We start from the raw sequence: 54616 nt of genomic DNA on the forward strand, positions 1-54616 counted from the left end.
AGCCGCCAAACTTGGCTGCCAACACGGTGGTGATGGCGGCTGTCAGTGTCGTCTTGCCGTGGTCCACGTGGCCAATCGTGCCTACGTTGACGTGTGGCTTGGTTCGTGTGAATTTTTCTTTACCCATGTTCAGCTCCGAAAAGTAATGAGTTCAAACAATCAAAATTCGCACTACCGCTATCACCAACATGCCAGCGGCAACGCTTTAAAAATGGTGCCCTTTGCGGGAATCGGACCCGCGACCTCTCCCTTACCAAGGGAGTGCTCTACCACTGAGCCAAAAGGGCAAAGTCTGTCGTAGACAAACCTTAAAAATCTATATCACTACGCAGCAACAAATCAACTGTGGAGCGGGGTAGGAGAATCGAACTCCTCGCTTTAGCTTGGAAGGCTAAGGTATTACCACTATACGAACCCCGCAGAGGCTCATGCAAAACAGTCAATCATCACTGGTGGAGAGGGCTGGATTCGAACCAGCGTACTCGTAAGAGGGCAGATTTACAGTCTGCTGCCATTAACCACTCGGCCACCTCTCCTTCGGTGAACCCCGGATTATGCCACGTTAATTTGCCTTCGTCATGAACTTGCGCACAAATTTGCATTTAGACCGTGCCGTGCTCATCGCGCCAGGCCCGTGCCTGCGAGAAATGGCCACAGCCGATAAAGGGCACCGGCGGGCGCAGCGCCGACAGGGGTGAGGGGTGGTTGGCCGTCAGCACCAGGTGGCGGTTGGCGTCGATCAACGCGCGTTTGCTCTGGGCATGGGCGCCCCACAGCATAAACACCGCAGGTTGGGCTTCTTGCGAGACCTGGCGGATCACCGCGTCGGTCAGCACCTCCCAGCCCTTGCCGGAATGGCTGGCGGGCTGGCCCTCCTCCACCGTCAGGCAGGTGTTGAGCAGCAACACGCCTTTTTGCGCCCACTTCACCAGGCTGCCGCCGGGTTGCGGAAAGGCGGGTGGCGGCGTGCCGAGGTCGCGCTGCAGCTCTTTGAAAATGTTGCGCAAGGAGGGCGGGAAGGCCACGCCCGAAGCCACGGAGAACGCCAAGCCCTCCGCCTGGCCGCGCCCATGGTAGGGGTCTTGCCCCAGGATGACCACGCGCACGGATTCGGGCGGCGTCAGCTCCAACGCGCGTAGCGGCTGAGGCGGAAAAACGACGGCACCGGCGTCCAGCCGTTGCTGCAGAAACTGCATCAAGCCCTGCCCCGTCTGGCCTTCAAAAAACCCGTCCACGAGCGATTGCCAGCCCGGGGCCACGGGCCAGTCGGCAGGGTCGGCGTGCAGCAGCTGGTCCGCCATGGCTCAGACGCCGAACAGGGCCGCCAACGCTTCGCCCGGCTCCGGCGCGCGCATGAAGGCTTCGCCGACCAGGAAGGCATTGATGCCAGCAGAGCCCATGCGCAGCACGTCCTCACGGGTGTGGATGCCGCTTTCGGTCACCAGCAGGCGGTCGGTTGGCACCAGGGCTTTGAGCGCCAGCGTGGTGTCCAGCGAGACCTCAAAGGTCTTCAGATTGCGGTTGTTGATGCCGATCAGCGGCGTCTTGAGCTTCAAAGCGCGTTCCAGCTCGGGCTGGTCGTGCACTTCCACCAGCACGGCCATGTCCAGGCCGCGGGCGATGGCTTCGAAGTCACGCATCTGTGCATCGTCCAGGCAGGCGGCGATCAGCAGGATGGCGTCGGCGCCCATGGCGCGCGACTCAAAGATTTGGTAGGCGTCGACCATGAAATCCTTGCGCAGCACAGGCAGCTGGCAGCTCGCGCGGGCCTGCTTCAGGTAGTCAATTTCGCCCTGAAAGAACTGCACATCAGTCAGCACGGACAAGCAGGCCGCGCCATATTCCGCATAGCTCTGCGCGATGTCGGCAGGAATGAAATCTTCGCGCAGCACGCCTTTGGACGGGCTGGCTTTCTTCACTTCCGCGATGACAGCCGGTTTACCGGCCGCCACCTTGGCGCGCAGCGCGCCCACGAAGTCCCGCGTCAGCACGCGCGATTCGGCGTCGGCGCGCACGATATCCAGCGATTTGCGCTTACGGGCCGCTGCCACCTCCTGGTGTTTGACGGCTACGATTTTGTCCAGAATGTCGCTCATAAATCACCTAGTTAGTTGGGGACAGCGCTAAAGGTCTGTCCCGCAAATTCGTTAAATAGCCAGGCGGGCAGAGAGTGCCACCAAGGCGTCGAGCTTGGCTTTCGCCGCTCCTGATTCGATAGCTGCTCGCGCAAGCGCGATACCAGCTTCCATGGTATTGGCCACATTGGCCGCATACAGGGCCACGCCGGCATTGAGGATCACGATGTCCTTGGCCGGGCCGGCCTGGTTGTTTAGCACCCCCAGCAGCATGGCACGTGAGTCTTCAGCGGTTTCCACCTTCAGCGACCGGTTGCTGGCCATGACCATGCCAAAGTCTTCGGGGTGGATTTCGTATTCGCGGATTTCGCCGTCCTTGAGCTCACCCACCAGGGTGCCGGCGCCCAGGCTCACCTCGTCCATGCCGTCGCGGCCATAGACCACGATGGCGTGCTCGGCGCCCAGGCGCTGCAGCGCGCGCACCTGGATTCCCACCAGATCGGCGTGGAACACGCCCATGAGGATGTTGGGCGCACCGGCCGGGTTGGTCAGCGGGCCCAGGATGTTGAAGATGGTGCGCACGCCCATCTCCTTGCGCACCGGCGCCACGTTTTTCATGGCCGGGTGGTGGTTGGGCGCGAACATGAAGCCAATGCCCTGCTCGGCAATGCACTGGGCGATCTGCTCGGGCTTGAGGTTGATATTCAGCCCCAGGGCTTCCAGCACGTCGGCGCTGCCGCTCTTGCTGCTAACGCTGCGCCCGCCGTGCTTGCTGACCTTGGCGCCCCCGGCCGCAGCCACGAACATGCTGCAGGTGGAGATATTGAAGGTGTGCGAGCCATCACCGCCGGTCCCTACGATGTCCACCAAATGGGTTTTGTCGGCCACTTCCACATTGGTGGAGAACTCGCGCATCACCTGCGCGGCGGCGGTGATCTCGCCGATGGTCTCTTTTTTGACGCGCAGCCCCGTGATCAGGGCGGCCATCATGACGGGCGACATCTCGCCGGACATGATCTGGCGCATCAGGTGCAGCATCTCGTCGTGAAAAATCTCGCGGTGCTCGATGGTGCGTTGCAGGGCTTCCTGCGGGGTGATCTTGGCGGTTTGGGTCATGTCCATGTCCTTAAGCCTGGGGCGCTGCGGTCAGCGCCAGTTTGATTCCGAATCCTACAAACATCGCGCCAGCGACGCGATCGAGCCAGTGCATGCTCTTCTGCACGACGCCGGCACGGCGCGCCAGCCAGGCGGCTGCCACGGCCCAGCCCAGGTTCACCCACAGGCCGTTGAAGTTGAACAACAGGCCCAGCAGCAGAAAGGCCAACGGCTTGTTCTCCACGCCGGGCGCGATGAACTGCGGCACAAAGGCCAGGAAGAACAGCGCCACCTTGGGGTTGAGCACATTGGTCCAGAAGCCGCGCAGGAAGATATTTTTTAAGCCGTTTTGGCCTCTAGCCCACGTGGAATCTGCGCCAGCGGCTCCTAATTGCATAGCAGAACCGCTCCTGGTCAGCAGCAGGCGCAGGCCTACATAGACCAGGTAAGCAGCGCCTGCCCACTTGAGCACGGTGAACGCCGTGGCAGACGCGGCTATCAGCGCGCTCACGCCCACGGCAGCGGCGAAGATGTGCACAAAACACCCCGCAGTGATACCCAACGCGGCCACCATGCCGGCGCGCGCGCCGCTACGCAGCGCGTGGGTCACGATGTAGAGCACGTCCGGCCCGGGCGTGAGGTTGAGCAGCACGCCGGCCGCCATGAAGAGCAGGAGTTGGTCGATGGGCATGGCCACGCCTTCAGTACACCGCCGCGCCACGCGGTGCCGGGGCGGCGGCTGCGGTGGCAGGCTGGTTAAAGAAAGCGCGGATGCTGGCCAGCGCATGGTCAATGCCAGCCACGTCCACATCCAGGTGCGTAACAAAGCGCAGGCCAATGAGCCCCGTGGCCAGCACGCCCTGCGCCTTCAGGTAGGCCAGCAGGTCCGGGCCCCGGCCGTCGGCCACGTCGACAAACACGATGTTGGTCTGGGCCGAGCGCACCGTCAGGCCGCTGACGCCTTGCAGCCCCTGCGCTAGCCGCTGGGCCAGGGCATGGTCGTCGGCCAGGCGCTCCAGGTGGTGGTCCAGCGCATGGTTGGCTGCTGCGGCCAACAGGCCCACCTGCCGCATGCCGCCACCGGCCATCTTGCGGATGCGCAGCGCGCGGGCGATCAGCTCCTTGCTGCCGCACAGGGCCGAGCCGACTGGCGCGCCCAGCCCCTTGCTGAAGCAGACCGACACGCTGTCAAAGTGGCTGGCGATACGTTTGGCGGAGGCTAGCGCCGTTTCGCCATCCTGGCGCGAGGCCACGGCCGCGTTGAACAGGCGCGCGCCGTCCAGGTGTACGGCCAGGCCCTTTTCGCGCGCCAGCGCGCTGGCCTGCTGCAGGTAGCTGGCGGGCATGGGGTGGCCGTTCCAGGTGTTTTCCAGGCACAGCAGGCGGGTGCGGGCGAAATGGCAGTCGTCGGGCTTGATGGCGGCGGCGATGTCGGCCAGCGCCATCTGGCCACTGGCGTCCTGCACCAGTGGCTGGGGCTGCACGCTGCCCAGCACGGCGGCGCCACCGCCTTCGTAGCGGTAGGTGTGGGCCAGCTGGCCCACGATGTACTCGTCGCCGCGGCCGCAGTGCGCCAGGATGGCGCAGAGGTTGCTCTGCGTGCCCGTGGGCATGAAGAGCGCGGCCTCAAAGCCCAGCAGGGCGGCCAGCTTCTCCTGCAGCGCGTTCACCGTGGGGTCGTCGCCAAACACGTCGTCGCCCAGCGGGGCGGCGGCCATGGCCGCACGCATGGCGGCGGTGGGTTGCGTGACGGTGTCACTGCGCAAATCAACAATCTTGGTCATATTGGCCTCTAGCCCACGTATTCATTGCGCGAGCAGCTATCAAAAACGTAGTACTTCATGGCTGCCTCACTGCAGGAAGTTCTTCAGCATGGCATGGCCGTGCTCGGTGAGGATGCTTTCCGGGTGGAACTGCACGCCCTCCATGCGCTGCGCAAACGGCAGGCCCGTGTGGCGCACACCCATGATTTCTCCGTCATCGGTCCACGCGGTCACAGCCAGCTCTTTGGGGCAGGACGCACGTTCAATGGCCAGCGAGTGGTAGCGGTTCACGGTGAACTGCTGCGGCAGGCCAGCAAACACGCCCTCTTGCGTGGTGCTGATCACGCTGGTCTTGCCGTGCATGAGTTCCTGCGCACGGATGATCTTGCCGCCCAGCGCGGCGCCAATGCTCTGGTGGCCCAGGCAAACGCCCAGGATGGGCAGCTTGCCCATGAAGTGCTGGATGGCAGCCACCGAAATGCCGGCCTCGGCGGGTGAACACGGGCCGGGGGAAATCACCAGGCGGTCGGCCTTACGCTCGGCAATGCCTTCGAGCGTGATTTCGTCGTTGCGGAACACCTCCACCTCGGCGCCCAGTTCGCCAAAGTACTGGACGATGTTGAAAGTGAACGAATCGTAGTTGTCAATCATCACGAGTTTCATGCTGCTGCTCCTTCCCGCAAGCGGGCGAATTCCCGGTGTTCAAAGGCAATGGATGCGTCCATCAGGGCGCGGTAGGCGGCCTCCACTACGTCAGGCTGGCCACCCAACTCCGTGGCCATGCGGCGCACACGGGCGGCGATGAATTCAATGCGTTCCTGGTCATGCACCTTGGCGGCGTCCTGCTTGATGCGCGCGGCTTGGCTCATGTAGCCCGTGCGCTCCACCAGCAGCGCGGTGATGCGTTCGTCCAGCGCGTCGATGTGGCTGCGTACCTCGGCCATGGTTTCGCAGTGTTGGGCTTGGGGTTGGGTGCTCATTGCAGGCCCTCCTCCACCAGTTCGGCCGCACGCAACAGCGCGCGCGCCTTGGCCTCGGTTTCTTTCCATTCCAGCTCGGGCACGCTGTCGGCCACCACGCCGGCCGCGGCCTGCACGTAGAGCACCTCATCCTTGATGATGCCGGTGCGGATGGCAATGGCCACGTCCATGTCACCTGCATAACTCAGGTAGCCACAGGCGCCGCCGTAAATGCCACGCTTGATGGGCTCCAGCTGGTCAATCACCTCCATGGCGTGCACCTTGGGTGCGCCGGTCAGCGTGCCGGCCGGGAACGTGGCCTTGAGCACATCCATGCTGGTCATGCCGGGGTTCAGCGTGCCTTCCACATTGCTCACGATGTGCATCACGTGGCTGTAGCGCTCGACGATGAAGGCGTCGGTCACCTTGACCGAGCCGATCTGTGCGATGCGGCCAATGTCGTTGCGCGCCAGGTCGATCAGCATCACATGTTCGGCACGTTCCTTGGGATCACCAATCAGCTCCACCTCAGCGGCCTTGTCCAGCTCGGGCGTGGCGCCGCGCGGGCGGGTGCCGGCCAGGGGGCGGATCGTCACTTTGGTACCGGCCTTACCGTCGACAACCACTTGCTCTTGCCTAACCAGAATCTCCGGCGACGCGCCCACCACGTGGAAGTCGCCAAAGTTGTAGAAGTACATGTAGGGGCTGGGGTTCAGCGTGCGCAGCGCGCGGTACAGGCTGAGCGGCGAGGCGGTAAAACGCTTCTTGATGCGCTGGCCCACCTGCACCTGCATGAAGTCGCCGCCGGCAATCATTTCCTTGGCGCGCTCCACGGCGGCGATGTAGTCGGCCTTGGCAAAGTCGCGCTGGGCCTCGAAGCTTTGCGAAGGCTTGATGTCGGGCGCGCTCACCGCCTGCGCCAGCTTGGCCTTGAGCTCCGTCAGGCGCGCCTGGCCGGCGGCGTAGGCATCGGGCGTGGCCGGGTCCACATAGACCATGAGGTGCAGCTTGCCCGACAGGTTGTCGATGACCGCCAGCTCTTCACACTGCAGCAGCAGGATGTCGGGCGTGCCCAGCTCATCGGGCGGGCAGGTGTTTTGCAGCTTTTTCTCGATGTAACGTACCGCGTCGTAGCCAAAGTAGCCCGCCAAGCCACCGCAGAAGCGCGGCATGCCGGGCTGCAGCGCCACCTTGAAACGCTGCTGGTACTGGGCGATGAAGTCCAACGGATTGGCGGTGGAGGTTTCCACCACCACGCCGTCGGTCACCACTTCGGTACACACATCGGCACCAAAACCGCTTGCGCGCAGCAGCGTGCGGGCCGGCAGGCCGATGAAGCTGTAGCGCCCAAAACGTTCGCCGCCCACCACCGACTCCAGCAAAAAGCTGTTGGCAGCGGGTTCGGTGGCGCCATCCGCGCGGGCCAGTTTCAGGTACAGGGACAGCGGAGTTTCCAGGTCGGCAAAGGCCTGGGTGCTCAGGGGGATGCGGTTATAGCCTTGCGCGCGCAGCGCATGGAACTCGGATTCGGTCATGGGGACGGGGCCTCTCAAATCACACTAATCGTTTGGTTGCTGGCAGCCGGGGCTGCAGCCACAAAGGGTGCGCGCAATAGATCGGAGGGGAATCCGTGCCACTTGACCGCGCAAAGCTCAGGAACCGTGCGCGTTGGCCGCCAAAGGTGGCGGCCGGCAGGTGTTAGAGCCCAGGCACAACAGACGAGGTACGCCAGGGCCAGGCTCCCCGGTCGCTAAGACCCATTCTGTTGATGTGGTGGATAAACATGCGTGCCAGTGTAGCAAACCCCAAAACCCCGCCGCCCAACAGACAAATTCACGTTACCCGCAGAAACCCTGATGTACAGTGCCGCTGAACGTTGCAAAATCTCGTTACACAAAAAAGAACGATCGTTCTATTAAGGATTTTCTCCATGACCTTCAAGCACCTTCTCGCTGCAGCACTGACCACTGTCTGGCTGGCCAGCCCCTTGGCCCAGGCGGCCACCCAGGACATCCATGGCGTCAAGGTTGAAGACAGCGCCATGGTGAGTGGCACCAAGCTGCTGCTCAACGGCGCCGGCACACGTTACAAGGGCCCGTTCAAGGTGTACGTGGGTGACCTGTACACCAGCAAAAAAGTGAACTCGCTGGACGAACTCATGGCCGCCCCCGGCCCCAAGCGCCTGACCATGACGTTTTTGCGCGAAATTGAAGCCGGTCCGTTTGGCAAACTGCTGACCCGCGGCGTGGAAGACAACGTGCCCAAGAATGAAATGTCCAAACTCGTGCCCGGCCTGATCCGCATGGGCGACATCTTCACGGTCAACAAGGTGCTGCTGCCCGGTGACGTGATCACGCTGGACTGGATTCCTGGCACCGGCATGGTGGTCACTGCCAAGGGCAAGGTCCAGGGTGAACCCTTCAAGGAACCCGAGTTTTACAAGGCCATCATGTCCATCTGGTTTGGCCCGGTGCCTGCCGATTTCCGACTCAAAGACGCGCTACTCGGCCAGAAATAAGCGGTCGGACTCTGCGCAACAAGGCCTGCCGGGGCAACCTGGCAGGCCTTTTTTGTTTTTTACGCCGCCCGCCCCCCGTTCGGGGGATGACAAGCTCCTGGCTAACCTGTAGTCTGGGGACAGACCTTGCTTTTTGACAGTGACACCTCTGGAGATTGCGCAATGAAACTCAGCCTGAAACTGCCCCTCGCCTTTGCCATTGCCCTGGCACTGCTGTTTGTGGGAGGGATGTTCGGCATCAGCACCCTCAACAGCGCCATCTCCACTTACCAGCACGAGGTCTTGCGAGACGTTGCCGCCAACAAAAAAGCAGCTGACATTGCGGGCAACTTTTCCACCGCTATCCAGGAGTGGAAAAACGTGCTTTTGCGCGGCAAGGAGCCCAAAGACCTGGACCGTTACTGGACCGCCCACCAGGCAGAAATGAAAGCCGTAGCCAAAGGCCTGGACGAGCTCAATGGTCTGCTGGAGCCTGGCCCCAGCAAGGACACGGCCACCAAGCTGGGGACTGCGATGCAGTCCGCAACCCAAGGGTACGAAGCCGCGCTGCAGGCCTACAAAGCGGCCGACATGGACTTTGCCGCTGGCGACAAGGCCGCGCGCGGCAAAGACCGAGATGCCGTGGCCTTCTTGGGAGAGCTGCGCAAACAACTGTCCGAACAGGAACGCCAGGCCTCGGAGGGCGCCAGCGCCGTGGCCGCACGTGGCAGCAAGCTGGCCTATGGCGTCATGGTCTTGGTGACCCTGGCCGGCCTGGCCGGCAGCATCTTGCTGAGCCGACAAATTGTGCGCCCCCTCAATGAGGCCGTCACCGTGGCCGACAGGGTGGCCAGTGGCGACCTGACCGCCCACTTGCACACCAATGGCCGCGACGAAGTGGCCGCCCTCATGCGCTCCCTCCAATCCATGCAAGGCAGCCTGTCCACGCTGGTCATCAAAGTGCGCGAAGGCTCTCAGGGTGTCGCCCTGGCAAGCTCGGAAATTGCCCAGGGCAACCACGACCTTTCGGCCCGCACCGAGCAGCAGGCCAGCGCGCTGGAAGAGGCCGCCGCCAGCATGGAAGAGCTGGGCTCGGCCGTGAGCCACAGCTCTGACAACGCGCGCCAAGCCAGCCAGATGGCGGCCAATGCCTCCAGCGTGGCACAACAGGGTGGTGAAGTGGTGGCGCAGGTGGTGCACACCATGAAGGACATCAACGAGTCGTCCAGCCGGATTGCCGAAATCATCAGCGTGATTGACGGCATTGCGTTTCAGACCAACATCCTGGCGCTCAACGCCGCCGTAGAGGCTGCGCGGGCCGGTGAACAGGGGCGTGGCTTTGCGGTGGTGGCCTCAGAGGTGCGGGCCCTGGCCGGACGCAGTGCCGAGGCGGCCAAGGAGATCAAGACCTTGATTGGTGCCAGCGTAGCGCGGGTGGAGCAAGGCAGCTCGCTGGTGGACCGGGCTGGCAACACCATGGGCGAAGTGGTGAGTGCGATCCGCCGCGTGACCGATATGGTGGGCGAAATCAGCGCCGCCAGCACCGAACAAAACACCGGCGTAGCCCAGGTCAGCGAGGCGGTCTCCCAGATCGACCAAGCCACCCAGCAAAATGCGGCGCTGGTGGAGCAAATGGCCGCGGCGGCCAGTGGCCTCAAGCAGCAGGCGCAAGACCTGGTGTCGCTGGTGGCCGTCTTCAAGGTGGATGGTGCCGAGCAGGGCCTGCTGCCCGCCTGAACGCCGCTCAGTCGGCCCAGCGCAACGCGTCCAGCGCGTCGGCATAGGCGTCGGCATCCACCGACTCAACAGGCTCACCGTGGTTGTACCCGTAGCGCACCAGCAGCACCGGGCAGCCAGCGGCCCGCGCGGCCTGGGCGTCGTTGCTGGAGTCGCCCACCATCAGCGTGCGGGCGGGCTGCGTGCCCAGCAGGCTGCAGGCGTGCAGCAGCGGCATCGGGTCGGGCTTCTTGCGCGCCACGGCGTCGCCGCCCACCACGTGCAGAAAGAAGCCGTCCAGCCCCTTGTGCTGCAACAGCGTGTAGGCAAAGGCCGTGGGCTTGTTGGTCACACAGACCAGGCGCAGGCCCGCGGCCTGCCACTGCTGCAGGCCCTCGCGGGCGCCCGGGTAGACCGCGGAGTAGTCGCCGTTGATGGCTTGGTAATGCACCTGGTAGCGGGCCCAGGCCAGCTCGTACATCGCTACTGAATTGATAGCTGCTTGCGCAGCATCCACGTGGGCCAGAAGGCTTTTTATCAAGTTTTCTGAGCCTTTGCCGACCATACGCTCCACGAGGGCATGGCTGACCGTGAAATCGGCAAACGGCGCGGGCAAGTCGCGCAGCATGCGCTGCAGGGCCTCGACAAAATCGCCCAGGGTGTCCACCAGGGTACCGTCCAGGTCCACGATGGCGGCATCGAACTGGCGCAGGGGCCAGGGCAAGGGAGTCAGGCTCACAGGGGTTTCCTTAGGTTGAGGGGGTAGCCGGGCCAGGCACGCCACCGGCCTGCACCCAGGCCACCAGCGCGCTGGCCTCCATGGGGCGGCTGAACCAGTAACCCTGGCCGCGCTCACAGCCCATGGCCAGCATCTGAGCGGCCTGCTCGGGCGTCTCGATGCCCTCGGCCACGGTGCCCAGCCCCAGGGCTCGGGCCACGCGCAGGGTGGCGTCAATCAGCACGCGGTGGTACTCACTCTGGCCAGCCTGGCTGACAAAGGAGCGGTCGATCTTCACCGCGTTCACCGGCAGCTCGTGCAGGCAGGAGAGTGAGGAGTAACCGGTGCCAAAGTCGTCCAGCGACAGGCCCACGCCCAGCGCGCGGATGTCGCGCAGCGTCTGCTGCACCTCCTTGTCCTGGGCGGCCAGGCTTTCGGTCACTTCCAGCACCAGCTGCTGGGGCGCCATGTTGTGGGCGCGCACCGCATCCAGAATGTCGGCCACCAGCCGCGGCTGGCGCAGCTGCGCGCGCGACAGGTTGACTGCCATGCTGGGCGGCGCCAAAGGCCCGAGCTGCTGTTGCAACTGCTCGAAGGTGCTGCAGGCCCGCTGCAGCACAAACTGGCCCAGCGCATCAATCAAGCCACAGGCCTCAGCCACGGGAATAAAGTCTGCCGGCGACACCAGGCCCCGCTGCGGGTGCTGCCAGCGCACCAGCGCCTCCACCCCCAGCAGCGCGTGGCTGCCCAGCTGCACCACGGGCTGGTAGACCACAAACATCTGCCCCAGCGTAAGCGCCTGGCGCAGGTCGTTCTCCAGCGACACCGAGGCGTTCACGCGCTGGCGCATGGCCGGGTCAAACATGGCGTAGCGCGCACGGCCACTGCGCTTGGCCTCGTACATGGCGATGTCGGCGTCGCGCAGCACGCTGTCGGCATCCAATTCGGCGTGGGTGCTGGTCACAATGCCGATGCTGACCGTGGAGCTGACGCGGTGGCCCTCCACCTGGTAGGGCGCAGCTAGCACATCCAGCAGTCGGCTGGCCACGATTTCGGCGTCCAGGTCGCCGCGGATGTCGTCCAGCAGCACCACAAACTCGTCGCCGCCAATGCGGGCCGCCATCTGGGCAAAGTCGCTGGTGTGCACAAAGCTGTCGCCCGGGCGCAGGCTGTCCTGCAGACGGCGCGCAATCTGGCGCAGCAGCTCGTCACCCACGGTGTGGCCCAGGGTGTCGTTGACCTGCTTGAAGCGGTCAAAGTCCATAAACAGCACGGCAAAGTTGTAGCCCGGCTGTGCCCGGTGCCGGTCGATGGCCTGGCGGATTTTTTCCACCACCACCGTGCGGTTGGGCAGTTGGGTCAGGCCGTCGGTGCGGGCCGCTACGCGCAGCTGCTGCTCCATCGCTTTCTGGGCATTCACGTCCATGGCCACGCCGGCCATGCGCAGGGCGCGCCCCTGCACATCGCGGTCGGCCACATTGCCGGTGAACAACATCCAGACCCAACGCCCGGCACGGTGCCGCGCCCGCACCGAGAGTCGGTGCGGCGTGTCCGGGTCGCGCAGGTGGTGGCGCAGCGACTCCTGCCAGTGGGGCTGGTCATCCGGGTGAATCAGGTCGAACCAGCTGGCGGCGGCCATATTGAGCTCGCCCGGCATGTACCCCAGGGTGGCCAAAAAGCGGTCGTTGCAGTGGATGGTGTCAGTCACCATGTCCCAGTGCCAGATGCCAAGGCCCGCGCCGTCCACCGCCAGGCGCAGCACCTGCTGCTGGGCGCGCACCTCGGTCATGTCGGTGGCCACCAGCACCCAGCCGTTGAGCGTGCCGTCTTCGTCGCTGATGGGCTGCATGTCCACCAGCACCCAACCCAGCTCGGCCTTGCGGGTGGCGATGCGGATCTCGCGCTTGATGCCCTGGTTCTGGCGCAGGGCCGCATAAAACTCGGCAAACCGCGCCGGGTCGGCGCTGCGCGCCTTGAGCAGGGTGCCAATGCGCCGCCCCTGGGCCTTGGCCTGGGTGAACCCGGTGAGCTGGGCAAAGGCCGCATTGATCCACTCCACCCGGTGCTTGGCATCGGTAATAGCAATGGCATTGGAGCTCAGCTCGGCCACCCGGGCCAGCCGGGTCAGGCGCTCGGTCTGGCGCGACAGCGCCAGGTACTGGCGGCGCACCGCACGCGCCGTGGGCTCCACCACCAACAGCGCCAGCACAATAAAAAGGAGGACGGCAAAACCGGTGAACCAGCGCACCTGCACCAAGGCCTGGTCGCTGCGCGCACGCGCAGCGCGCTGCACCTCGCCCACCAGCGCTGCGTTGGCCTGGAGCGAGCCGTCCAGCGCGCTCTGCAGCACGCCCACGGCATTGGCAGCAGCGCCCACATCCTGGCGCTGCAACTGCCACAGCACGGCCTGCACCCGGTACCACAGGGTTTCGCGCTGGCGCCGCCACTCCTGCAACGCGGCTCGCATGGCACCATCGGCTGTGCCGGTGGCCTGGGCTTGCCGCGCCAGCAGTTCTTCCAGGTGCTGGGCCTGCAGCAGCGACAGTGCCAGCGTGTCCGACAGGGGCGCCACCACCGGTTGGGGTTGGTGGTGCAGCAGCGCCAGCTGGGCCGCATGGGCGCCCAGGCGCTGGGTCAGCGTGCCCTGCTCGGCCGCGGCCTGGATGATTTCCATGTCCATCTGGCGCATGGCTTCTGACTGCCCGATGCGCCAGGCCCGAAGCAGGGACAATACGGCCAGCAACACCATCATGGCGTACATGGCCCAGCGCACGCGGCGGTGTGCAAAACCTTCACCGGCCACGCTGCGCCCCCAGGGCCAGGGCGACTTGGGCGTGGCAGCGGGGGTGGGTGTCAATGTGCGGTCCGGTGTGTCTGTGGCATCAGGCCTTCAGGGCCAGGCGCATGGCGTCAATCACGCCCTTGTAGTCGGGCTTGCCAAAGATGGCGCTGCCGGCCACAAAGGTGTCGGCGCCAGCATCGGCCACGCGGCGGATGTTGTCGGTCTTAATGCCGCCATCCACTTCCAAGCGAATATCTTTGCCCGATGCATCAATCCGTTTGCGCACGTCTTCAATCTTGCGCAGCGCCGAGTCAATAAAGCTCTGGCCGCCAAAACCGGGGTTCACGCTCATGATGAGGATCAGGTCGATGTCTTCAATCACCCAGTCCAGCACGTCCAGCGGTTCGGCCGGGTTGAAGACCAGCCCCGCCTTCACGCCCTTGCTCTTGATGGCCTGGATGCTGCGGTGCACATGGCCCGACGCGTCGGGGTGAAAGCTGATGTAATCGGCCCCCGCCTCGGCAAAACTGGCGGCCAGCGCATCCACGGGCGAGATCATCAGGTGCACGTCAATCGGCACCGCCACGCCGGCGGCCGTCTTGGCGTGCGGCTTCAAGGCGCTGCAAATCATGGGGCCGAAGGTCAGGTTGGGCACGTAATGGTTGTCCATCACGTCAAAGTGGATCCAGTCGGAACCCGCGTCAATGACGGCTTTGACCTCTTCCCCCAGGCGGGCGAAGTCGGCAGACAGGATGGAGGGGGCAATGCGGTACGTCATGGCAGGGGCTTGGGAAGGGTGTTGACAGGGCCTCTATTTTCGCAGGTAGCATTGGCCCATGGCCAAATACGAATTTCTGGTGGAAGTTGCACCCCAGTACCTCCCCGACCAATCTGCACCTGCCGATGACATGTACGTGTTTGCGTACACCATCACCATCACCAACACGGGCGATGTGACGGCGCAGCTGATCTCGCGCACCTGGAACGTCAACGACGCCAATGGCCACACCGAAAAGGTGAAGGGCCTGGGCGTGGTGGGCCAGCAACCGCTGCTCAAACCCGGCCAGTCTTTTGAATACACCAGCGGCACCCGCCTGCGCACGCCCACTGGCACCATGCACGGCAGCTTTTTCTGTGTGGCCGAAGACGGCGAGAAGTTTGACGCCGACATTCCTATGTTTGTGCTGGACGCCCTGAGCGACGCGGGTGGCTCCCGCACCCTGCACTGATGGCCGCGCCCGCTGTGCCCAGCGACATCTCTACCCTGCTGGAGACGCTGAACCCCGAGGCCGGGCTGGTCGAGCGCCATGTCTGGCTGATCCGCCTGCTCGAATGGATACGCGGTGACAACAGCGCCCCCGAGGCCGCCGTGGCCCGCGTGGACCTGCTGCTGGACGTGTTGGACGCCCGCCCGCAAACCACCGAAAAACTGCAAGCCTGGTGGCGCGCCCTGCTGCACACGGTGGACGGCAGCACGCTGCTGTCGGACTACGGTTTTGGCTCGCGCAACGCCTTTGTCAGCGAGCTGGTGGACCGCCTGCACCACAAGCTGCTGCCGGCCACCCCAGAGACGTCTGACGCCTCCGAGTTGTTTGGCCTGGTGCTGGACGACGAACACGACGCCCAGTGGCTGGCCGCCCTGCCCACGCCCACGCTGCAGCGCCTAGCGCAGCTGCTCAGCACACCCGCCGTGGGCCACAACGCCACGCTGCACCCTGGGCTCACCCACTGGCACAGCACCTTGCTGGACGCCATGACCTTCTGCACCAGCCAGATCCGCGCGGCCGGTTTTTCACCCGAAATCCGCCTGCGCATGAGCAGCCCGGCGCAAGATGCCAGCCCTTTCCACACCCTGGCGGCGGACCTGGACGCCGTGTGCGAGGCCTGGATGGCCGGGCACGACACCCAGGCCGCGGTGCTGCGTTTTCGCACCCAACTGGACGCCTGCCGCCACGCCGCCTCGTCCGTCTACACCCACCTCGATGCCCACGGCATCTCGGTAGACCTGGTGTTCCGCCTGCGCCAACTGCGCGAGCGTGTGCTGCGTGTGCGCGCCCTGCTCGACTGTCTATTGGACGACGACAGCCACCGCGCCAGCGCACGCCTGCTCTCGCACCTGGCCAGCGTGAGCCAGGAGCAGCGCAGTATTGGCGCGCTGGTGGCGTCCAACTCATCATTGCTGGCGGCCAAGGTGGCCGAGCGCAGCTCGGAGACGGGCGAGCACTACATCACCCGCACCCGCGCCGAATACCGCGAGATGCTGGGCAACGCCGCTGGCGGTGGCGCGCTCACGGCGCTGACCACGGCCATGAAGTTCGGTCTGATGGCCGTGGGGCTGTCGGCATTTTGGTATGGCTTCTGGTCTGGCGTGGTTTACGCGGCCAGTTTTGTGCTGATCCAGCTGCTGCATTTCACGCTGGCCACCAAGCAGCCCGCCATGACGGCCCCGGCCATGGCCGCCAAGCTCAAGGACATTTCCGACGCGCAGGCGCTGGGCGCCTTTGTGGACGAGGTCACGCACCTGGTGCGCTCACAGGTGGCCGCGGTGCTGGGCAACGTGGCGGTGGTGTTTCCGGTGGCCATTGCGCTGTCGGCCGCCATGGCGCTGACGCTGGGCGCCCCCATGATCACCGTGGACCGCGCTCACTACGTGCTGCATTCGCTCACGCTGATGGGTCCGTCCCTGCTGTTTGCCGCCTTCACGGGGGTGCTGCTGTTCTCTAGCAGCATCATTGCCGGCTGGACGGAGAACTGGTTTGTGCTGCACCGGCTGGACTCGGCCATCCGTTACAACCCGCGCATCACCACCTGGCTGGGCACGGCGCGGGCCGACCGCTGGGCGCAGTTCATGCGCCACAACATCTCGGGCCTGGCGGCCAATATCTCGCTAGGTTTCATGCTTGGCCTGGTGCCGCCCATCCTGGCCTTTCTGGGTCCGGCGCTCGATGTGCGCCACGTCACGCTGTCCGCCGGGCAGCTGGGTGCGGCATGCGCCGCCCTGGGCTGGGAGGTGGTGAAGAACCCCGCGCTGTGGTGGGCCGTGGCCAGCATTCCGCTGATTGGTGTGCTCAATGTGGGCGTGAGTTTTTACCTGGCCTTCCGCGTGGCGCTGCAGGCGCACAACGTCTCGGGCGTCGGGCGCTCGCGCATCCAGGGCGCCATTTGGGCACGCCTGCGCCAGGCACCACTGAGCTTCTTCTGGCCCGCACGCGACAGCGGGGCCTGACGCACTGTGGCCGGGCTGGGCGAATTTGAGCTGATCACACGCTACTTCCAGCGCCCCCAGCGGGCCCTGGACGAAGGCGTAGTGCTGGGCGTGGGTGACGACTGCGCGCTTTTGCAGCCCACCCCGGGCATGCAATGGGCCGTGAGCAGCGACATGCTGGTCAGCGGCCGCCATTTCTTTCCCGACGTAGACCCGCGCACCCTGGGCCACAAAGCACTGGCCGTGAACCTGAGCGACCTGGCCGCCTGTGGTGCCAAGCCACGCGCTTTCACACTGGCATTGGCCCTGCCCGAGGCACGGGCCGAATGGCTGCAACCCTTTTCCGAAGGCCTGTTCGCTCTGGCCGATGCCCACGGCTGCGCGCTGATGGGCGGCGATACCACACGCGGCCCGCTCAACATCTGCATCACCGTGATGGGTGAGGTGCCACCGGGGCAAGCCCTGCTACGCAGCGGCGCCCGTGTGGGCGACGATGTGTACGTGAGCGGCACGCTGGGCGACGCCGCGCTGGCGCTGCGGTGCCTGCAAGGCCGCGTCCACTTACCACCCGCCGTGCTGGCCCAGGCCCGCCAGCGGCTGGAGCAGCCCACACCACGCGTGGCCCTGGGCCTGGCGCTGCGCGGCGTAGCCAGCGCCGCAGCCGATGTGAGCGACGGCCTGCTGGGCGACCTGGGCCACATCCTCGCCCAGAGCGGCGTGGGCGCCACGGTGGATGCTGACATTGCTATACATTTGATAGCTACTTGCGCATATTCCACAAGGGATAGAGGCCAATTTGATGCCGAAATACCGCCTGCGCTGGCTTTGCAGTGTGTGCTGGCCGGTGGCGACGACTACGAGCTGGTGTTCACCGCGCCACCCGCGCAGGCCGCCGCCGTGCAGGCCGCAGCGCGGGCCAGCGGCACACCGGTCACCCGCATCGGCCGCACCGAGGCGATGGCCGGTGTGCGCGTGGTGGACGGCAGCGGTGCGCTGCTGCCCGGCCCCTGGGCCAGCTTTGACCACTTTGCCACCCCGCCCCGCCCCTGAGCCATGCCCACCAGCAGCTACATCCTGCAGCGCCTGCGCAAGCTCGGGCTCAACGACGCCGTAGCCGCGCAGACTGCCACCGTGGTGAAGGTGCAGTCCTTTGACGCTGGACGCAAGATCTGGGTCAAGGGCAGCGAGGTGGGCCACTGGCAGTACATCATCAGCGGCCTGGTGTCGGCCTCCATCTCCACCACCAACTCCGAGTCCACGCCCCTGTCCATCTACGGCAAAGGCGCCTGGTTTGGCGAGCAGTCCATCATCAACCGCAAGCCCAGCTTTGCCGACTACGTGTGCCTCACCGCCACTGAGGTGCTGGCGCTGCCGGCCGCCACCTTTGACACGCTGTTTGTGCAGGAGCCGCACTTTGCGCGTTATGTGGCCAAGCTGATGGCCTGGCGGGTGCAAAAGACCTCGGAAACGCTGACCCTGATGAAGCTGGGCAACCCCTGCCTGCGCGTGGTGATGGGCCTGGCCCAGTTTGCCGAGGCACTGGCCTACAAGTCGGACCGGCCGCCCACCATCGGCTTTGGCGAGGGGGTGGAGATTCCCATCGCCCAAACTACGCTGGCCTCGCTGTGCGGTGTGTCGCGCACGCTGTTTTCAGAATACGTGCAGCAACTGGCCCAGCAGGGCTGGCTCAAAATTTCTTACGGCAAGCTGGAGATCCTGAACATCGGCACCTGGCACGCCTTTGCCCGCAGCCAGCGCGAAGACAGCGTAAGCCACCTCAACGCCAGCATCGACGAACTGCTGCAGATACTGCGCGGGCTGGAGCCAGCCTGACGCACAGAGGTGCGCTTGGCAAAGCGCTAGCGACCCAGAAACTCCAGTGCGCTGGACACAAAATCGGCATGGAACTGGAAGATGCCGCCGTGGCCTGCATCGGGATAAATGATCAGGCTGCTGTTCGGGAGCCGCCGCGCCAAATCGTGCGTGTTTGGCGTAGGGACCATGCGGTCCGCATCGCCGTTGACTACCAGTACGGCTTGCTTGACCACCGAGAGGTCCGCAGGCGGCTTCTGGCCCCAAGCACGTAGCGCCTGCAGCTGGGCGATGTAGGCAGACACACTGATGTCTGTGTCACGCTGCGCCGAGCGTTCCTGCAAGCGGGCCAGAAAGGCCTTGCCTGCGTCAATGCCATGGGGTGTGCGGGTGAAGAACAGATATTGCTTGGGGTCTTGGCCGGTCAGCAGCCCCCGCAAAAGGTCGTAGTTGGCGACGCCTGCCACCGTGCTGATGCCTTCGCCCCCCGCAGGTCCTGTCCCCGCGAGGACCAATTTGCGAATCAGTTGCGGCTCTTTCAAAACGATTTCCTGGGCAACCATGCCGCCCATGGAGAAGCCCAAGAGGTCCACCTGCTTGAGCCCCATGGCTTGGATAAAGGTGATGGCGTCGTCGGCCATCTGCTCTATGGAATTTGACGGGGAGCCACTGGATGCGCCTATGCCACGGTTGTCAAACGCAATCACATGGTGCTTGGCGGCGATGCCGTCGACGATGCGGGGGTCCCAGTTGTCCAGCACGGCCGCCAGGTGGACCAGAAACACCACGGGCGTTCCGCCGTTCTGCTTTCCCAACTCCCTGTACGCGAAGCTCACGCCGCCTGCCGTGATGGTTTGCGTAGCCACGCTCTTCCAGCTGTCTCCCGACGGTTGCCCGGACGCGGGAAGGACTTGGGGCACGCCGGTGGACACAGCATCTGCCGCCCCAGCCGCCGTTGACAGGACGGAGCTAGCCACGGCGAGCCCGGCTACAGCAGCCTTCAACACAGAGTGGATTACATGGGTCTTCATGGTCAGGCTCCAAGGCGTGGGTAGTCGGTATAGCCCTTGGGGCCAGGCGTGTAGAACGTGGACATGTCTACGGCATTCAGCTCCGCGTTGACCTGCAGGCGCTCTACCAAATCGGGGTTGGCAATGAAGGGGCGGGCAAAGGCGATCAGGTCCGCGTGGCCGGCACCCAGTGCGGTCTCGGCGTTGGTTTTGTCAAAGCCGCCCGCGAGGATGAACAAGCCATTGAACGCGACGCGAAGGCGGAACTTGAATTCCGCAGGTACCGACGGTGCGCCCATCGCAGAGTGGTCCAGCAGGTGGACGTACAAAATGCCAAGCTGCGCCAGCTCTTCGGTGAGCGCCAGGTACTGCGCCTCTAGCTCCGGGTACGCGCCCGTGCTGTTGAACACCCCGTACGGCGACAAGCGAATGCCCACGCGATGGGCACCGATGGCCGCGACCGTGGCACGAACGACTTCCAGGGCAAAGCGATTGCGCCCTTGGTTGCTGCCGCCATACCCGTCCACGCGCTGGTTCACCTGGGCGTTGAGAAACTGCTCGATCAAATAGCCGTTGGCGGCATGCAGCTCCACGCCATCAAACCCGGCCTCGATGGCAAGCCGGGCCGACTTGGCGTACTCCGCGACCGCCATGGCAATGTCATCGGCCGTCATGGCGCGTGGCGCACTGTGCGGCTGCATGCCCAGGGCATCGGTGTGCATGTCGCCGGGGCAGGCAGTGGCGGTCGGCCCGATCACCTCGGCGCCTGCAGGCAGATTGGCTGCGTGGCTCACGCGCCCAGTGTGCATGAGCTGCACAAAAATCTTGCCGCCTTTGGCATGCACTGCATCGGTGACCAACTTCCATCCCGCCACATGGGCTTGGTTAAAGAGCCCCGGAATGCGGGCGTAGCCCAAGCCGTTGGGCGAGGGCGAGGTGCCCTCGGTAATGATCAGGCCGGCCGTGGCCCGCTGAGCGTAGTACTCGGCCATCAGGGCATTGGGTGTGTTGGCATCCACCGCGCGGCTGCGCGTCATGGGCGCCATGACGACGCGGTTGCCGAGCTGCAAGGCAAGCGTGGAGAGTGAGGTAAACAACATGGCGGTCTCTCTGCTGTGGCTTAGTGGGCTGGTGGCAGGTAGACAGGGCGGGGGGCCGTCAGGCCTTGGCGCACCTGCTGCGTCAGCACATCGGCCAACACTTCGTCGGCGCCCGCCTCCAGGCCGTCCAGCGCGCGCAGGACAATGTCTTCGGCACTGCTCTTGGGAACGTCGAAACCGCGCGTGAGATCGGTATCCACGTAGGCCATGTGCAGGCCTAACACCTGGGTTTGCTGCGCGGCCAGCTCGTGGCGCAAGGCATTGGTCAGCGACCAGGCGGCCGATTTGCTGGCCGAGTAGGCGGCCAGCTCGCCACCGTTCACCCACGACGCGACCGACAGCACATTGAGCAAGGCGCCACCACCGTTGGCCTTGAGCACAGGCGCGAAGGCCTTGCTCATGGCCAGCACGCCAAAGACGTTGGTCTCAAAAATGCGGCGCGTCACCGCCTCACTGTCGGCAGCCAGAAACCCGCCGGGCTGGGCGATGCCCGCGTTGTTGATGACCAGGGTCACGTCCGACGCTTTTTTGACGGCATCAGCGATCTCCTGCGGGTTGGTCACGTCGAGTTGCAAGGCTTCGACACCCGGCAGCGTCACGCTGGTGGGATTGCGCGCGGCGGCGTAGACCTTGCCCGCGCCACGGGCGAGCAAGGCTTGTGCAAAGGCCAGGCCGATGCCACGGTTGGCACCAGTCACCAGAACAACAGCATTTTCGATTTTCATAAAGACTCCAGGGGGTTAAATAGATATACCGTATGACGAACGTCATACAAAAAGACACGCCTAAAACCAATAGGCGATGCCGACGACTCAACGAACCTTGATCACCACCTTGCCTTTGGCACGTCCGCTTTCGACGTAGGCCAAGGCCTCGTTGGTGGCCTCAAACGGGAAGACTTTGTCGATGACCGGACGTATGGCGCCCGACTCGATCAGCGGGGTGATTTGCCGCAACTGGCTTCCGCTGGCTTGCATAAAGAGGAAGGCGTAGCCGACGTTGAGTTGCTTGGCTTTTCTTCGGGTGCCAAAGCTCAGGGCGCGCATGACCTGCTTCACCACCCATGGCGCGTTGATCTTTTCTGCAAAAGCAAGGTCAGGAGGGCCAGAGATGGAAATCAGCTGCCCACCGGCTTGCAACACACCCAGCGACTTTTCCAGCGTCTTGCCGTCCTGGCTGTTCAGCACCACGTCGTAGCCGCTCAAGGCTTTTTCAAACGCCTCTTTTTTGTAATCGACCACCACATCCGCACCCAGGTCTTTCACCCAAGCCACATTGCCTGTGCTTGTGGTGGTAGCCACTGTGGCACCCAAGTGTTTGGCCAATTGGATAGCAAACGTGCCCACGCCGCCGGAACCGGCCTGAATGAAAACCTTTTGCCCCTTTTTCAGCTGGGCCTTCTCAACCAGGGCCTGCCACGCCGTCAAACCCACCAGCGGAATGGAGGCGGCTTCTTCCATGCTGAGGTTGCGCGGCTTGAGTGCCACCGAGTCTTCTTTGACAGCGACAAACTCTGCAAACGTACCGATCCGGAAATCATCGGGCCGGGAGTACACCTCGTCTCCGGGTTTGAATTGCCGCACGCGCGCGCCGACCCGCACCACCACCCCGGCTACGTCGTGCCCCAGCACAAAGGGCGTGCGGTACGGGAGGATGAGCTTGAACTCTCCGCTGCGAATTTTGGAGTCCAGCAGATTAACGCCCGTGGCATGCACCTCTATCAGGACCTCGTCCTCGCGTAGCACCGGCTCTGGCACCTCGGTGGCCCGCAAGCTCTCTTTTTTTCCATAACGATCAACAGTGAATGCTTTCATGGCTGTCCTCTTTTCAAACGGTCAGTGGTGGGGGCGCAGTGGCCTGGAGTGCAAGAACATTTGGCATGATGATCGTCATATTTTTGAACCAAAAAATGCCGGCCAAGGGCTTAGTCCCCGGAAGGGGACAGGCTCTTCAACGTCGCGCTGCAAAGCGCGTCAGACAAGGCCGCATCATCCACCGCGCGGGCCAGCATCAAGGTGCCCACCATTGTGGCCACGGTCACCAGCGCGCGCTCGTGCGCACCGGGCTGCCCCCAATCGGGAAACTGACGGGCGACCAGATCCACCATCTCTTTGATGCGCAGCGTGGCGGCCCGGCGCACTTCGGGCGACTGGCGTGGCATTTCAGAACCCAGGGCGGAAATGGGGCACCCCGTCTCAATGCCTGCGAGATGCTCTTTGGAAAGATAAACCTGGATCAGCGCCTGCAGGGACTGCTCTGGTGGGACGGCGGCAATGACACGCGCGGCCAGCGCATTGGATTCAGCACCCGCACGGTCCGCCGCCTCGGCCAACATGGCTTCACGGGACGCGAAATGGGCGTAGAACGCGCCATGCGTGAGGCCGGCCTCTTTCATGATGTCCGCCACGCCCGTGCCGTCGTACCCACTGCGCCGGATGGCCCGTGCAGCGGCATCCACGATGCGTTCGTGGGACGCCTCTTTGGCCGCGGTTCGGATATTGGCTTGTGCTTTTCGCATGATGTGTATCATACATAAAATTCATCCCATGCACAAGATGGAAAACAAAACCCGCCGCGTACCGACACACCAACCCAGTCCATGCGACGCACCGGGCCGCTCAAACCACGCTGCTGAGCACCTGGCGTGCGCGCAGGTTGAGCTGGCTGCAAGGCGTGCTGTCGGGGCTGCCCAAAAAATAGCCTTGCGCCCAGTTGATTCCCAGGCGAGCCACGGCGCGCAATGTGTCCTCTGACTCCACGGCCTTGGCCACCAGCAGGCTGTCGTGCTTGCGCGTCAGGCGCACCAGGCTCTCGACCGTCTTGGCTTGCTGGGGCTCGGCGGCCAGGTTGTGGGTCCAGCGCGGGGCCAGCTTCACCACATTGGGCAACACCTTGGCCCAGGCTTGCATGCCGCGGTCCGAGGGCTTGAAGTCGTCCAGCGCCACCATCACCCCGGCCGCGCGCAGCGGCTTGAGGGCCGCCACCAGCAGGTCCAGGTCGGGCAACAGGCCATAGTCGGTCACGTCCAAGCCCACACGGCGCGCTGGCACTGCGTGTTTGCGCATGCGCTCCAGCAACAGGCCGCCCAGGTCCGAAACGTGCAACTGGATCAGCGTGGCCGCGCTCAGGTTCACAAACAGCTGGCCACGCGGCCCCTGGGCCAGCCAGAGCTCAAAGGCCTGCTCGGCGCAGGCCAGCTCAAAGTTCTTCTGGCAATGCTCCTCCTGCGCGGCCTGCAGCATGCGCTCCACAGTGAGGTCGGGCAGGGTCAGGGGCGCGCGGGCCAGTGCCTCATGCCCGACGATGACGCCGCTGCGCACATCCACCAGCGGCTGAAACACGGCGCGCAGCGAACGCCCCGCCAAGAGGGGCATGACACGGGCGGGCGGTGCGGCACGGCGGCGGTGCCACCAGGTGCGCAAGGTGTGGTGCAAAGACATGCCCGCATTGCAACCGAGCCGCCGGGTTGCCGCAAACCGAACCGTCCACCGCTGAACAATTAGGATGTGGGGTCTGCCACGCCCCACTGCATTCCCCTTACTTCCGCCTCCCCATGACCGCCCTGTCCCTCACCCGTGAAAAGATGTATCGCACCGTGGCGCGCCAGCTGCATGGCGTGGTGCCCTGCTGGATCTGCGGCGAGCACGTCGCCCACGCCGACGCCACGCTGGAGCACATCCTCCCGCGCAGCGAGGGTGGCAGCAGCCACCTGGAGAACCTGGCCATCAGCCACGACTTTTGCAACAACCAGCGCCATATCCAAGGCACCACGCCCGACAGCAAACGTCCGACCGCTTGACACGGCTCTTTGAACCAGCAACCCAGGAGAAAACGCCATGCACCACGCCCCATTCACCATTTCCCGCCTGCTCAAAGCCCCGCGTCCGCTGGTGTGGGAGGTGTACTCCTCGCCCGCGCACCTGCAGCACTGGCTGGGCCCCAAGGGCAGCACGGTGACACACAGCCAGCTGGACTTTCGCGAGGGTGGCAGCTACCACTACGCCATGACCTTGGAAGGCGGCATGGAGTTGTGGGGCAAGTGGCTGTTTTTGGAACTGCAGGCGCCCGAGAAACTGGTGCTGGTCCAGTGTTTCTCCGACCCGCAGGGCGGCGCCACACGCAACCCCTGGGCGGCAGGCTGGCCGATGTACACCCACTCCACCACCACCTTGACCGAGCAGGACGGCGGCACGCTGATGACGCTGGTTTGGGCACCACACGAAGCCAGCGCGGAAGAAGAAGCCCTGTTTGCCGCCAGCCACGACAGCATGCGCCAGGGCTGGAGCGGCAACATCGATGTGCTGGAAGACTACCTGTCGCTTTTGCAAACGGCCTGACCTTTTCGCCCAGGAGCCCCCATGTCACTGACGCTGTATTACCACCCCCTGGCCTCGTATTGCCACAAGGTTCTGGTCGCCCTGTACGAACACGACATTGCGTTTGAACCCCGCACCATCGACCTGGGTGCAGAAGCGGACCGCGCCGAACTGGGCGCCCTGTGGCCCTTTTGCAAGTTCCCGCTGCTGCGCGACCACGAACGGCAGCGCACGGTGCCGGAGTCGTCCATCATCATCGAGTACCTGGACCCGTTCGCGGCGGCCCGGCCCCCACTGATTCCCCGCGATGCCAACGACGCGCTGCAGGTGCGCCTGTGGGACCGCATCATGGACAGTTATGTGCACGAGCCGATGCAGGACATTGTGCTGGACCACCTGCGCGGCACCCAGGGTGATGTGAGCGGGCTGCGGGCTACGATCCAGACCGCCTATGGCCTGATCGACACCCAGGTAGCCACGCGGTCTTGGGCGGCCGGTGACACCTTCAGCATGGCCGACTGCGCAGCAGCCCCAGCGCTGTTTTACGCCCACACGCTGGCGCCGTTGCCGGCAGAGTTGGTGCATCTGCGTGCCTATTTCGACAGGCTGATGGACCGGCCTTCGGTGCAGCGCGTGCTGGCGGAGGCCAAGCCCTACTTCCCCATGTACCCGTTCTACAGCGCCATTCCTGCGCGGTTTCTGTAAACCCCACGCCCTTCAGTCGAACCAGCGCGGGCCCACCAGCTTCTGCAGGCCCGAGTCGGCGGTCGACAATTCGGCCGGACGCGACGGTGGCTCTGGCGGGGTCCATTTTTCGGCCAGCACGTTGCGGGCACGCAGATTCAGCGTGTCCACCACCGCCGGTGCCGGAAAGCCCAGAAAATGCCCTTGCGCCAGGTGCACGCCCGCGTCACGCACGATGCGCAGGTCCTCGGCATCTTCCACCGCCTTGGCCACCAGGCTGGCGCCGGTTTTAAAGGCCAGATTGGACAGGGTGCGCAGCACCTTGGCTTTGGCCGGGTCTTGTTGCAGGTCCATGGTCATGCGGCTGTCCAGCTTCACCACCGAAGGTTTGAGGCGCAGCCACAAATCCAGGCTGCGTTGCGAGGCTTTCACATCGTCCAGCGCAATGGCGCAACCCAAGGCTTGCAAAGCGGTGGTGCAACGCTCCAGCGCATCCATTTCCTTGAGTTTGCGGTGCTGGGTCACCTCCACCACCACCCGCTTGCAGGGCACGCGGTGGGCCAGAAACAGCCCCTCCAAGCGCTGAAAGGGTTTGGGTTCGCTCAGGGCTACCAGGGTGTGTGCGCTGAGATTGAGGTAGATGCGACCGCCCGTGTGCGGGTAGCCCCAGCCCTGTAGTGCGCGGCCCACGCAGGCCAGCTCCAGCTCGATCTGCATTTGCGCCAGCTGGGCTGCGTCCAGCAGCGCCTGGGGCGACTCCATCTCACTGTCCTTCTGGCCGCGCACCAAGGCTTCGTGGCCATCGATGGCGCCGCTTTGCAGCGCAATGATGGGCTGGTACAGCGTCTCCAGCGCACCCTGCTCCAGCACGGCTTGCAGGGGGTGGGGCGGTGTTTTGGCAGGCCAGCGCAGCAGCAGACGGTGGACCAGGGAAACATCAGACATACATCGACCTCGGGCGCAATACAAAGGGTGGGGGGCAAACTTTTGGGAGCCTGTCCCAATTTACGCGCAAAGCCCAGGCGGCGCCACGCCAAATTGTTCCGGTTTGCAAAGCCCTGGTGTGTCCCGCCCTCAGGCGCAGCCGTCTTGCAAGCGGGTCATTGCCTCTGGCGGGGCGACCAGGCGCAGGTAGTCGGCCAAGGTTTTTCCGGGTTCGTCGGCAAAACGCCCCGCTGCACTTTGTAACAATTCCAGCCGCACCATCCGGTCCAGCCGGAAGCTGCGAAAGTCCTGCCGGGCCTCGCACCAGGCCACCAGCGTCCAGACCTTGCCCCAGTAAAAACAGCCCAGCGGGCGCAGGGTGCGCTGGCTGGGCTGGTCATTCACATCGCGGTAATCCACCCGCACCTTGCAGTGGGCCTGGGCGGCCTCGCGCAGGGTTTGCAGCGTGGCCTGCACGGCCGGCTCCAGCCCCATGGGCGGCGCATACACCGCCATGCTTTGCGCCGCCACCCGAGCCGCCACCGGCAGCACCGACAAAATTTTGCCCAGCGCCACCTGCGAGTTTTGCGCCAGCACCGGGTCCTGCCAGACCTGGGCCATGCGCACCGAGGCCACCAGCGCACGCGCCTCGTCCACGGTGAACATCAGCGGTGGCAAATCAAACCCTTGGCCCAGGCGGTAGCCCACGCCGGCTTCACCCTCAATGGGCACACCCTGGTGCTGCAGGTCGGCCACATCGCGGTAAACGGTGCGCTCGGACACCTCCAGCCGCTGCGCCAGAAAGGCCGCCGTGGTGAGGCGGCGGCCCCGGATGAGCTGGACAATTTGGAACAAGCGGTCGGCACGGCGCATGAGATTTTTAAGTGTTTTAGGGCTCTAGCGCCCATGATACTTGCGCAAGCAGCTATAAAAATAATAGCGAATTCGCCGACACATCGCACCGCGCCATGGCTCAGGCCAGGGCGTGCAGGCCGACGCGGTTGCCGTCCAGGTCGGTAATGTGGGCGAAAAAACCCATGCCCGGTGGCAGCGCCGTGCGCCGTTGGGCAATCTTTCCGCCCTGCCCCACCGCGCGCTGCAGGGCTGCGTCCAGTGACGGTGAGGCGTCCAGGTACACCAGCGTACCCGTGCGCGAAACCCGGGGCGCCGTCGGCCCCATCATCAACGCGCCCCCGGTGCCATGGCTCTCCAGGTCATACGCAAACACCGCACCCTGGCTGGGGCCCATGGTCTCGCGGCGCATCGGGCGGCCCAACACGGTTTCGTAAAAGGCCTGGGCGGCGTCGAGTTGGGTGGTGGGGATTTCAAACCAGCTGATGGCGTTTTTCATAGGGGGCTCCTTGGTGTGTTGAAGAAGCCCGGATGGTGCCGGGGGGCTACTGACAGCGCTGTGTCAGGAGGCTGAACGTGCCGCCACTGCGTCACACCACTGCCATGCAAGCCCGCCACCATCACTGTCCACGCGTTACCAAGGCCACGAACCATGACATTCCCTGAACAGCGCAGCCATGCGCGGGCGCCTTTGCTGCCTATGGGCCCATCGACCCCGTGGCCCCTGGCGCTCCAAACACATGCCCTCGGCACGGTACGGGCAGAGGTACTGGACATCAGCGAAGGGGGTGTGCAAATCTTGTCCCGTCCCGATCTGCGGCTGACAGGCAAATCCTTTCACCTGCAAGTGGTGGTCTGCCACCGGGACAGCACCGAGGTGATGGACGGGGGCGAGATTCAAGGCGTCTGGTCCCACAGCCGCAGCGGCTTTCTCGTTCGGGCGGACCGCAAGGCGCTGGCCCACTTGGTACAAAAACTGCGCACCACCGCGCCCCGCGTACTGCATTGCATGCTGCACCCAGTCGTAGCCAGCGTTTAGCGCGACATTGAGAGCGACAAAGACGCGGGCGCAATACGCCGCGCCGCCTGCGTGTGCCCGCCATACCCCCAGTCGCTGGCCGGCACCTCGCGCACGATCACATAGCTGGCGGGTTCCAGCCCATGGCCCGCGCCCAACTGGTCTTCCAGCTCGGCAAAGGCGGTGCTGATGAACGCGGCCTTTTGCTCCGCCGTGTTGGTGCCTTGGGTGATGCTGATCTCCAGCAGTGCCGTGGGGCGCTGCACATCGCTGCCGCCCACATGCCAGCGCGCGGCGGGCACGTCGTCAATCACCACCGCAGTCACTTCGGCACGCTTGCCCAGCTCTTCGTGGGTGATGCGCGTGAGCGCCTCGGCCAGCGCGCGGTAGCGCGAAGGGTTTTGCAGCGGCGAGATTTTGAGTTGCAGGGTGGGCATGGTCAGGCTTTCGTGGTGGTTGCGGAATGGTTGGTGCGGCGGGCCAGACGGGCCTTCAGGCGGCTGGCGCTGCGCAGAGCCAGCGCTTGGCCGCCGGCCAGGCTGCGCTGCCACACGGCGTCGGCACCGCGCCAGAAATCGTCCACCGCCTCGCGGCGCAGGCGGCGTGCTTCGCGACGGGCTTGATCGTGCAGATGGGCGAGTGCCGTGGTTTCGGGGGTGACTGGGAACATGGTGGACTCCGGTGGGTTCAGGGGTTGGTGCGATGGTTCGAACTTTATTGATGCAACCAACTTTCGGAAACAGCACAAAACCCATATTGGTTTTGCAGTATTTGCAAAACCAAGCCCAAGCGTCGCACAATGGCGCCATGCAACTCCAACTCGATGACGTCGCCCTGTTCACCCGCATTGCCAAGCTGGGCACCCTGTCCGCCGCGGCGCGCGAGCGCAATGTGCCAGTGAGCCAGGTGACCCGCGCCCTCACCCGGCTGGAAGCCGCCTGCGGTGTGCGCCTGCTGCACCGCACGACGCATGGTTTGAGCCTGACCGACGAGGGCGACACCTTGCTCTCCTACGGCCAGCGCCTGCTGGACACCACGGCCGAGTTGGATAGCGAACTCAGTGGCAAGCTCAGCGGGCCCAGCGGCTGGGTGCGCATCAGCGTGAGCCCGCTGATGGCCGAGTGCGTGATTGCGCCCAGCCTGGAGGGCCTGTACCAGCGCTGGCCGCTGCTGCACCTCGACATCAACGCCGACGACCGCATTGCCGACATGGCGCGCGACGGCATTGACGTGGCCATCCGCACCGGCGCGTCGGTCAGCGACACGCTGGTGGCGCGGCAGATTGGCGAGTACGGCCGCACGCTGTATGCGTCGCCACGTTACCTGGCGCGCTGTGGCACACCCCAACACCCGGACGACCTGGCCCACCACCACCTGATTGCCAACAGCGCCAGCCCCAACCTGAACCGCTGGAGCCGCGCCGGCCAGCCCGCGCCACCCGACCTGCTGGTGCCGGGCCAAACGCGCGCCGACAACACCGCCCTGCTGCTGAGTCTGGTGGTGCACGGCGTGGGCATCTCGCGCCTGCACGACCTCATGGCCGCGCCCTGGGTGCGCAGCGGCGCGCTGGTGCCGCTGCTGCAGGATCACTTTGCCAGCCCGCGCATTCCCATCTATGCCGTGATGCTGCAGGAGCGCCACCGCCTGCCCAAGGTCCGCGCCTGCATCGACTACTGGGCGGAATGCCTGGCCAACTTGGCGCAGCCCACGCCCCAGCAGGGGGCGTAAACCGCCCCAAATACGCACCAGCTCACCAGACTGGTGCGCATATCTTGTATACCAGTGGCATGGAGTTTGCGTTCGTGCAGGCCACATGGCCAACGCATCCGACATCAGCACCCGCATCATTGAAGCCGTTTTGGCGCAAAAACTCGCCCCCGGCGCGCGCCTGGGCGAGCAACAACTCGCCATGCTGTTTGACTGCAGCCGCACCATCGTGCGCGAGGCGCTCACGCGGCTGGCGGCGCGCGGCATTGTCACGGTCAGCAGCCGGCGCGGCTGGTATGTGATCGAGCCGTCCCTCAGCGAGGCACGCGAGGCCTTTGAGGCGCGCCGGGTGATCGAGATGGGCCTGATTCGCTGCACCACCGAGGTGAGCAAGGCCGCCATCAAAAAACTCAAGGCCCATATCAAGACCGAGCAGGCCGCCGTCAAGGGCGATGACGTGGGGCTGCGCAGCTATTTGCTGGGCGACTTCCATGTGTGCCTGGCCGAATGCCTGGGCAACAGCCTGCTGGCCGACACGCTGCGCGACTTCACCGCACGCACCACGCTGATTGCCATGTTGTACCAGTCCACCCACGACGCGGCGCACTCCTGTGCGGAGCACGGGCGCATCGTCGAAGCGCTGGAAGCCTCCGACTGGGTGCTGGCCGAACAACTCATGCAAGCCCACATCGGCCATGTGCAGGACGCCCTGCGCCTGCAGGCACCCAGCGGCGACCCGCTGGCCGAGTTGCGCAGCGCACTCAGCCCTGTGGGCGACAGCATCAAAACCAAACCCGTCCGTTTGGCACATGACTTGCATACAAGTCTTGGCGACAAATCGCCCAAAGACCCCTCAACCTACCTTGGAGCCCTGTTATGACCTTCCCCTTGAACAAACGCACTTTCACCCTGGCCCTGGCTGCCGGCGCCCTGCTGGCCGCCACTGGCGTGCACGCACAAACCGCGCTGGACGACATCATGAAGTCCAAAGTGCTGAAGGTGGCGGTGCAGACCGACTCCGCGCCCTACGGCTTTGTGGGCACCGACCTCAAGCCCATCGGCCTGGATGTAGACATGGCCAACCTGATTGGCAAGAAGCTGGGCGTGCCCGTGGAGCTGGTGGTGGTGGTGAGCGCCAGCCGCATCCCCGCGCTGCAAACCAAGAAGGCCGACCTCGTGATTGCCACGCTGGGCAAAAACCCGGACCGCGAAAAAGTGATCGACTTTTCGTCTGCCTACTCACCCTTCTTCCAGGCCGTGTTTGGGCCCAAAACGATTGCTGTGAAAAGTTTTGCAGACCTGGCGGGCAAGTCGGTGGGCGTGACCCGCGGTGCCATGGAAGACCAGGAGCTGACCAAGGTAGCCCCATCTGGCGTGGACACCAAACGCTTTGAAGACAACAACGCCACCATCGCGGCCTTTGCTGCGGGTCAGGTGCAGTTTGTGGCGCTGGGTGCCTCGGTAGCCGGCAACATGATGACCAAAAACCCGCAGCTGTCTGCCGAGTACAAGCTGCTGCTCAAAGACAGCCCCAACTTCATTGGCATTGCCAAGGGTGAAGACAAACTCAAGGCCAAGGTCAACGAGATCATTGCCGACGCCAAAAAGAGCGGCGAGCTGGAAGCCATGGCCAAGAAGTGGCTGGGTCGCGGCCTCGGTGACCTGCCCCTGTAAACGCTGAACAGCACGCAGACCATGCGCATTCAGCTGGACTTTGGCGCCGTGCTGGCGGAGTGGCCCCTGCTGCTCACCGGCATCGGCTGGACCCTGGCGCTCACGGCAGCTGCCGTGCTGGTGGGCACGGCCCTGGGCATTGCCTGCGCCTGGGTGCGGGCGCGCGGCTTTGGGGCCGAGCACGCACCGGCCTGGCTGCGTGCCGTGGTGAATGGTTATGTGGAGCTGATCCGCAACACGCCCTTCATCGTGCAACTGTTCTTCATCTTCTTTGGCCTGCCGGCCGCGGGCTTCAAGCTGTCGGCAGAGACAGCTTCTTTCATCGCCATGGTGATCAACCTCGGGGCCTATGCGACCGAGATCATCCGCGCCGGGCTGGAGGCCACGCCCAAGGGGCAAATCGAAGCCGCAGTGAGCCTGGCACTGACCCGGCTGCAAACCTTTACGCGCGTGGTGCTGCCCCCCGCGCTCAAAAAAGTGTGGCCCAGCCTGGTCAGCCAAATCATCATCGTGATGCTGGGGTCGTCAGTGTGCGGACAAATCTCTACCCAAGAGCTGAGCTACGCGGCTGACCTGATCCAGAGCCGCAACTTCCGTTCGTTCGAGGCCTTCATCGTGGTCGGCGCGTTGTACCTGCTGCTGTCCTTTGCGGTACGCCACCTGCTCAACTGGGCTGGCGCCACCTTTCTGTTCGGGAGGCGCTAGGCCATGGTTGATTTTTCCCTGTGGGACATTGTCCGCAACCTGCTGCTGGCCCTGCGCTGGACGGTGGGCCTGTCGCTGATCGCCTTCATTGGCGGTGGGCTGGTGGGCTTGCTGCTACTCATGCTGCGGCTGAGCAAGTTGCCGGGTGCCGGTGTATTTGTGAGCGCCTATGTGCAGCTGTTCCAGGGCGTGCCGCTCTTGGTGCAGTTGTTTTTGGCCTACTACGGCCTGGGCCTCTTCGGCATCAACACCTCGCCCTGGGTGGCAGCGGGCCTGGGCCTCACCTTCTACGCCAGCGCCTTCCTCACGGAGATCTGGCGCGGCTGTGTGGCGTCCATTCCGCGCGGCCAGTGGGAGGCCTCCCAAAGCCTGGCGCTGAACTTTGCCGAGCAGCTGCGCTACGTCATCCTGCCGCAGGCCTTCAAGATTGCGGTGGCTCCCACCGTGGGCTTTTTGGTGCAGGTCATCAAGGGCACGGCGCTGGCCTCGGTGATTGGTTTCATGGAGCTGACCAAGGTGGGCAAGACCATTGCCAACGCCACCTACAGCCCGTTTCTCGTCTTCAGCTGCGTGGCCGTTTTGTACTTTGTGCTGTGCTACCCCGTGAGCCTTTACGCCAAATCATTGGAGAGGAAGTTGCATGCCCCCCGTTGAAACCAGCGCCACCGTGGCGCCCATTGTGGACATCCGCGCACTGCGCAAATCGTATGGCAGCAACGAGGTGCTCAAGGGCATTGACCTGCAGATTGCCCCGGGCGAAGTGATCGCCATCATCGGCAAAAGCGGCTCAGGCAAAAGCACGCTGCTGCGCTGTATCAACGGGCTCGAAGAGTTCCAAAGCGGCGAGCTCACGGTGGACAGCAAGCCCCTGCTGCACAAGAACGCCGCCGCCATGCGCGCTCTGCGCCAGCGCGTGGGCATGATCTTCCAAGGCTTCAACCTGTTCCCCCACCTCACCGTGGGCAAGAACATCATGCTGGCGCCCAGCTTGGTGAAAGCCAAGGACGCCGACAGCGCCCAGACCCATGCCCGCGCGCTGCTGGCGCGCGTAGGCTTGGCCGAGAAATTTGACGCCTATGCCGACCAGCTGTCCGGCGGGCAGCAGCAGCGCGTGGCGATTGCGCGTGCGCTGGCTATGGAACCCGCGGTGCTGCTGTGCGACGAAATCACCAGCGCGCTGGACCCCGAGCTGGTGGGCGAGGTGCTGCGCGTGGTGGAAGGCCTGGCACAGGACGGTATGACCTTGCTGATGGTGACGCACGAGATGAGTTTTGCGCGCCGCGTATCCAACCGCGTGATCTTTATGCACCAGGGCCGCGTGCACGAGATGGGGCCACCCACCGACATCTTTGGCAAGCCGCAAACGCCCGAGCTGCAGCAGTTTTTGTCCTCCCTGCACGACTGAACCACGGGGACGCTACGGCGTCTTCGATAATCGGGGCATGAGTGAACCCTTGACCTTGATTCCGCTGGACACCGTCAGCGGCGCCCCCTTGACCCCGCCCTCCACCCGGCCTACCGCCAAATTCATGTTCGCCCACCCGGCGCACCTGCTGGCGCTGGGCTTTGGCTCGGGCCTGTCGCGTATTGCACCGGGCACCTCGGGCACGTTGTGGGCCTGGGTGGCGTTTGTGGCGCTGCAGCCCTGGTTGGGCGACACCGGCTGGGCCGTGCTGATTGGCGGGGGCGCCCTGGTCGGCTGGTGGGCCAGCACGGTCACCGCGCGCAACCTGGGCGTGTTGGACCCGGGCAATGTGGTTGTCGACGAAATCATCGCCTTCTGGCTGGTGCTGTGGCTGGTCACCCCTACCTCGCTGGTCGGCCAGGTCATGGCCTTTGGCCTGTTCCGCTTTTTTGATGCCGTCAAACCCGGGCCCGTGGGCTGGGCCGATGGCCTGTTCCACCACGTGGACCCACAGACAGACCGCCGCGCCTGGGGCAAGGCCGGCTTTGGCATCATGCTGGACGACCTGGTGGCTGCGGGCTGCACCGTGCTGGTGGTGGCGCTGTGGAGGTTCATCTGAGCTCCGCCAACTTACTATCAAATCAGGAGCTAGTTGCGCAATATCCATGCGCCCTAGTGGCCGATTTGATGCTCAAAAACCAGTGGATGTTGGCCACAGCCGAGAGCTGCACCGGCGGCCTGATCGCCGGCGCCTGCACCGACCTGGCCGGCTCCAGCGCCTGGTTTGAGCGTGGTTTTGTCACCTACTCCAACGCCGCCAAGACCGAGCAGCTGGGGGTGGACGTCGCGCTGATCGCCACACACGGCGCCGTGAGCGAACCGGTGGTGCGCGCCATGGTGCAAGGCGCCCTGCAGCACTCCCGCGCGCAAGTGGCCGTGGCCGTCACCGGCGTGGCCGGCCCCACCGGCGGCAGTGTCGACAAACCTGTGGGCACGGTCTGGTTTGGCTGGGCTACGCCCGCCGGGCTGCGCAGTGAGGTGCAGCACTTCGCGGGCGACCGCGCGGCCGTGCGCGCCGCCACCGTGCACCACGCCCTCACCCAACTGGCCGAATTGCTGAAGTAGCCACAGGCGCCCTGCGGCCGGCTTATCGACCGCGCGTGCTCAGGCTGCAGCCCGGCAGGTGCAGCAAATCTCCGTACTCGTGGGAGCCCTGCAATATCCGCAGCCCCTGGTTGAAAGCCTGCATGCGTGCGGCACTTTGCGGCAGCTTGGCGCTGAGCATCAGGTGGGTGGTGAACTGGCGGGTGAGCCAGCGCGGATGGGCCCGCAGCTGCGCAGCCTCGGCGGGCACCAGGTGCGCCCCCATGAGGTAGCAGGCGACATTGCGCTCCATCGGCACCACGTCCAGCCGCCCGGCCAGCAGCAGGCGCAGGTTGGCCAGGTCATCCCCAGCCAGCGCGACGTTCAGCGTTCCGTCTTTTTGCAGGCGCCAGAACTCCGGGGTGTAGGTGTAAGAAGGCACAGCCCCCACACGCAGGCCCCGCAAGTCGGGCAGCTCTTTCCAGTCAAAGGGTTTGGTGGCGGGGTTGTCGCGGTAGACAAAGACCCACTGCTCAGTCAGCACGTTGTCGCTGATCAAAAAGCCCACGTCGCGCTGCGGGTTGCGCCCCCAGTAGGCGGTGCCATCCCAGAGGCCGGCACGCGCTTCTTCCAGAGACCGGGTCCAGGGCTTGAAGGTGTACTGCACCTCGAAGCCCGCATAGCCAAAGGCACGGCGCACGATCTCCAGGGCAATGCCCTGGTCGGGGCGGCTGGCGGTGGCATAGGGCGGCAACTCGCCAGTAGCCAGGCGCAGGGGAGCGAAAACAGCCTCTTGCGCCCATACATGGCTCAAGCCCACTGCCAGCAGGCACGACGCAGAAACCACAATGCAGCGCCAATCGACCATGGCAAGCGACCTGAATGGAGATAGTCAGGCCATCATAGGCGCAACAAAGAGGCGTGTACACGGGCGCCTCCGCACGCGGCCAAGAATTGAATTACCCTGCCATTCCTCCATCCACCTGCCTTTGGGAACACCCATGCCAGCACCCGCCAACTCCCTGCCCACGCCCTGGTTTGACGCGTTTGACGCGCGCGACTGGGAGGTCAACGGCACACGGCTTCACGCCCGGGTGCCACGCACGCCGCCCGATGGACGGCCCGCGCTTTTGCTGCTGCATGGCTTCCCGCAAAGCCATGTACTCTGGCACCGTGTGGTCCAGGCCCTTCAGGACAGGTTTTATGTGGTGATGCCCGATTTGCGCGGCTACGGTGATTCGGCCAAACCGACCGGACTGCCTGACCACAGCAACTACAGCAAACGGGCCCTGGCGCAAGACATGGTGGCCCTGATGGACGCGCTGGGCGTGGGCCAGTTTCATCTGTGCGGGCACGACCGTGGCGGACGCGTGGCCCACCGTTTGGCCGTGGACCACGCGGCGCGCGTGCAGTCTTTGTGCGTGATCGACATCGCGCCCACCGTGGACATGTATGCCGCCACGGACTTTGTGTTTGCCCAGGCCTACTACCACTGGTTCCACCTGACCCAGCCCAGCCCCTTGCCGGAGACCATGATTGGGGGCAACCCGCTGGCTTACCTGCATGCCAAGCTGGGCGGCTGGGGTTCGGCTGGCCTGGGCTACATCGAACCCGCAGCCCTCGCCGAGTACGAACGTTGTTTTGCAGACCCGCACACCCTACATGCCATGTGCGAGGACTACCGCGCCAGTGCGTCCATCGACCTGGAGCACGACCGGGCCAGCCGCGCCTTGCCGGGGGATCTAGGAAAAATTGCCTGTGACACCTTGGTGTTGTGGGGTGACCGTGGGGTAGTGCACCGCCTGTTCGACCCGCTGGCCCTGTGGCGGGGGCAGTGCGCGGCGACGGTGACCGGGCAGCGAATGCCTGCGGGCCACTTCATTCCCGAAGAGCTGCCCCAGGAAACAGCCACGCTGCTGCGGGACTGGGTGGTGCAGCATGTCCCTACCGGAGCGCAATAAGGTGGGGACGACACCGAGCACCGACTTTCCCGCAGGCGGCTTGGCCATCGTGGTGGGCGCGCAAGGCGGCATCGGCCAGGCGCTTGTACGCGCGTTGGAAACCGACACCCGTTTTGCACGGGTGATGGGATTGGGGCGCCAGAGCACACCTGCGTTGAACCTGCTGGACGAGTCCAGTATTCGGCACTGCGCCCAGACAATGCAAGACACCGGCATGCCCTTGCGCTTGCTGGTAGACGCCACCGGTTATTTGCACAGCGAAGGCCACCGCCCCGAGAAGAGCTGGCAGCAACTGGACCCGGCACACATGGCGCACCATTTCGCCATCAATGCCATTGGCCCCGCGCTGCTCATGAAGCACTTTTTGCCGCTGCTGGCGCGGGACGGAAAGTCGGTGTTTGCCACGCTGTCGGCCAAGGTGGGCAGCATTGGGGACAACCAGCTCGGTGGCTGGTACAGCTACCGCGCCAGCAAAGCCGCGCTCAACCAACTGGTACACACCGCCGCCATTCAACTGCGGCGCAAACACCCGGAGGCCGTGTGTGTAGCCTTACACCCCGGCACCGTGGCCACCACGCTTTCGGCGCCCTTTGCAAAAACGGGTCTGGATGTCAAAACTCCCGAGCAAGCCGCACGGCGTTTGCTACAGGTCATAGACACACTGAATGCCGCGCAATCCGGTGGTTTTTTCCACCATGACGGGACACCCTTGCCTTGGTAATGGGTTTTGGGGCACTAGTAGAATCCCTATAGGCTTTTCGGGAGGAGAGCCTTTTACCTGTCACTTTTCACATCAGAACCATGAAAAAACTACTGATCGCATCGGCCATCGTCGCCACTTTCGTCACACCCCAAGCGTTTGCACAAGCCAAGAACTTTGAAGGCCCAAGCCTGGCAGCCAGTTTGAACTTTGCGAATACGACCAGCGACGTGACATCAACCATTTTCAACGGCTCCTCCACTGAGTCTGCACAGAACTTGGGATTGCAGGGGCAATACAACTTTGCACTCGGACAATCTTTTGTTCTGGGTGTCGGCATGACTCTGGGTTTAGGTGACCTGAAGGCGGGCACCTTCAACGTAAACGGAACCACCATTACTATCAAGCAAAAGGAAAGCTATTCCTTCTACGTAGCTCCTGGAATGGCCATCAGCAACACTACATTGCTGTACGGCAAGATTGCCGCTATCTCTGCAAAATTCGAGGCCACAGGAAACACCACGACAGCATCCACCGCCAGCGGCGCAGGTTTCGGTGTTGGCGTTCAAAGCTTTTTGAACAAGAACCTTTTCATCCAAGGTGAATTGATGCAGAACCAATACGCAGACCGCTCATTCACGGCACTGAATGAAACCGATAAAAATAAGTCAACTGTCATCTCCGTTGGCGTCGGCTACAAGTTCTAATCTCGTAGTTCTCTGAACGCAAAAAAGCCCGCAGCGATGCGGGCTTTTTTATTGGGCCAACACCTTCACACGCCGTGGCACTTTTTGTATTTCTTGCCACTGCCGCAATGGCAAGGGTCATTGCGACCCGGCTCGGCTTCCTTGCGCACGGTTTCCACGCGGGGGCCGAAGCTGCTCCAGAGTTCGCGCAGGTCGTAGACCGCCCAGACGGCATCGGCAAAGTCATTGATGCGCTGTTCGCTGACGCTGGGCGGGCCATCGTCGTCAAACACCGAGATGGTGGGTTCGTCGGTGTCGTCTTCCGTCAGGGCCACAATGGACTGCAGGGCCGCGTCCAACCATTTTTCGGCCTCTTTGTCGCGCGGAGCAGCCCACTCTTCGGGCCAGGTTTCCACGGCGAACATAAAGCCCAAAGCCCACACCTGGGCAAATGAGGGCAGCTCCTGGTCGGCCATGGCGGCGCGGTCTTCCTCGGGCAGCACGGCAACGGCACCACGCACGTCCATCACCTCGGGGTGGTAGGCAGTGTCGTCGTCCAGGCTTTTCACCTCCACCTGGAGGCTGCGCATTACATCGTTCCAGCGGCGTGTCCAGAGTTGCACAAACTGCTGGGCCTGCTCCACGTTGGCAAAACCACCGGCTTCACCGGGAGCGGGCAACTCCACATCCAGCAGTGCAGGAAAAGATTCGGCAGGGGGTATGGGACGGCGGCAGACGGCCAGCGCGGCCATAAAGCCTTCACAAAACTCCCATTGCGGCGTTTCGTCGTTGCGGGTGCGCAAGTCATCCAGAATGGTGTCCAACGCGTCAAAGTCGTCCGGGCTCAGGGTATCTACTGGGGCGACATCGGTGGCCGCAGGTGTGAGGTTTGGCATAAGCTGTGCAAAAAGAGGGCAGGCTAGTATTGTCCCTCCGAAGAAAGGCTTTTCATGCTCCACACGCTCAATTCCATCTTCCCCGTTCGCTACACCGCCATGGGGCTGTGCGTGTTTGGCCTGCTGCTCAGCACCTTCAGCCTGCTGGCGCTGGGGGCGGGCTTGGGGGCCTTTGTGTTGTTTGGCCTTCTGGTGGGGGTGGGGGTGTACGACCTGCGCCAAAGCAAACGCTCCATTTTGCGCAACTACCCCATCATTGGGCATATGCGCTTCATGCTGGAGTTTGTGCGGCCCGAGATTCGCCAGTACTTCATTGAAAGCGACAACGAAGCCACGCCCTTCTCCCGCGCGCAACGCTCGTTGGTATACCAGCGCGCCAAGGGCGAGCCCGACAAACGCCCGTTTGGCACCCAGCTGGATGTCCATGCCGAAGGTTACGAGTGGATGAACCATTCGGTCGCCCCCACCAAGCTGGCGTCGCACGATTTCCGCATCACCATCGGCGCCGACACCGCCCAGCCCTACAGTGCCAGCGTGTTCAATATTTCGGCCATGAGCTTCGGCGCTCTGAGCGCCAACGCCATTCTGGCGCTCAATGCCGGCGCCAAGCGCGGCGGTTTTGCGCACGACACGGGCGAAGGCTCCATCTCCACCCACCACCGCGTGCACGGGGGAGACCTGATCTGGGAGGTAGCCTCGGGCTACTTTGGCTGCCGCAACGAAGACGGCAGCTTCAACCCCGACAAGTTCGCAGCCAATGCACGTGACCCACAGGTCAAGATGATTGAGCTCAAGCTCAGCCAGGGCGCCAAACCCGGCCACGGGGGCATGTTGCCCGGCCCCAAGGTCACGCCCGAGATTGCCGAGGCACGTGGCATCCCGGTCGGCGTGGACTGCATTTCACCGGCCTCCCACAGTGCGTTCTCCACCCCGGTCGAGATGATGCAATTCATTGCCAAGCTGCGCACACTCTCGGGCGGCAAGCCCACCGGCTTCAAACTCTGCATTGGCCACCCCTGGGAATGGTTTGCCATGGTCAAGGCCATGTTGGAAACCGGTATCACGCCCGACTTCATTGTGGTGGACGGTGCCGAGGGCGGCACGGGTGCCGCACCGCTGGAGTTCACCGACCACGTAGGCTCCCCCCTGCAGGAAGGCCTGCTGCTGGTGCACAACACCCTGCGCGGCGCCGGCCTGCGCGAACGGGTCAAAGTGGGCTGCGCGGGCAAGGTGGTCAGCGCCTTCGACATTGCCCGCCTCATGGCCCTGGGGGCCGACTGGTGCAATAGCGCACGCGGCTTCATGTTTGCGCTGGGCTGCATCCAGGCGCAGCATTGCCACACCGGCCACTGCCCCACAGGGGTGACCACCCAAGACCCGCTGCGCCAGCAGTCGCTGGTGGTGCCGGACAAAGCCGAACGGGTCTACAACTTTCACCAGCAAACCCTGCACGCCCTGCAGGAGCTGATCCAGGCTGCGGGTGTGAACCACCCCAGCGGAATCACCGCGCACCACATCGTGCGCCGATCGACCGACCACAAAGTGAAGTCGCTCGCGCAGCTGATCTTGACCCAACTCCCCAACCGCGCCTTGATTGACAGCGAACTCAGCAGCCTGCCCCTGATTTACCGCCACAGCTGGCCGCGCGCCAGCGCTCACTCATTTGCAGCGGAATTCACCTGATTGATCCGGCTTTTGCTTTTCGGCACTTGGGAGTAAAGTGCTTTGTATACACACAAGAGGAGACCCAGCATGATTGGAAGCAACTTGCGCATCGGTGCCCGGCTCGGCCTGGCTTTTGGCGTCGTACTGCTGATCACCGCCTTGATGGCCATGACCGGCATGTGGCGCCTGGGCTCACTCAAAGAAGAGGCGCACAGCCTGGCCTATGTCGAGGTAGAGCGCTCGTCCCTCACCCAAAAGTGGGTGGAGAACATCCGTATCAACTGGGTCCGCACTGCCGCGGCCCTGCACGCATCCAGCACTGACCGCGTGGGCATTCTGCAAAAAGAGATGGACGAGACCTCTAAGGTCATCAGCGGCCTGCAAAAGGAACTGGAGCCGATGATCACCGATGACAAGGGCAAAGCCCTGTTTGCCGACATCGGCAAGGTCCGGGAGGCTTACCGGGGACCACGGGCCGACTTGCTGAAGAAAAAACTGGCCGGCGAAGACGTCACGGCGGCGGTTGATGCCACCTTGTTGCCGCTGGCCAACGCCTACCTGAAGTCGCTGGACGTGCTGATCGAGCACATGGAACTCCAGCTCAAGGCCGGTGTTGCCAAAACGGAGGCGGTAGCCGCCAGCGGACAATGGATTTTGGGCATCGGAGCCGGGTTGTCCGCCGCGATTGGCCTGATCTTTGCCGTGTTGTCCACCCGCTCCATCACGCGCCCCATTCAGCACGCGGTGGACTCGGCGCAGGCCATCAGCCAGGGCAACCTGAGCATCCATATCCAGCCACAGGGGCGCGATGAAACGGCCGACATGATGCATGCACTGCGCGACATGCGCGACAGCCTGGCCCGCATGGTGGGGGGGGTGCGCACCAGCGCCGAGGGTGTATCCACGGCCAGCGCCGAAATCGCCCAGGGCAATAACGACCTCTCCGCCCGTACCGAGCAGCAGGCCAGCGCGCTGCAAGAGACCGCCGCCTCCATGACCGAACTGAGCTCTACCGTGCGGCAAAACGCCGACAGCGCCTCGCAGGCCAACCAGCTGGCCATGACCGCCTCCAATGTCGCCATCCGCGGTGGCGAAGTGGTGGGCCAGGTCGTAGAGACCATGAAGGGGATCAACGAAGCCAGCCGCAAGATTGCCGACATCATCAGCGTCATCGACGGCATCGCCTTCCAGACCAACATCCTGGCACTGAATGCGGCAGTGGAGGCCGCGCGCGCCGGTGAGCAGGGCCGCGGCTTTGCCGTGGTGGCCAGCGAAGTACGCTCTTTGGCCGGCCGCAGCGCCGAGGCGGCCAAAGAGATCAAAACCCTGATTAACGACAGTGTGAGCCGTGTGGAGCAGGGCACCGCCCTGGTGGACCAGGCTGGCAGCACCATGGCCGAGGTGGTAGGCGCCATCCGCAGGGTCACCGACATCGTGGGCGAGATCAGCGCTGCCAGCGGCGAGCAGGCGTCTGGTGTCACCCAGGTGGGCCACGCAGTAGACCAGATGGACCAGGCCACCCAACAGAACGCGGCCCTGGTGGAGGAAATGGCCGCGGCCGCCAGCAGCCTGCGGTCCCAGGCGCATGCCCTGGTAGAGGTGATGGCGGTGTTCAAGCTATCCCCCGAGCACGCCGCCAACAGCAGCTCCGTGGCCCTGTCAGCCTGAGGGTCGGTTTGCCCACAGTCTCGCAGCAGCCCCAGCGATCAGCGGTAACGCAACACCTCGGCCGACCCTGGCTCCGGTGGGCCTGCTGTGTGGTGCTCTGGTGTGCCCTCACACCCGCAAGCGGCGCCGAATTCGCCAGGGTGCAGATGATTGCGTCCTACCACGCAGGCATGGCCTGGAGCGACGCCCAGATTTCCGGTGTACGCGAGCAACTCCAGGCCCTCACGCCCCCCATTGAGCTGCAGCTGGACTTTCTGGATACCAAACATGTGCAACCCAGCACACGTTATTACCAGCTGACCGAAGACCTGCTGCTCTCCAAATACGGCCCTGCCGCGCCTGCAGTGCTGATTGCGGCAGACGATGACGCGCTGGATTTCACGCTGCGCCTGCGCGACAAATACTTCAAAGGCACCCCGATTGTGTTCTCGGGTGTCTCCAGCAGCCGGCGTGCGGCCCTGCAACAAGCCACAGCCATCGGAGGGGTGTTTGACGACCTGGATGTAGGGGAGAGCCTGCAACAAATGCTGCGCATGCGCCCCCAGACCCGGCGCGTGGTGGTCATCCATGACCAAAGCCGTACCAGCCTTGCCCAGGTGGAGACGCTGCACAGCCGCATAGCGACCCATCCCGGGGCAACGATCGAGTACCTGAGCAACCTGCCGGTGGCCGCCATTGAACAGCGGCTAGGCCAACTTAACCCGCACGACCTGGTATTTGCGCTGCCCTTCAACCGGGACGCCGATGGCCGCGTGTTGACCCATGAAGAGGCCACCGACCTCTGGGCCGCAGCGGCCAAGGCGCCGGTCGCCGTGACACGGGACGTGGCCATGCGCCCCGGGGTACTGGGGGGCTTTCTGGTGTCAGGCTTGGACCAGGGGCACACCGCAGGGCGCCTGGCGGCGCAACTGCTCCAAGGCACAGCCCCCAGCCCGCTGCCGTTTGTCGAAGGCAGCTCCCACGCCACCTTTGACTACCCGCAGATGCAGCGCTGGGATGTGGACCTGGGTCGCCTGCCCGTTGGTGCCACGGTGTTACAGCGCCCCAAGGACACCATGGAGTCCTTGCGCCCCCATATCCCCTGGCTCAGCGTTTTATTTGGCAGCATGCTGGTCATCATCGGCCTGCTGTTGCACGGCATCCGGGTGCGCCATGCGGCCGAGGCAGCCCAGCGCCTGAGCACACGCAACTACCAGGCGCTGTTTGACCACAGCCCCGACGCCATCATGGTGCGCGATGCTGACAGCAACCAGATTGTGCAAATCAACTCCCGCTTTTGCCAGCTGTTTGGCTACCAGCACGACGAGGTAAGCACTCTGCGGCCGGTAGATTTAAGTGCCCGCGAACCCGGCTATGGCGCAGAAGAAGCGCAGGCCTGGATTGAAAAAACACGGCGCGAGGGCGCCCAGTTTTTTGAATGGCGCTCGCGGCACAAAGACGGCTCGGTGTTTTGGTCCGAAATCTCCATGACCCGCTTCGAAATGGCGCAAGGCCAACGCACGGTGTCCACCATCCGCGACATCACAGACCGCAAACAAGCGGAGGTGATGGCCAGGGAGTTTGAACACAGCCTGCAGCAGGTGTACCAAAACTTGCCGGTCGCGGTGTTTGCCATCAACGCACAACACCAGATCACCTTCTGGAACCCCCACATGACCCGCATGACCGGTGTACATGCCGACGACGTGGTGGGCACCACCGAAACCTGGCGCGGCATATACGCCAGCCCCCGCCCCTGCCTGCTGGACGTGTTGGTAGATGGTGCCAATGTCGATGACTTGCAGCACTTTTATGCCGGCAAGCTGCGGGCAAGCCCCATCATCCCGGGCGCCCTGGAAGGGGAAGACTATTTTGAGGCGCTGGAGAGTTCTGGCGGCGGCATGTGGATCCGCTACTGCGCCGCTCCCTTGCGGGATGCACGGGGCAAAGTCACCGGTGCCATTCAAACCCTGATCGATGTGACCCGCCTCAAGCGGGCCCAAACCACGCTGGAAGAGCTCAACCGCGACCTGGAAGCCCGCGTGCAAGCCCGCAACGCCGAACTCAAACACGCCATGGGGCAACTGGTGCAGTCCGAAAAACTGGCCGCCCTGGGCAGCCTGGTGGCCGGTGTCGCCCATGAGCTCAATACCCCCATTGGCAACGTGATGGCTGTGGCCTCCACCCTCACCGACGAAGTGGCCGACTTCAGTCAAAAACTGCTGTCAGGCAGCGCACGCCGCTCCGACGTGGAGAGGGCGGCAACCCGCCTGCAAGACGCCAGCGCGCTGATCGAGCGCAATGCGACCAAAGCAGCCAAACTCATCAACGATTTCAAGGAAGTTGCGGTCGACCAAAGCAGTACCCGCCGGCGCCACTTTGCGCTGCGCGATGTGGTGAACGAAGTGCTGACCACCACCCGCCCGTTGTTCAAACATGCAACGCACCAGGTGGTGCTCGCCATACCCACAGACTTGGCCCTGGACAGCTACCCCGGCCCGCTGGAACAGGTGCTGACCAACTTCCTGGCCAACAGCCTGAACCATGGTTTTGAAGGCCTGGCCCAGGGCCACATCACCATAGCCGCAGTGCAAGAGGGGGCTGACGTAGTGCTGGAATATGCAGACAACGGCTGTGGCATCGCCCCCGGCAATCTGCAGCACATCTTCGAGCCCTTCTACACCACCAAGCTGGGCCGTGGTGGCAGTGGCCTGGGCTTGTATATCGTCTACAACCTGGTCACCAATGTGCTGGGCGGCAGCATCACCGCCCACAGCACGCCGGGCGCTGGCGCCCGCTTTGTGCTGCGTCTGCCAGCCCAGGCACCGGCGCACAGTGGCCCCGCACCCCTGCACTGATTCGCTATCTATTTAATAGCTGCTTGCGCATACGCACCAAGGGCTAGAAGCCGTTTTGCCATACAAAGTACGGCCTGATCCTTGCTCAACACCAGGCAACGCTGCGTCACGGCCAGGTCGATGAACTTCTGGTCATCCGGGTCTTTGCAGGTCACGCTGGCCTTGGGCGGCACGTCCACAGTCTGCACCTGGGCGTCACGCGCCTGCAGCACTTCAGCTGCGCTCAGGCCATAGAAGTTCAGCCGCTTCGCAATCTGCGGGTAGGCCAGCACACGCTCCAGCTCGTCGCGCATGGGGGCGGTGGCCACCCACTGCAGGCGACCGGCCTGCAGGGCTTCGCGTAGCGGCGGGGTAGCCACATCGTTGAAGACCAGCAGGTCCAGCACGATGTTGGTGTCCAGAATGATCTGGCGGACACCGTCCACCACGACCTCAGTCATTGGGTTCGTTGGAAGCCTGCGGTGCAGCGCCCTTGGCCAGGCGGCCCTTGACCATGTCGAACTTGAACAGGCGGCATTCCAGCGGCCCGTTCCACATGGGCACGCGGCGCGACTCTTTCAGGCGCATCTTGCTGGGCAGCTTCAGGTCGGGCGTCAGCACCCAGGCGGTCCAGCCGCTGTAGTTCTTCTTCCAGTGGCTGGCCAGCTGGTTGAAGAAGTCCACGCCTTCGTCTGTCTGCGCCAGTTCGCGTGCGCCAAAGCGGGCGCCCTCGCCCTCCCCGGCCACACCGCCGATGCCAATGCGCTCGCCATAGGGCGGGTTCAGCACCATCACGCCGCCGCCCTCGATGGGAGGCATGCGCTGCAGCGCATCGCCGCCGCGGAACTCAATCACATCGGCCACGCCTGCGCGCTGCGCGTTGCGCTGCGCAAAGTCCACCATGCGGTGCGACACATCGCTGCCGTAAATCAGCGCAGGCTGGCCCGGCTCGGGTTTGACCACATTGGCTGCAGCTTCGGCCTTCATGTCGGCCCATTCCTGGCTGCGGAAAGGCCGGTATTTCTCGAACGCAAAACGGCGCAGCGAACCAGCCGCGATGTTGCAGGCAATCTGCGCGGCCTCAATCGCCACCGTGCCGCTACCGCAGCAGGGGTCGTACAGCGGCATCAGATCCTCGTCGCCCGAGGCCCAGCCGCTGGCAGCAATCATGGCCGCGGCCAGCGTCTCTTTCAGCGGTGCGTCACCCTTGTCCTCGCGCCAGCCGCGCTTGAATAGCGGCTCGCCCGAGGTGTCGATGTACAGCGAGCAGCTGTCGGTGGTCAGGTGGGCGTAGATGCGCACATCGGGCCACTGCGTGTTCACATCGGGGCGCACGCCATTCGCCACTTCGCGGAAACGGTCGCACACGGCGTCCTTCACCTTCAGCGCGGCAAAGTTCAGCGAGGTCAGCGGGCTGTGCTGCGCGGTCACCTCGACCTTGATGCTTTCCTTGGGCGTGAACCACTGCTCCCACGGCACTTGCGTACCGGCGCGGTACAGGTCTTGTTCACTGCGGTATTCGGTGTACGACACCAGGACCAGCACGCGCTGCGAAAGACGGCTGTAGAGGTTGAGCAACATGGCGTGCGCAAACGAGGTGCGCACGGCCACGCCGCCGCGCTGCTTGGTCACGCAGCCAGGGGGCAAGCCGGTGATTTGCAAAATCTCCGGCGCCAGGTACTCCTCCACGCCGGCGGCGCAAGGGAGGAAAAGGGTCAATTGGTTCATAGCGCTTTGCGGAGTGAGGCGGGGGCAATCTTCAGGCCCTCGCGGTATTTGGCCACGGTGCGCCGCGCGCACTCGATGCCCTGCTCCTTGAGCATGTCAGATATCTGGTTGTCGCTCAAGGGCTTCTTGCTGCTCTCGGAGGCGATGAATTGTTTGATGAGCGCGCGCACCGCGGTGCTGGAGGCATTGCCACCGCTCTCCGTGCCCAGGCCGGAGCCAAAGAAGTACTTCAGCTCGAAGGTGCCAAACGGCGTGGCCATGTATTTGGCCGTGGTCACGCGGCTGATGGTGGACTCGTGCAGGCCCAGTTCGTCGGCAATCTCGCGCAGCACCAGCGGGCGCATAGCCAGCTCGCCGTGGGTGAAGAAGTTTTTCTGCCGCTCCACAATCGCCGTGCTCACGCGCAGGATAGTGTCAAAACGTTGCTGGATGTTCTTGATGAACCAACGCGCCTCCTGCAGGCGCTGTTGCAGCGCGGCGTGGCCGGCACCGTCACGGCCACCGCGGTGGTTGCGCAGCACGTTGGCATAAATATCGTGCACCTTAAGGCGCGGCATCACTTCGGGGTTGAGCTGCACGCGGAACTTCGGTATGCCACCGGCCTTGCCGATGGCCACCACCAGCACGTCAGGCACCACGATGTTGCGTTCCACGTCGATGAAGCGGCGTCCGGGCTTGGGCTCCAGCCGCGCGATCAGTGCAATCGCTTCGCGCACCAGCGCATCGCTACCCACACCCATCTGCACCAGGCGCTTGATGTCGCGCCGGGCCAGCAGGTCCATGGGTTTGCTGCAAATGCCCAGCGCCACCTGCAGCAGCTCGGCACGTTCGTCTTCATAGTCCGCCTGCGCTTGGGCCAGCAGGGCTTTGACCTGCAAACGCAGGCATTCGCCTAGATCACGCGCGCCCACGCCCACGGGCTCCAGGCTGTGCAGCAGGCCCAGCGCCACCGTGAAGTGGTGCACCAAGTCCTGCAGCTGCTCCTCGTCACCAGGGTTCAGGCTGCGCGCCAGCTCCTCCAGCGGGTCTTCCAGGTAGCCGTCGTCGTTGAGTGACTCGATGAGAAAGCGCAAGGCGGCGGCATCGGTGGCATTGGTGCGCAGGCTCAGCGCCTGGCGGTGCAAAAAGGCCTGCAGCGATTCGGCGGAACGCGCCAGCTCGGTAGCGTCCTTCTCTTCGTCGTCACCCAGGTTGTTGGCCTTGGCTTTCGCGTCCACGCCCCACTCGCCATCGTCAGGCGTCATTTCGGTGGTGCCATCGCCTTCCCAGTTGGGTTCGTCGCTGCTGCTCAGCGGCGTGGTTTCATCTTCATTTGTGCTGCTAGCGCTCGTGGATGTTGCGTAGTCAGCTACTGAATTAGGAGCATAGTCAACCTCGCTGCTCTCGGACAGGCGATCACCCTCGCTCACCGTGGTGTCCGCGGCGTTGAGGCCAAAGTCCTCGCGTTCGGCGCGGTCCTCGGTCAGTTCCAGAAACGGGTTTTCGTCCAGCATCTGCTCCACCTCCTGGCTCAGCTCCAGCGTGGAGAGTTGCAGCAGACGGATGGACTGCTGCAACTGGGGCGTGAGCGCCAGGTGTTGGGAGACCCTTAAAGACAGCCCCTGCTTCATCACATTTTGAAATGCTCACCGAGGTACACACGGCGTACGTCGGCGTTGTTCACGATCTCGGAGGGGGTGCCCTGCGCCAGCACATGGCCATCGCTGATGATGTACGCGTGGTCGCAAATGCCCAGGGTTTCGCGCACGTTGTGGTCGGTGATGAGCACCCCAATGCCACGGCCCTTGAGGAAGTTGATGATGCGCTGGATCTCGATCACCGCGATCGGGTCGATGCCCGCAAACGGCTCGTCCAGCAGGATGAAGCGCGGCCGCGTGGCCAGCGCGCGCGCAATCTCGACACGGCGCCGCTCACCGCCCGACAGGGCCAGCGAGGGCGACTCGCGCAGGTGCTCCACGCGCAGGTCTTGCAGCAGTGCGGTCAGGCGCGCCTCAATCTCGGCCGACTTGAGCGGGTTGCCGGCCTCGTCGCGCTGCAGCTCCAGCACGGCACGCACGTTGTCTTCCACATTCAGCTTACGGAATATCGAAGCCTCTTGCGGCAGATAACCCAAGCCCAGGCGCGCGCGGCGGTGGATGGGCATGTGTTCGATGGACTGGCCGTCGATGGTGATATCGCCCGCGCTGGCGCGCAGCAGGCCCACGATCATGTAGAACGAGGTGGTCTTGCCCGCGCCATTGGGGCCCAGCAGGCCCACCACTTCACCAGTGCGCACAGCCAGCGATACGTCTTTGACCACCTGGCGCTTGCCGTATGATTTTTGCAAATGCCGGGCTTCCAGCCGCCCGGTGCTGGTGTCCGGGGCTTCTTGGGTCGGGGCGCTCACTGGGCAGGCTTCTCAAGTTGCGGCGTGGCGCGCAGAGTCGGGCTCGCTTGGGGCGCGGCGGGTGCCGGGGTGTCGGGCTTGGGCGTCAGCATGGCGCGCACCCGGCCCGCAGGGGCGGTGGCGCTTTTGGGCGCGCCGTCCACGGTGAAGCGGTCGCTGAGGTTCTCGTACAGGATGTTGGCGCCGGTCACCTCGTCAGCCAGGAGGGCACCGCGCAGGCGGCGCAACTGGGCCTTTTTGATGAACCGCACGGTATCAGCCCGGCCGTCGTACTCGATGGTTTCGCCGTCGCCTTCAATGAATTCGTCCAACCCATCACGCTTCTGGCGAAAAAATGCCGGAGTGGTGGCCGAACCGGTCACCAAGCCAAACTGGTAGCCATCGGGGTCCTGCCGCACTTCAAGCTGGGCGCCGCGGATGATGATGCTGCCTTTGGTCAGCACCACATTGCCGGTGAACACGCTGACCTGCTTCAAGTCGTCGTAACGCAGGGCGTCGGCCTCCACATTCATGGGCTTGTTGCGGTCGGCCTTTTCGGCCCAGGCGTGGCCAGCCACGCTGGACAGGGCCAGCCACAGGGACACCAACAAAACGGTATTTTTCATAAAGGCACGAAACTTGCTCGAAAAGCGCTTCGGCCATTGTACCGAGCGCTTTGCGCATTTCGCGCCTTGGCTGGCTCAGCCGTCGGCGTTAATTTTGGTGATCAGCGCTTGCAACACGTCCGCAGCGCGGTCGTTCTCCACCTGGCAGGTGCCCGCATTGGCGTGGCCACCCCCGCCGTAGCTGAGCATCAGGTCCCCAATATTGGTGTTGGACGTGCGGTTGGTGATGGACTTGCCGGTGGCAAACACGGTGTTTTGCTTCTGCAGGCCCCACAGCACGTGGATGGAGATATTGGTCTGCGGGAACAGCGCGTAGACCATAAAGCGGTTCACCGCAAAAATGGTTTCTTCGTTGCGCAGGTCCAGCACCAGCAGGTTGCCATGCACGGTGGAGCAGCGCAGCAGTTGCTCTTTGGCCTTGGCCGCGTGCTCAAAGTACAGGTCCACACGCTCCACCACGTCGGGCAGCTGCAGGATCTCGTCAATGCCATGGTGGCGGCAGTACTGGATCAGGTCCATCATCAGCTGGTAGTTGCTGACGCGGAACTCGCGGAAACGGCCCAGGCCGGTGCGTGAATCCATCAGGTAGTTCAGCAACACCCAGCCCGTGGGGGCCATGATTTCGTCGTGGCTGAAGCGGGCCGAATCGCCCTTGTCCACCGCTTCCATCATGTCATGGAAGCGCGCCGGAAAACGGCTGGCACCGCCGTAGTGGTCAAACACCACGCGCGCCGCCGAGTCGGCGTTGGGCAGGATGATGTGGTTGGGGCGCTCGCCGGTGTTGCGCACCGTCTCGGACTCGTGGTGGTCAAACGCCAGGTGCACGCCCGGCACATAGGGCAAGTTGGTGGTGATGTCACGGTCTGACACCTCCACCTTGCCATCCTGCATGTCCTTGGGGTGGACGAACTTGATGTCGTCGATCAGATCCAGCTCGTTGAGCAGGACTGCGCATACCAGTCCATCAAAATCACTGCGGGTGACAAGCCGGTACTTCTGGTGCGCCATGGGAACAATCTCCACAAAGGTTGAATGGGGTGCCAAACCATTCTAGCCCCGCCCCTTGCGGGCTGGCGCCATTCCCGGCGTAAAAACCCGGGGCTTAGCGACCGGCGCGCACGTCGGCCACCAGCACGTCCACCACCTGCAGCGCACGCGGCATAGTGCCCGCCATGGAGCCATCGGTGTAGTAGCGCCCGGCCACGCCCAAGGCAGGGACACCCTCAACCTTGTAGGCGTTTTGCAGCTGGGTGGCCTTGGTGACCTTGGTCACCACGGTGAAGGAGTTGTACTGCTGCACAAACTTGGCTTTGTCCACGCCCTGCTGGACCACCCACTCCAGAATCGCCTCGCCGCTGGCAAGGTTCTTCTTCTCCACGTGGATGGCGGCGAACACCTTGGCGTGCAGTTTTTCCACCAGCCCCATGGCTTCGAGGGTGAAATACAGGCGCTGCTGCGGTGCAAAGCTATCCTGGAAGGCAACGGGCACACGGCGCAACACCACGTCTTTGGGCAACTTGCCAATCCAGGCCTGCAGCGTAGGCTCGAACGCATTGCAGTGCGGGCAGTTGTACCAAAAGAACTCCACCACTTCGATCTTTCCGGCGCTGGCTTCCACAGGGGCACGTGGGTCCAGCACCTGGTAATCGGTTCCCGCCTTGGGTTTGCTGGCTTGGGCTTGTACCGATGTGCCCAACAAAGTGGCCGAGGCCACGGCAGCACCAGTGGTCAGTTGCGTGAATTCGCGTCGTTTCATGTCCATCTCACTTGTAAAGAGGCTGGTGGGACAAAGCCCCACCCAGAAAGTTCCTGTTGGGCCCGGGCTTAACGCTGGACCCGGACCAACGCGGTCTCCATGCCGGCCTTGTCCATTTTGTCCTTGGCCTTGTCCGCATCGTCCTTCTTGTCAAAAGGCCCTACGCGCACCCGGAACACCGGACGGCCCGATTGTTCGCGTTCGGAAATTTTGGTTTCTATCCCGCTCAAGGACAGCTTGGCGCGGTGGCTCTCGGCGTCTTCAGCCTTCTGGAAGGCTCCGACCTGCACAAAGTAGACAAAGGCATCGGCCTCTGCGGGCGCCGCGGTTTTGGCCTTGGCCAGATCTCCCAGCGGGTCTGCCGACACGGCGGGCTTGACCTCGCCCTTGGCATCGGGCTTGGTGGCCTTGGCATCTGCTTTGGCATCGGCCTTGGGTTCGACTTTCGCCTCGGTCTTTGCGTCGGCCTTGTTTTTAGCGGCCGACGCAGCAGACGCTGGCGTGGTGGCCGGAGGCACTGCGGGGGCAGGATTTTTGCCATACAGGATGGCGTTAGGGTCCCAGTTTTTGTTCTTCTGCGCCTCAGCTTCATTCTGGTCGGCGCTGCGGCTCTGGCTCTTGTTCATAAAGGGCACCGGCACCTTGGTAACGTAGACCGCCACCGCCAGGGCTGCCCCCAGGCCCACCACCACACCGACGATGAAACCCACAATGGTTCCGCCACGTTCAAACTTCATGTGCTGCTTTCTCACTTAATCTCACATTTTTTGCGGGGCGCTTACGCCCAGCACGGCTAGGCCATTGTGCAATACGCGGGCTGTGGCGGCCACCAACGCCAGACGTGCCAGCTTCACCGCTTCGTCGTCCACCAGAATACGCTCGGCATCGTAGTAGCTGTGGTAGCTGGCGGCCAGTTCGCGCAGGTAAAAGGTCACGTCGTGCGGGGCTTCGCCCTCGGCCGCGGCGGTCAGCATCTCGGGGTACTTGGCCAGCAGCAGCATCAAGGCCTGGGCCTGCGGGCTGTACAGCGCTGACAGGTCCACGGCCTTCAGGCTGGCCACAGCGCCACCCCAGCTCGCCAACACCGAGCAGATGCGCGCATGCGCGTACTGCACGTAGTAGACCGGGTTGTCGTTGTTTTTGGCCACGGCCAGGTCCACGTCAAAGGTGTATTCGGTGTCGGGCTTGCGGCTCAGCAGGAAGAAACGCACCGCGTCCTTGCTGGTCCATTCAATCAGGTCACGCAGCGTGACATAGCTGCCCGCGCGTTTGCTGATCTTGACCTCTTCACCGCCCTTGACCACACGCACCATGGTGTGCAGCACGTAGTCGGGGTAGCCCAGGGGAATTCCCACATCGGCTGCTTGCAGGCCGGCGCGCACGCGGGCAATGGTGCCGTGGTGGTCGGTGCCCTGGATGTTCACCACCTTGGTGAAGCCGCGCTCCCACTTGGCGATGTGGTAGGCCACGTCAGGCACAAAGTAGGTGAAGGTGCCGTCTTTTTTCCGCATCACGCGGTCCTTGTCGTCGCCGTAATCGGTGGACTTGAGCCACAACGCGCCGTCCAACTCGTAGGTCTTGCCGTTGGCGACCAGTTTGTTGACAGCCGCCTCCACGCGCCCACTGGTGTACAGGCTGGACTCCAGGTAGTACTCGTCAAACTTCAGGTTGAAGGCCTGCAGGTCCTTATCCTGCTCGCGGCGCAGGTAGGCCACGGCAAAGTTGCGGATCGACTCCAAGTCGTCCACATCACCGCTGGCGGTGAAGCCGCGGTCATCGGCTTGCACCGTGGCCTTGGCCAGAAAGTCGTTGGCAATGTCCTGGATGTAGTCGCCGTTGTAGAAGGCCTTGCTGGCGGGGTTCTCCGGGTCAACCGGCCAGCAATCGTCACCGGGTTTGAAACCCTTGGCGCGCAGCTGGGTGCTGTTGGCCAGGGTCTGGATCTGCACGCCGGCGTCGTTGTAATAAAACTCGCGGTGCACTGCGTAGCCCTGGGTGGCAAACAGGTTACAAATTGCATCGCCCAACGCGGCCTGGCGGCCGTGGCCCACGTGCAGCGGGCCCGTGGGGTTGGCCGAGACGAACTCGACCAGCACACGCTGGCCGTTGCCCGGCTGGTAGCCAAATTGGTCACCCTGGCCCAGCACCTCGCGCACCACTTCTTGTTTGGCGGCGGGCTTGAGGCGGATATTGATAAAGCCCGGGCCGGCAATCTCAATGTCTTGCACCCACTGGGCATAGACCGGTGTGGCCAACAGGTTGGCACGCAGGGTCTCGGCCAGCTGGCGTGGGTTCATTTTCAGGGGCTTGGCCAGCTGCATGGCGGCGGTGGTGGCCAGGTCACCATGGGCCGCCACTTTGGGAGATTCAAAAGCAGCCTTGGCACCCGAGCCGGGGGAGAGTTGTTCCAGGCAGGCGGCCAGCGCCTGCAGGAGATCGTGTTTGACGGTGAGCATGGCGCGATTTTACGGGTCCCCCGGGAAAGCCCGGGGGCCAGTCCGTCAACGGTCACGTCATCTTTTCGTTATATGCTTGTAATCGCTAGGGTTTTTTCTGCAACGGCGGCATCGCTGCCATCTTTTGGATAGGACGACTGATGAAACAACTGATCTCTCTCGTGGCTCTGGGTCTGGCACTGGCCGTAAGTGG

General features: G+C 63.8%; 59 protein-coding genes and 3 tRNA genes (1 of these 62 cut by a window edge). 25 read left to right on the forward strand and 37 right to left on the reverse strand.

The features are described from left to right. From C5F53_RS11550 to trpE, 12 genes are all read right to left on the reverse strand, one after another. A partial coding sequence (locus C5F53_RS11550) for a GTP-binding protein (RefSeq protein WP_236635368.1) occupies positions 1-127 on the reverse strand: 127 nt, incomplete at its 3' end. An 85-nt stretch (positions 128-212) separates the two neighbouring features. Beyond that, positions 213-287: transfer RNA gene (locus tag C5F53_RS11555), tRNA-Thr, on the reverse strand. Between the two features lie 59 nt (positions 288-346). Beyond that, positions 347-420, reverse strand: a tRNA-Gly gene (locus C5F53_RS11560). A gap of 30 nt (positions 421-450) precedes the next feature. After that, positions 451-536 (reverse strand) — tRNA-Tyr (locus tag C5F53_RS11565). A gap of 66 nt (positions 537-602) precedes the next feature. Continuing rightward, on the reverse strand, positions 603-1301 hold the full coding sequence (locus C5F53_RS11570) for a uracil-DNA glycosylase (protein ID WP_105261538.1): 699 nt from the start codon (positions 1299-1301) through the stop codon (positions 603-605). A 3-nt stretch (positions 1302-1304) separates the two neighbouring features. Beyond that, entirely contained in the window at positions 1305-2096 is a 792-nt protein-coding gene (gene trpC / locus C5F53_RS11575; RefSeq protein WP_105261539.1) for an indole-3-glycerol phosphate synthase TrpC, read from the reverse strand. Between the two features lie 51 nt (positions 2097-2147). Continuing rightward, positions 2148-3191 carry an anthranilate phosphoribosyltransferase gene (gene trpD, locus C5F53_RS11580; protein ID WP_105261918.1) on the reverse strand — a complete coding sequence of 348 codons (1044 nt, stop codon included), beginning with the start codon at positions 3189-3191 and terminating at the stop codon, positions 2148-2150. Between the two features lie 10 nt (positions 3192-3201). Beyond that, entirely contained in the window at positions 3202-3861 is a 660-nt protein-coding gene (locus tag C5F53_RS11585; protein ID WP_105261540.1) for a LysE family translocator, read from the reverse strand. A 10-nt stretch (positions 3862-3871) separates the two neighbouring features. Beyond that, positions 3872-4954, reverse strand: coding sequence for a low-specificity L-threonine aldolase (gene ltaE, locus C5F53_RS11590; RefSeq protein WP_105261541.1), 1083 nt, complete (start codon positions 4952-4954; stop codon positions 3872-3874). A gap of 66 nt (positions 4955-5020) precedes the next feature. Continuing rightward, positions 5021-5596, reverse strand: a complete 576-nt coding sequence (locus C5F53_RS11595; protein WP_105261542.1) for an aminodeoxychorismate/anthranilate synthase component II — start codon at positions 5594-5596, stop codon at positions 5021-5023. Further along, entirely contained in the window at positions 5593-5913 is a 321-nt protein-coding gene (locus C5F53_RS11600) for a chorismate mutase (protein ID WP_105261543.1), read from the reverse strand. The genes C5F53_RS11595 and C5F53_RS11600 overlap by 4 nt, the downstream gene beginning before the upstream one ends. Beyond that, on the reverse strand, positions 5910-7427 hold the full coding sequence (gene trpE, locus C5F53_RS11605) for an anthranilate synthase component I (RefSeq protein ID WP_105261544.1): 1518 nt from the start codon (positions 7425-7427) through the stop codon (positions 5910-5912). Before trpE ends, C5F53_RS11600 begins: the two co-directional genes overlap by 4 nt. Positions 7428-7822: 395 nt before the next feature. On the opposite strand from trpE, the gene C5F53_RS11610 reads away from it, so the two are divergent. Then, positions 7823-8410, forward strand: coding sequence for a chalcone isomerase family protein (locus C5F53_RS11610; protein WP_105261545.1), 588 nt, complete (start codon positions 7823-7825; stop codon positions 8408-8410). 162 nt (positions 8411-8572) lie between these two features. Continuing rightward, positions 8573-10126 (forward strand): methyl-accepting chemotaxis protein, encoded by a 1554-nt coding sequence (locus tag C5F53_RS11615; protein WP_105261546.1) that lies wholly within the window; start codon positions 8573-8575, stop codon positions 10124-10126. A gap of 7 nt (positions 10127-10133) precedes the next feature. Here C5F53_RS11615 and gph read toward each other — a convergent pair whose 3' ends face one another. From gph to rpe, 3 genes are read right to left on the reverse strand one after another with little or no spacing between them, the layout of a single operon-like run. Next, entirely contained in the window at positions 10134-10844 is a 711-nt protein-coding gene (gene gph, locus C5F53_RS11620; RefSeq protein WP_370446728.1) for a phosphoglycolate phosphatase, read from the reverse strand. Between the two features lie 10 nt (positions 10845-10854). Continuing rightward, positions 10855-13680: a bifunctional diguanylate cyclase/phosphodiesterase gene (locus tag C5F53_RS11625; RefSeq protein ID WP_105261547.1), complete on the reverse strand. Its 2826-nt coding sequence runs from the start codon at positions 13678-13680 to the stop codon at positions 10855-10857. A 25-nt stretch (positions 13681-13705) separates the two neighbouring features. Beyond that, positions 13706-14383, reverse strand: coding sequence for a ribulose-phosphate 3-epimerase (rpe, locus tag C5F53_RS11630; protein ID WP_105261548.1), 678 nt, complete (start codon positions 14381-14383; stop codon positions 13706-13708). 58 nt (positions 14384-14441) lie between these two features. Between rpe and apaG the strand changes: the two genes are divergently transcribed. From apaG to C5F53_RS11650, 4 genes are read left to right on the forward strand one after another with little or no spacing between them, the layout of a single operon-like run. Further along, entirely contained in the window at positions 14442-14834 is a 393-nt protein-coding gene (gene apaG, locus C5F53_RS11635; RefSeq protein WP_105261549.1) for a Co2+/Mg2+ efflux protein ApaG, read from the forward strand. After that, positions 14834-16831, forward strand: a complete 1998-nt coding sequence (locus tag C5F53_RS11640; RefSeq protein ID WP_105261550.1) for a site-specific recombinase — start codon at positions 14834-14836, stop codon at positions 16829-16831. The genes apaG and C5F53_RS11640 overlap by 1 nt, the downstream gene beginning before the upstream one ends. A 15-nt stretch (positions 16832-16846) precedes the next feature. Continuing rightward, on the forward strand, positions 16847-17860 hold the full coding sequence (gene thiL / locus C5F53_RS11645) for a thiamine-phosphate kinase (RefSeq protein ID WP_105261920.1): 1014 nt from the start codon (positions 16847-16849) through the stop codon (positions 17858-17860). Between the two features lie 3 nt (positions 17861-17863). Beyond that, on the forward strand, positions 17864-18643 hold the full coding sequence (locus C5F53_RS11650; RefSeq protein ID WP_105261551.1) for a Crp/Fnr family transcriptional regulator: 780 nt from the start codon (positions 17864-17866) through the stop codon (positions 18641-18643). Between the two features lie 26 nt (positions 18644-18669). Here C5F53_RS11650 and C5F53_RS11655 read toward each other — a convergent pair whose 3' ends face one another. The 6 genes from C5F53_RS11655 to C5F53_RS11680 all read right to left on the reverse strand — a co-directional run bounded on the left by C5F53_RS11655 (position 18670) and on the right by C5F53_RS11680 (position 24172). Next, the gene (locus C5F53_RS11655; RefSeq protein WP_105261552.1) at positions 18670-19653 is read right to left on the reverse strand and encodes an alpha/beta fold hydrolase; all 984 of its coding nucleotides are present in this window, start codon (positions 19651-19653) and stop codon (positions 18670-18672) included. Between the two features lie 2 nt (positions 19654-19655). Further along, on the reverse strand, positions 19656-20732 hold the full coding sequence (locus C5F53_RS11660; RefSeq protein WP_105261553.1) for an alkene reductase: 1077 nt from the start codon (positions 20730-20732) through the stop codon (positions 19656-19658). A 20-nt stretch (positions 20733-20752) separates the two neighbouring features. Beyond that, positions 20753-21457, reverse strand: coding sequence for an SDR family oxidoreductase (locus C5F53_RS11665; protein WP_105261554.1), 705 nt, complete (start codon positions 21455-21457; stop codon positions 20753-20755). A gap of 87 nt (positions 21458-21544) precedes the next feature. Continuing rightward, complete coding sequence (locus C5F53_RS11670; protein ID WP_105261555.1) at positions 21545-22546, reverse strand: NADP-dependent oxidoreductase; 1002 nt, start codon at positions 22544-22546, stop codon at positions 21545-21547. Between the two features lie 110 nt (positions 22547-22656). Beyond that, positions 22657-23262 carry a TetR/AcrR family transcriptional regulator gene (locus C5F53_RS11675; protein ID WP_105261556.1) on the reverse strand — a complete coding sequence of 202 codons (606 nt, stop codon included), beginning with the start codon at positions 23260-23262 and terminating at the stop codon, positions 22657-22659. 88 nt (positions 23263-23350) lie between these two features. Next, positions 23351-24172 carry an EAL domain-containing protein gene (locus tag C5F53_RS11680; RefSeq protein WP_105261557.1) on the reverse strand — a complete coding sequence of 274 codons (822 nt, stop codon included), beginning with the start codon at positions 24170-24172 and terminating at the stop codon, positions 23351-23353. Between the two features lie 113 nt (positions 24173-24285). On the opposite strand from C5F53_RS11680, the gene C5F53_RS11685 reads away from it, so the two are divergent. From C5F53_RS11685 to C5F53_RS11695, 3 genes are read left to right on the forward strand one after another with little or no spacing between them, the layout of a single operon-like run. Continuing rightward, entirely contained in the window at positions 24286-24531 is a 246-nt protein-coding gene (locus tag C5F53_RS11685) for an HNH endonuclease (protein ID WP_105261558.1), read from the forward strand. 37 nt (positions 24532-24568) lie between these two features. Beyond that, the gene (locus tag C5F53_RS11690) at positions 24569-25069 is read left to right on the forward strand and encodes an SRPBCC domain-containing protein (RefSeq protein WP_105261559.1); all 501 of its coding nucleotides are present in this window, start codon (positions 24569-24571) and stop codon (positions 25067-25069) included. Between the two features lie 21 nt (positions 25070-25090). Beyond that, a complete protein-coding gene (locus C5F53_RS11695; protein ID WP_105261560.1) occupies positions 25091-25753 on the forward strand; it encodes a glutathione S-transferase family protein in 663 nt (220 codons plus the stop codon). Positions 25754-25765: 12 nt separating this feature from the next. Here C5F53_RS11695 and C5F53_RS11700 read toward each other — a convergent pair whose 3' ends face one another. The 3 genes from C5F53_RS11700 to C5F53_RS11710 form a co-directional block, all read right to left on the reverse strand. After that, positions 25766-26677: an EAL domain-containing protein gene (locus tag C5F53_RS11700; RefSeq protein ID WP_105261561.1), complete on the reverse strand. Its 912-nt coding sequence runs from the start codon at positions 26675-26677 to the stop codon at positions 25766-25768. A gap of 129 nt (positions 26678-26806) precedes the next feature. Continuing rightward, a complete protein-coding gene (locus C5F53_RS11705) occupies positions 26807-27529 on the reverse strand; it encodes a YafY family protein (RefSeq protein WP_105261562.1) in 723 nt (240 codons plus the stop codon). Between the two features lie 100 nt (positions 27530-27629). Further along, the gene (locus tag C5F53_RS11710; protein WP_105261563.1) at positions 27630-28007 is read right to left on the reverse strand and encodes a VOC family protein; all 378 of its coding nucleotides are present in this window, start codon (positions 28005-28007) and stop codon (positions 27630-27632) included. A 153-nt stretch (positions 28008-28160) separates the two neighbouring features. Between C5F53_RS11710 and C5F53_RS11715 the strand changes: the two genes are divergently transcribed. Beyond that, complete coding sequence (locus C5F53_RS11715; RefSeq protein ID WP_146097345.1) at positions 28161-28547, forward strand: hypothetical protein; 387 nt, start codon at positions 28161-28163, stop codon at positions 28545-28547. On the opposite strand, the gene C5F53_RS20260 is transcribed toward C5F53_RS11715, so the two are convergent. Both C5F53_RS20260 and C5F53_RS20265 read right to left on the reverse strand, forming a co-directional pair. Beyond that, on the reverse strand, positions 28544-28963 hold the full coding sequence (locus C5F53_RS20260) for a tautomerase family protein (RefSeq protein WP_161499925.1): 420 nt from the start codon (positions 28961-28963) through the stop codon (positions 28544-28546). The two genes, C5F53_RS11715 and C5F53_RS20260, sit on opposite strands and share 4 nt — an antisense overlap. A 2-nt stretch (positions 28964-28965) precedes the next feature. After that, positions 28966-29196, reverse strand: a complete 231-nt coding sequence (locus tag C5F53_RS20265) for a hypothetical protein (protein WP_105261565.1) — start codon at positions 29194-29196, stop codon at positions 28966-28968. Between the two features lie 137 nt (positions 29197-29333). Between C5F53_RS20265 and C5F53_RS11730 the strand changes: the two genes are divergently transcribed. The 8 genes from C5F53_RS11730 (at position 29334) to C5F53_RS11765 (ending at position 35142) form a co-directional block, all read left to right on the forward strand. Next, complete coding sequence (locus C5F53_RS11730) at positions 29334-30254, forward strand: LysR family transcriptional regulator (protein WP_105261922.1); 921 nt, start codon at positions 29334-29336, stop codon at positions 30252-30254. Positions 30255-30339: 85 nt separating this feature from the next. Further along, positions 30340-31113: a GntR family transcriptional regulator gene (locus tag C5F53_RS11735; RefSeq protein WP_105261566.1), complete on the forward strand. Its 774-nt coding sequence runs from the start codon at positions 30340-30342 to the stop codon at positions 31111-31113. Continuing rightward, the gene (locus C5F53_RS11740) at positions 31110-31907 is read left to right on the forward strand and encodes a transporter substrate-binding domain-containing protein (RefSeq protein ID WP_105261567.1); all 798 of its coding nucleotides are present in this window, start codon (positions 31110-31112) and stop codon (positions 31905-31907) included. Before C5F53_RS11735 ends, C5F53_RS11740 begins: the two co-directional genes overlap by 4 nt. 21 nt (positions 31908-31928) lie before the next feature. Then, complete coding sequence (locus C5F53_RS11745; protein WP_105261568.1) at positions 31929-32612, forward strand: amino acid ABC transporter permease; 684 nt, start codon at positions 31929-31931, stop codon at positions 32610-32612. A gap of 3 nt (positions 32613-32615) precedes the next feature. Further along, positions 32616-33266 carry an amino acid ABC transporter permease gene (locus C5F53_RS11750; protein WP_105261569.1) on the forward strand — a complete coding sequence of 217 codons (651 nt, stop codon included), beginning with the start codon at positions 32616-32618 and terminating at the stop codon, positions 33264-33266. Next, a complete protein-coding gene (locus tag C5F53_RS11755) occupies positions 33253-34017 on the forward strand; it encodes an amino acid ABC transporter ATP-binding protein (protein WP_105261570.1) in 765 nt (254 codons plus the stop codon). Before C5F53_RS11750 ends, C5F53_RS11755 begins: the two co-directional genes overlap by 14 nt. Positions 34018-34054: 37 nt before the next feature. Then, on the forward strand, positions 34055-34636 hold the full coding sequence (locus C5F53_RS11760) for a phosphatidylglycerophosphatase A (RefSeq protein WP_105261571.1): 582 nt from the start codon (positions 34055-34057) through the stop codon (positions 34634-34636). A gap of 56 nt (positions 34637-34692) precedes the next feature. Beyond that, on the forward strand, positions 34693-35142 hold the full coding sequence (locus C5F53_RS11765) for a CinA family protein (RefSeq protein WP_255413706.1): 450 nt from the start codon (positions 34693-34695) through the stop codon (positions 35140-35142). Between the two features lie 22 nt (positions 35143-35164). Here C5F53_RS11765 and C5F53_RS11770 read toward each other — a convergent pair whose 3' ends face one another. Then, positions 35165-35968 carry an ABC transporter substrate-binding protein gene (locus C5F53_RS11770; protein WP_105261572.1) on the reverse strand — a complete coding sequence of 268 codons (804 nt, stop codon included), beginning with the start codon at positions 35966-35968 and terminating at the stop codon, positions 35165-35167. 133 nt (positions 35969-36101) lie between these two features. Between C5F53_RS11770 and C5F53_RS11775 the strand changes: the two genes are divergently transcribed. The 3 genes from C5F53_RS11775 (at position 36102) to C5F53_RS11785 (ending at position 38468) form a co-directional block, all read left to right on the forward strand. Then, a complete protein-coding gene (locus tag C5F53_RS11775) occupies positions 36102-37061 on the forward strand; it encodes an alpha/beta fold hydrolase (RefSeq protein ID WP_105261573.1) in 960 nt (319 codons plus the stop codon). Then, positions 37039-37782 carry an SDR family NAD(P)-dependent oxidoreductase gene (locus tag C5F53_RS11780; protein ID WP_105261574.1) on the forward strand — a complete coding sequence of 248 codons (744 nt, stop codon included), beginning with the start codon at positions 37039-37041 and terminating at the stop codon, positions 37780-37782. The genes C5F53_RS11775 and C5F53_RS11780 overlap by 23 nt, the downstream gene beginning before the upstream one ends. Before the next feature lie 80 nt (positions 37783-37862). Further along, entirely contained in the window at positions 37863-38468 is a 606-nt protein-coding gene (locus tag C5F53_RS11785) for an outer membrane protein (RefSeq protein ID WP_105261575.1), read from the forward strand. A 65-nt stretch (positions 38469-38533) separates the two neighbouring features. Here C5F53_RS11785 and C5F53_RS11790 read toward each other — a convergent pair whose 3' ends face one another. Continuing rightward, positions 38534-39343 carry a YecA family protein gene (locus tag C5F53_RS11790; protein WP_105261576.1) on the reverse strand — a complete coding sequence of 270 codons (810 nt, stop codon included), beginning with the start codon at positions 39341-39343 and terminating at the stop codon, positions 38534-38536. 54 nt (positions 39344-39397) lie between these two features. Here C5F53_RS11790 and C5F53_RS11795 point away from each other — a divergent pair, with 54 nt between their 5' ends. The 3 genes from C5F53_RS11795 (at position 39398) to C5F53_RS11805 (ending at position 45513) form a co-directional block, all read left to right on the forward strand. Next, on the forward strand, positions 39398-41026 hold the full coding sequence (locus C5F53_RS11795) for an FMN-binding glutamate synthase family protein (RefSeq protein WP_105261577.1): 1629 nt from the start codon (positions 39398-39400) through the stop codon (positions 41024-41026). A 69-nt stretch (positions 41027-41095) separates the two neighbouring features. After that, positions 41096-42676, forward strand: coding sequence for a methyl-accepting chemotaxis protein (locus tag C5F53_RS11800; RefSeq protein WP_105261578.1), 1581 nt, complete (start codon positions 41096-41098; stop codon positions 42674-42676). 146 nt (positions 42677-42822) lie between these two features. Further along, entirely contained in the window at positions 42823-45513 is a 2691-nt protein-coding gene (locus C5F53_RS11805; RefSeq protein ID WP_105261579.1) for a PAS domain S-box protein, read from the forward strand. A gap of 8 nt (positions 45514-45521) precedes the next feature. Here the strand turns inward: C5F53_RS11805 and C5F53_RS11810 are convergent, their stop codons facing one another. From C5F53_RS11810 to argS, 9 genes are all read right to left on the reverse strand, one after another. Next, on the reverse strand, positions 45522-45953 hold the full coding sequence (locus tag C5F53_RS11810; protein WP_105261580.1) for a putative toxin-antitoxin system toxin component, PIN family: 432 nt from the start codon (positions 45951-45953) through the stop codon (positions 45522-45524). Next, positions 45946-47220 carry a class I SAM-dependent RNA methyltransferase gene (locus C5F53_RS11815; protein ID WP_105261581.1) on the reverse strand — a complete coding sequence of 425 codons (1275 nt, stop codon included), beginning with the start codon at positions 47218-47220 and terminating at the stop codon, positions 45946-45948. The genes C5F53_RS11810 and C5F53_RS11815 overlap by 8 nt, the downstream gene beginning before the upstream one ends. Further along, entirely contained in the window at positions 47217-48830 is a 1614-nt protein-coding gene (gene rpoN / locus C5F53_RS11820; protein WP_105261582.1) for an RNA polymerase factor sigma-54, read from the reverse strand. Before rpoN ends, C5F53_RS11815 begins: the two co-directional genes overlap by 4 nt. Beyond that, the gene (lptB, locus tag C5F53_RS11825; RefSeq protein ID WP_105261583.1) at positions 48830-49606 is read right to left on the reverse strand and encodes an LPS export ABC transporter ATP-binding protein; all 777 of its coding nucleotides are present in this window, start codon (positions 49604-49606) and stop codon (positions 48830-48832) included. Before lptB ends, rpoN begins: the two co-directional genes overlap by 1 nt. Next, entirely contained in the window at positions 49603-50211 is a 609-nt protein-coding gene (gene lptA / locus C5F53_RS11830; protein ID WP_105261584.1) for a lipopolysaccharide transport periplasmic protein LptA, read from the reverse strand. The genes lptB and lptA overlap by 4 nt, the downstream gene beginning before the upstream one ends. 75 nt (positions 50212-50286) lie before the next feature. Further along, positions 50287-51219 (reverse strand): exopolyphosphatase, encoded by a 933-nt coding sequence (locus C5F53_RS11835; RefSeq protein WP_105261585.1) that lies wholly within the window; start codon positions 51217-51219, stop codon positions 50287-50289. Between the two features lie 94 nt (positions 51220-51313). After that, positions 51314-51967: a thiol:disulfide interchange protein DsbA/DsbL gene (locus tag C5F53_RS11840; RefSeq protein WP_105261924.1), complete on the reverse strand. Its 654-nt coding sequence runs from the start codon at positions 51965-51967 to the stop codon at positions 51314-51316. Between the two features lie 68 nt (positions 51968-52035). Next, entirely contained in the window at positions 52036-52704 is a 669-nt protein-coding gene (locus tag C5F53_RS11845) for an SPOR domain-containing protein (protein ID WP_105261586.1), read from the reverse strand. Positions 52705-52725: 21 nt separating this feature from the next. Further along, the gene (argS, locus tag C5F53_RS11850) at positions 52726-54423 is read right to left on the reverse strand and encodes an arginine--tRNA ligase (protein ID WP_105261587.1); all 1698 of its coding nucleotides are present in this window, start codon (positions 54421-54423) and stop codon (positions 52726-52728) included. 140 nt (positions 54424-54563) lie between these two features. Between argS and C5F53_RS11855 the strand changes: the two genes are divergently transcribed. After that, positions 54564-54616 carry the start of a PsiF family protein gene (locus tag C5F53_RS11855; RefSeq protein ID WP_105261588.1) on the forward strand. The gene runs 268 nt beyond the window's last position, so only the first 53 of its 321 coding nucleotides appear in the window; its start codon is at positions 54564-54566; its stop codon lies off the right edge, out of view.

The organism is Rhodoferax sp. TS-BS-61-7 (assembly GCF_002943465.1).
Lineage (GTDB): Bacteria > Pseudomonadota > Gammaproteobacteria > Burkholderiales > Burkholderiaceae_C > Allorhodoferax.

Bases quoted from the DNA above. Each gene is read 5' to 3' on its own strand.
- C5F53_RS11570 (WP_105261538.1), bottom strand. From the start codon at position 1,301: ATGGCGGACCAGCTGCTGCACGCCGACCCTGCCGACTGGCCCGTGGCC.
- trpC (WP_105261539.1), bottom strand. From the start codon at position 2,096: ATGAGCGACATTCTGGACAAAATCGTAGCCGTCAAACACCAGGAGGTG.
- trpD (WP_105261918.1), bottom strand. From the start codon at position 3,191: ATGACCCAAACCGCCAAGATCACCCCGCAGGAAGCCCTGCAACGCACC.
- C5F53_RS11585 (WP_105261540.1), bottom strand. From the start codon at position 3,861: ATGCCCATCGACCAACTCCTGCTCTTCATGGCGGCCGGCGTGCTGCTC.
- ltaE (WP_105261541.1), bottom strand. From the start codon at position 4,954: ATGACCAAGATTGTTGATTTGCGCAGTGACACCGTCACGCAACCCACC.
- C5F53_RS11595 (WP_105261542.1), bottom strand. From the start codon at position 5,596: ATGAAACTCGTGATGATTGACAACTACGATTCGTTCACTTTCAACATC.
- C5F53_RS11600 (WP_105261543.1), bottom strand. From the start codon at position 5,913: ATGAGCACCCAACCCCAAGCCCAACACTGCGAAACCATGGCCGAGGTA.
- trpE (WP_105261544.1), bottom strand. From the start codon at position 7,427: ATGACCGAATCCGAGTTCCATGCGCTGCGCGCGCAAGGCTATAACCGC.
- C5F53_RS11610 (WP_105261545.1), top strand. From the start codon at position 7,823: ATGACCTTCAAGCACCTTCTCGCTGCAGCACTGACCACTGTCTGGCTG.
- C5F53_RS11615 (WP_105261546.1), top strand. From the start codon at position 8,573: ATGAAACTCAGCCTGAAACTGCCCCTCGCCTTTGCCATTGCCCTGGCA.
- rpe (WP_105261548.1), bottom strand. From the start codon at position 14,383: ATGACGTACCGCATTGCCCCCTCCATCCTGTCTGCCGACTTCGCCCGC.
- apaG (WP_105261549.1), top strand. From the start codon at position 14,442: ATGGCCAAATACGAATTTCTGGTGGAAGTTGCACCCCAGTACCTCCCC.
- C5F53_RS11640 (WP_105261550.1), top strand. From the start codon at position 14,834: ATGGCCGCGCCCGCTGTGCCCAGCGACATCTCTACCCTGCTGGAGACG.
- C5F53_RS11650 (WP_105261551.1), top strand. From the start codon at position 17,864: ATGCCCACCAGCAGCTACATCCTGCAGCGCCTGCGCAAGCTCGGGCTC.
- C5F53_RS11655 (WP_105261552.1), bottom strand. From the start codon at position 19,653: ATGAAGACCCATGTAATCCACTCTGTGTTGAAGGCTGCTGTAGCCGGG.
- C5F53_RS11660 (WP_105261553.1), bottom strand. From the start codon at position 20,732: ATGTTGTTTACCTCACTCTCCACGCTTGCCTTGCAGCTCGGCAACCGC.
- C5F53_RS11665 (WP_105261554.1), bottom strand. From the start codon at position 21,457: ATGAAAATCGAAAATGCTGTTGTTCTGGTGACTGGTGCCAACCGTGGC.
- C5F53_RS11670 (WP_105261555.1), bottom strand. From the start codon at position 22,546: ATGAAAGCATTCACTGTTGATCGTTATGGAAAAAAAGAGAGCTTGCGG.
- C5F53_RS11675 (WP_105261556.1), bottom strand. From the start codon at position 23,262: ATGATACACATCATGCGAAAAGCACAAGCCAATATCCGAACCGCGGCC.
- C5F53_RS11680 (WP_105261557.1), bottom strand. From the start codon at position 24,172: ATGTCTTTGCACCACACCTTGCGCACCTGGTGGCACCGCCGCCGTGCC.
- C5F53_RS11685 (WP_105261558.1), top strand. From the start codon at position 24,286: ATGACCGCCCTGTCCCTCACCCGTGAAAAGATGTATCGCACCGTGGCG.
- C5F53_RS11690 (WP_105261559.1), top strand. From the start codon at position 24,569: ATGCACCACGCCCCATTCACCATTTCCCGCCTGCTCAAAGCCCCGCGT.
- C5F53_RS11695 (WP_105261560.1), top strand. From the start codon at position 25,091: ATGTCACTGACGCTGTATTACCACCCCCTGGCCTCGTATTGCCACAAG.
- C5F53_RS11700 (WP_105261561.1), bottom strand. From the start codon at position 26,677: ATGTCTGATGTTTCCCTGGTCCACCGTCTGCTGCTGCGCTGGCCTGCC.
- C5F53_RS11705 (WP_105261562.1), bottom strand. From the start codon at position 27,529: ATGCGCCGTGCCGACCGCTTGTTCCAAATTGTCCAGCTCATCCGGGGC.
- C5F53_RS11710 (WP_105261563.1), bottom strand. From the start codon at position 28,007: ATGAAAAACGCCATCAGCTGGTTTGAAATCCCCACCACCCAACTCGAC.
- C5F53_RS11715 (WP_146097345.1), top strand. From the start codon at position 28,161: ATGACATTCCCTGAACAGCGCAGCCATGCGCGGGCGCCTTTGCTGCCT.
- C5F53_RS20260 (WP_161499925.1), bottom strand. From the start codon at position 28,963: ATGCCCACCCTGCAACTCAAAATCTCGCCGCTGCAAAACCCTTCGCGC.
- C5F53_RS20265 (WP_105261565.1), bottom strand. From the start codon at position 29,196: ATGTTCCCAGTCACCCCCGAAACCACGGCACTCGCCCATCTGCACGAT.
- C5F53_RS11730 (WP_105261922.1), top strand. From the start codon at position 29,334: ATGCAACTCCAACTCGATGACGTCGCCCTGTTCACCCGCATTGCCAAG.
- C5F53_RS11735 (WP_105261566.1), top strand. From the start codon at position 30,340: ATGGCCAACGCATCCGACATCAGCACCCGCATCATTGAAGCCGTTTTG.
- C5F53_RS11740 (WP_105261567.1), top strand. From the start codon at position 31,110: ATGACCTTCCCCTTGAACAAACGCACTTTCACCCTGGCCCTGGCTGCC.
- C5F53_RS11745 (WP_105261568.1), top strand. From the start codon at position 31,929: ATGCGCATTCAGCTGGACTTTGGCGCCGTGCTGGCGGAGTGGCCCCTG.
- C5F53_RS11750 (WP_105261569.1), top strand. From the start codon at position 32,616: ATGGTTGATTTTTCCCTGTGGGACATTGTCCGCAACCTGCTGCTGGCC.
- C5F53_RS11755 (WP_105261570.1), top strand. From the start codon at position 33,253: ATGCCCCCCGTTGAAACCAGCGCCACCGTGGCGCCCATTGTGGACATC.
- C5F53_RS11760 (WP_105261571.1), top strand. From the start codon at position 34,055: ATGAGTGAACCCTTGACCTTGATTCCGCTGGACACCGTCAGCGGCGCC.
- C5F53_RS11770 (WP_105261572.1), bottom strand. From the start codon at position 35,968: ATGGTCGATTGGCGCTGCATTGTGGTTTCTGCGTCGTGCCTGCTGGCA.
- C5F53_RS11775 (WP_105261573.1), top strand. From the start codon at position 36,102: ATGCCAGCACCCGCCAACTCCCTGCCCACGCCCTGGTTTGACGCGTTT.
- C5F53_RS11780 (WP_105261574.1), top strand. From the start codon at position 37,039: ATGTCCCTACCGGAGCGCAATAAGGTGGGGACGACACCGAGCACCGAC.
- C5F53_RS11785 (WP_105261575.1), top strand. From the start codon at position 37,863: ATGAAAAAACTACTGATCGCATCGGCCATCGTCGCCACTTTCGTCACA.
- C5F53_RS11790 (WP_105261576.1), bottom strand. From the start codon at position 39,343: ATGCCAAACCTCACACCTGCGGCCACCGATGTCGCCCCAGTAGATACC.
- C5F53_RS11795 (WP_105261577.1), top strand. From the start codon at position 39,398: ATGCTCCACACGCTCAATTCCATCTTCCCCGTTCGCTACACCGCCATG.
- C5F53_RS11800 (WP_105261578.1), top strand. From the start codon at position 41,096: ATGATTGGAAGCAACTTGCGCATCGGTGCCCGGCTCGGCCTGGCTTTT.
- C5F53_RS11805 (WP_105261579.1), top strand. From the start codon at position 42,823: ATGATTGCGTCCTACCACGCAGGCATGGCCTGGAGCGACGCCCAGATT.
- C5F53_RS11810 (WP_105261580.1), bottom strand. From the start codon at position 45,953: ATGACTGAGGTCGTGGTGGACGGTGTCCGCCAGATCATTCTGGACACC.
- C5F53_RS11815 (WP_105261581.1), bottom strand. From the start codon at position 47,220: ATGAACCAATTGACCCTTTTCCTCCCTTGCGCCGCCGGCGTGGAGGAG.
- rpoN (WP_105261582.1), bottom strand. From the start codon at position 48,830: ATGAAGCAGGGGCTGTCTTTAAGGGTCTCCCAACACCTGGCGCTCACG.
- lptA (WP_105261584.1), bottom strand. From the start codon at position 50,211: ATGAAAAATACCGTTTTGTTGGTGTCCCTGTGGCTGGCCCTGTCCAGC.
- C5F53_RS11835 (WP_105261585.1), bottom strand. From the start codon at position 51,219: ATGGCGCACCAGAAGTACCGGCTTGTCACCCGCAGTGATTTTGATGGA.
- C5F53_RS11840 (WP_105261924.1), bottom strand. From the start codon at position 51,967: ATGAAACGACGCGAATTCACGCAACTGACCACTGGTGCTGCCGTGGCC.
- C5F53_RS11845 (WP_105261586.1), bottom strand. From the start codon at position 52,704: ATGAAGTTTGAACGTGGCGGAACCATTGTGGGTTTCATCGTCGGTGTG.
- argS (WP_105261587.1), bottom strand. From the start codon at position 54,423: ATGCTCACCGTCAAACACGATCTCCTGCAGGCGCTGGCCGCCTGCCTG.